The sequence below is a fragment of the Nocardia amamiensis genome (assembly GCF_015477605.1).
GTDB lineage: Bacteria > Actinomycetota > Actinomycetes > Mycobacteriales > Mycobacteriaceae > Nocardia > Nocardia amamiensis_A.
Genome location: NZ_JADLQX010000041.1, coordinates 1 through 51,675, shown reverse-complemented (window position 1 = coordinate 51,675; position 51,675 = coordinate 1). Strand labels below are relative to the sequence as shown.

Sequence of the window (51,675 nt, the reverse complement as noted above, 5' to 3'; positions counted from 1 at the left end):
ACCGCCGCGATCTGGCACAACGACAACACCGACGCACCGGTCCACCGGTCACTGACCGCCTACGACCATTGACCCAGGGTCGGCGGCCCGCACACAGGCCACCCACCCCTTGGAATCATTCATCTAGAACGATCCGAAAGGGACGACGACGTCCATGGCACAACGCTACGCACTAGCCGAATCCGATGACGCGTTCCTCGCGACGGCGGCCCGGCGTTACGAACACACCGTCGAGATGGCGGCCGGCCCTGATGCGGTATGGGCGGCGCTGACCGGTGACGACGCGCTGGTCTCCTGGTCCACGGTGATCACCGGGATCCAGTGGACCTCGCCGCGCCCGTTCGGCGTCGGCGCGACCCGAACGGTGACCCTCGGGCATCTCATCCGGCTGGACGAGCGGTTCTACCGCTGGGACGACGGCGAACGCATGACTTTCACCGTGGACGCCGCCTCCATCCCCGGGCTACGGCGTTTCGCCGAGGACATCGCGCTCGCGCCACACGGGGAAGGTACTCGGCTGAGGTGGACCTTCGCGCTGGAAGGCGAACCGGCGCTGCGACCGCTGCTGGCTCTTGCCGGGCCGGGCACTCGACTCGTCACCGCCGCCATCGCCGGGGGCATCGCACGTCGGGTCCGCACCAGCCGGGAAACGGGGAACTGATGTCCGTTGAGACGAAAATGCCGGAGGCTGCCACGGTTTCCACTTTCGAGGTGCGCAACCCGGCGACAGCGGCGACGGTGGGTGTCCACCCCGTGCACACGGCGGCGCAGGTGGACGCGGCGGTGGCCCTCGGCTACGAGGCGGCGGCCTGGTGGGCGGATCTCGGGTTCGCCGGCCGCGCACGCCGGCTCGACGCCTGGCGTGCCGAAATCGCTCGTAGGCGTGACGCGCTTGCCCGTATCGTGCACGAGGAGATGGGCAAGCCCATCGCCGACGCCAAACTCGAAATCGTCATGGCGCTCGAGCATCTGAAATGGGCCGCGCGGCATGCGGAAAAGGTGCTCGGGCGCCGGCCGGTGCCGTCGAGCCTGCTGACGATCAACCATGCGGCCGAGGTCGAGTACCGTCCGTTCGGCGTGGTCGGGGTGATCGGCCCGTGGAACTACCCGGTGTTCACTCCGCTGAGCTCGGTGTCCTTCGCGCTGGCAGCGGGCAACGCGGTCGTGTTCAAGCCGAGCGAGTACACCCCCGGCGTAGGCGTCCTGCTAGCCGAGATGTTCTCCCGTGTCGTGCCGGAAAAAGCTGTCCTGCAGGTGGTTACCGGGTTCGGGGAGACCGGTGCGGCGCTGTGCCGCAGCAACGTCGGCAAGATCGGATTCACCGGTTCGGCCGCCACCGGCAAGCGAGTGATGGCGGCCTGCGCCGAGAACCTGACACCGGTACTGATGGAATGCGGCGGCAAGGACGCACTGATCGTCGATGCCGACGCCGATCTCGATGCGGCCGCCGATGTCGCCGTGTGGGGTGGCATGTCGAATGCGGGCCAGACTTGCCTCGGTGTGGAGCGGGTGTACGTGCACACCGCCGTCTACCGCGAGTTCGTCGCGAAGGTGGTGGAGCGCGCGGGCGCCGTTCGCGCGGGTACCGGCTCGGCCGAGATCGGACCGATCACCATGCCAAAGCAGATCGAGATCGTTCGCGGGCACATCGAGGACGCGCTGGCCCGTGGCGCGCGGGCGCTGCTCGGCGGGCCCGACGCCATAGACGGACAGTTCGCGCAGCCTACTGTCCTCGTCGACGTCCCCGAGGACGCCACGGCCGTCACCGAGGAGACCTTCGGTCCGACGCTCACCATCACCGAGGTCGCCGACATGGACGACGCCGTCGACCGCGTCAACGCGACCGCGTACGGGCTCGGTGGCACGGTGTTCTCCGGTCGCAACGGCCAGGCCGTGGCCGATCGCATCCGGGCCGGCGGCGTCTCCGTCAACGCCTTCGTCGCGCATGCGCTCGTTCCGGCGCTACCGCTCGGCGGTGTCGGCGGCTCCGGATTCGGCCGGGTGCACGGCCCTGATGGACTCAAAGAGTTCGCCTACGCCAAAGCGACTACGCGGCAGCGCTTCCCGTCGCCTCTGGCGCTCACCACATTCGCCCGCAGCGCGGCCGCCGACGCGATCGTCGACCGCCTCATCGCGGTGCTGCACGGAAGGATCCGATAGCGATGAGCGACTCGATCGAACATCGGCACATCGTCATCGTCGGCTCGGGTTTCAGCGGCATCGGTCTGGCGATCAAGCTGCGAGAGGCCGGATTCGGGGATCTGGTGATCCTGGAGCGTGCGGATGACCTCGGTGGTACCTGGCGCGCGAATACCTACCCGGGATGTGCCTGCGACGTGCCCTCCCACCTGTACAGCTATTCCTTCGCGCCGAACCCGGACTGGTCGCGCACCTACGGCACACAAGCCGAGATCCTGGAGTACATCCGTGCGGTGGCTACCGAACACGATGTGCTGGGCCACATAAGGTTCGGGTCCGAGCTGCTGGACGCGCGCTGGGACCAGACGTGGACGCGCTGGCGCATCGAGACATCCCGCGGTCCGCTCACGGCGGACTTCCTGATCTCGGCGACCGGCCTGTTCGCCGAGGCCAAGTACCCGTCGCTGCCCGGTCTGGACACCTTCGCGGGCACGTCCTTCCACTCGCTGCACTGGGACCACGACTACGACTTCACGGGCAAGCGGGTCGCGGTCATCGGCACCGGCGCGTCGGCGGTTCAATTCGTGCCGGAGATCCAACCCGAAGTCGCGAAATTGGTACTGTTCCAACGGTCCGCACCCTGGATCATGCCGCGACTCGACCGCCGCACTTCACGCCTCGAACGCCAGCTGCTGCGGCGAATCCCGCTGGCGGGCAAAGCTATTCGCGGGAGCTGGTTCACCGCGATCGAGGGCTTCGGGCTGGTCGGATTCGTGGACAAGCGCTTCCGGCACCCGTACGAGTTGCTCGGCAGGCTGCAGTTGCTACGCCAGGTCCGAGATCCGCGACTGCGACGCACGCTGACTCCCGACTACATGATCGGCTGCAAACGGGCGATCTTCTCCGACGCCTACCTCCCCGCGCTCGACCAGCCCAACGTCGCGGTCGTCACCGATACCATCGCCGAGGTGCGGTCACACTCGATCCTGACCCGCGACGGCACCGAGCACGCCGTGGACGCGATCATCTACGGGACCGGATTCACCCCCGTTCCCACCGCGTTCGAACGGTTCGTCGGTCGCGACGGCCTGTCCATGGCGGATCTCTACCGCAAGCAGCCGCAGAGCTACCTCGGTGCGACGCTGGCCGGGTTCCCGAACTTCTTCTGCACCCTGGGGCCGTTCGGTGCGGCGGGCAACCAGTCCGCGATCTTCATGATCGAATCGCAGATCGCCTACATCGTCGACGCGCTCATTGCGATGCGGACTCGGCGGGCAGTCTGCATCGAGGTGAAACCGCAAGTGCAACAGAGATTCCTGGACGAGATGGCACAGCGCAGCAAGTCCACGGTGTGGGTCACCGGCGGTTGCACCGGTTACTACCAGACACCCGACGGTCGCAATGCGGGCTTGTACCCCAACTGGAGCTTCGAATACCGCAGTCGCACCAGGCGCTTCGACATCGACTCCTACGACATCGACTCCCGCGACGACGAAGTCCACGAGGTGCGCGCGTGACGAGCCCCGGACCATTGGCGCTTCTACACCGCTTCGGCGTGCCGCCCTACGACGTACGTGGCAAGACCGTCCTCGTCACCGGCGCGGCCCAAGGCATCGGCCGTGAACTGGCCATCCTCCTGCACCAGCGGGGCGCGGCGATCGCACTGGTCGACATCGACCTTGTCACCGCACAGACAACCGCCTCGGAACTCGGTGAACGAGCATTGGCGGTCGACGCCGACGTCGCCGACCGCGCGGCCATGGAGAAGGCCATCGACCGGACCGTCGAGCGCTTCGGCCGCCTCGACGTGGTGGTCGCCAACGCGGGTGTGGTTCCGAAACCGGCCACCGTGCGCAGCATGGACGCGAGCAGTTTCGACCGTGTGATCGGCGTCAACCTCACCGGTGCGTTCAATACCGTGCGCCCGGCCCTCGACCATGTCGTCGCGGCGCGCGGACACGTGGTCGTCGTCTCCTCCTGCGCGGCGTTCGCGCCGGGAATGGGCGGCTCGCCGTACATGATCAGCAAGGCGGGCGTGGAACAGCTCGGCCGCGCCCTGCGTGTGGAACTGGCGCCGCACGGCGCCACCGCCGGCGTCTCCTACTTCGGTGTCGTGGACACGGCGATGACCCATGCGACCCTGGACCAGGACGACCTAGGGCGCGCCATCGGCGAACTGCTGCCCTGGCCACTGAACACCCGCATCACCGCGGCCGCGGCGGCGCGCGTCATCGCCGACGGCATCGGCCGCCGCGCGCCGCGCACCATCGCGCCGTCCGGGTGGGAGCCGTACGCGCTGCTGCGCGGCCTGGTCAATATCGCCCTCGACCATCGGCTCGCCCGCGACCCGAGGCTCGCCACCCTGATCCGCCGCCTCGAGAACACGCCATGAGCAGCGGCAAGGGAAGCCGCCGACGGTCATTTCACCAGCGAACCGCGCGAATTGCGGCCGCGCCGGGAAATGCCGCTGCCACCGACACTGATCCACGCCAGCGACGCCGAATTCTTCGCCGGCGACGCCATCGCGCTGGCCGACCGGCTACGCACGGCGGGCACGACATGTGAACTGGTGCTCTGGCCCGGCCAGATGCACGTCTTCCACATTCTCGCCGCCGTGGTCCCCGAAGCCCGCGCCGCCTACCGCGATGCCGCGCGTTTTGTCGGCGAACACATCGGCAAGGTCGCCGCCACGCGTTTTGCCCGCACACCTCTCGAATCCACTGTCGCCCAGGCAATACCGAAGGACGTTTCGTGACAAACCCCAGCTTCGACACGCTCTGCGCTGCCTTCCGGCACAATGCCGCCATCGCCCCGGACGCCGTCGCGCTGCGTACCCCCGGTGACCAGCGCACGCTCACCTGGCGTGAGTATGGCCGACAAGTCCGCGCGGTCGCCGCGGGGTTGGCGGGGCTGGGCGTGGGACGTGGGGACACGGTGGCGATGATGATGGCCAACCGGATCGACTTCTACCCCTTCGAGGTCGGCGCGCAACACCTGGGTGCCACCTCTTTCTCGGTGTACAACACGCTCTCCGCAGAACAACTCGCCCATGTGCTCGGCAACTCCGGTGCTCGGGTGGTCATCTGCGAAGCAGAGTATGTGCCTCGCCTGGATGCCTGCGGAATCCAGTTCGACCATGTCGTCTGTCTCGACGATCCTGCGGAGGGCACCCTGTCGGTGGCGGAGCTGCTCGCGTCTGCGCCTGCGGATTTCGACTTCGACGCCGCCTGGCGCGCGGTCGGTCCCGAGGATGTGGCCACGCTGATCTACACATCCGGTACCACCGGTAACCCCAAGGGGGTCGAGACCACGCACGCGAATCTGATGTTCGAGTGCTACGCCGTCAGCGAGGTGCTCGACATCCATTTCGGCGACACCATCACCTCCTACATGCCCACCGCACATATCGCCGACCGGCTCACCGGGCTGTACTTCCAGGAGGTGTTCGGCACCCAGATCACCTGTGTGGCCGACGGCAGGCAGATCGCACCGGCATTGGCCGACCTGCACCCCACGATCTGGGGCGCGGTGCCCCGCGTCTGGGAAAAGCTCAAAGCAGCAATCGAATTCACCGTCGCCAATGAACCTGACCCGGAACGGAGGCGGGTCATGCAGTGGGCGATGTCGGTAGCCGCCGAGCGCGGCGAGTACGAACTCGCCCGCACCGCAGTTCCCGCGGATGTCGCCGCCGATTGGGCGCGAGCCGACGAGCTGGTTCTCTCGCCGCTGCGTGCCCGAATCGGTCTCGACCGGGTCCGGTGGGCGATGTCGGGCGCGGCGCCCATCCCACCGCAGACCCTGGGATTCTTCGCCGGGCTCGGTGTCCCGATCGCCGAGATCTGGGGCATGTCCGAATTGGCCTGCATCTGCAGTGTGAGCCACCCACGTGACGCCCGGCTGGGCACCGTGGGCAAGCTGCTCCCCGGCATGGAGGTCAGGCACGACGACGGCGAACTGCTCGTCCGTGGGCCGCTGGTCATGAAAGGCTACCGCGGAGAGGCCGAAAAGACCGCTGAGGCAGTGGATTCGGACGGCTGGCTGCGTACCGGCGACGTGATCACCATCGATGCCGATGGGTACCTGACGGTCGTCGACCGCAAGAAGGAGCTGATCATCAACGCCTCCGGGAAGAACATGTCACCGACGAACATCGAGAACACCATCAAAGCCGCAACACCGCTGATCGGTGCGATGGCTGTCATCGGCGACGGCAGGCCCTACAACACCGCCCTCGTCGTCCTCGACGCCGAAACCGCCGGTCCGTACGCGGCACAGCACAATCTGCCCGACCCAGGCGCCGCCGCGCTGGCGGTGGACGCCACCGTCATCGAGCACATCACCGCGGGGATCGCGAAGGGCAACGCCAAGCTCTCTCGCGTCGAACAGATTCGCCGATTCCGCATCCTGCCCACGTTCTGGGAAGCCGGTGGCGACGAGGTCACGCTCACCATGAAGCTGAAACGGCGGGTCGTCACGGAGAAATACGCCACCGAGATCGACGAGCTCTATCAGGACGTCCCGGGGCCGAGCGTTCACCAACCAGAGTGAGCGCCCGGTCGCGCGCTGGCGATCCGAGCTTCGAGGATGGGGCCGCCGACCAGGTCAGGAGTCTGCGCACCCAGGGCTGCGACCACTAGGCGTTGTGCCCGGTCAAGCGCAGCAGGACCGGCAGCAGCGCCGGTCGCACGGCGGCCGCGTCGAGCAAGCGGCTCACTCCAGGCCACCGGTCACCGACGCTCCGCGCAGGCGCCGTGCCCGTTCTCACTTCGCTGTTCCTCCGGTGTTCAGGCTTGCGTCTGTGAGGTTCTGAGCGGCGAAGCGGGCGATAGTACATGCCTGGCGTGCATGGGCTTCCGGATGGGCGGTGCGTTGCTCCAGCACGGCGCGGATCCGATCCAACGATGCGGCGGCATCGGTGCTCGCGCCGCGAAGCACGGTGTGCTGGTGGTCGAGTTCGCGGTATGCGAGGTCGATGTCGTAGTAGCGGCGGCGTAGATCGGCTATGTGGTTGAGCAGGTCCGCTACTTCGCGTGTGGTCAGGGTGAGGGTCGGGTGCTCCTCTCCGGAGAGGATCGCCTCGCCCGCGACCTCGGCGCAGCGAGCGTGCAGTACGTCGAGAATGTCGGCCACACAGATCACCTCCCACGCTGCGGCGGAGCATTTCACACGGCTTCTCGGTGCCTCCAACCATCGGATGGCGCGCCGCAGCGCGCCGCGGGCGACGATTCGCTCGACTACGATCCGATCACAGGTACGGTACTGGAAGCCAGTCGGCCGGGGAACTCCTCCGCCGCTGTCATGGCCTCGTGCGAGGCATTGCCCCACGATACGTGCGAGTAACACCGGAACGCTGTACACGTATGTGGAGTGAGGGTGCACACTACGCGGAGCCGGAAGTCGTAATCCCTCGTCCGACCGGGTCGAGCTGTGAAGTGAAAGGAGCTGGCGAGTGTTCAGCCGCATCGCCATCGTGAACCGGGGTGAGGCCGCCATGCGCCTTATTCACGCCGTCCGAGATCTGGCGGCGGAGACCGGTCTACGGATCGAAACCGTTGCTCTGCACACTGATGTCGACCGGAACGCGACGTTCGTGCGGGAGGCCGACATCGCCTATGATCTCGGCCCGGCATCTGCGCGCCCGTACCTGGATCTGAAGGTTCTGGAGCGCGCCCTGGTGGAGACCGGAGCCGATTCCGCCTGGGTGGGCTGGGGATTCGTCGCGGAGGACCCGGCGTTCGCGGAGCTGTGCGAGCAGATCGGTGTCACTTTCATCGGCCCGAGCCCCGAGGCCATGCGCAAGCTCGGTGACAAGATCGGTGCGAAGCTGATCGCCGAGGAGGTCGGCGTACCCGTCGCGCCGTGGAGCCGCGGTGCGGTCGAGTCCGTGGAGGCCGCCGTGGCGGCCGCGGCCGAGATCGGCTACCCGTTGATGCTGAAGGCGACCGCAGGCGGCGGTGGCCGCGGCATCCGGGTGATCACGAACGAGGCCGAGCTCGTCGATGCCTACGAGCGCACCTGCCAGGAAGCCGCGCGGGCGTTCGGCAGCGGCGTGGTGTTCCTGGAGCGGCTGGTCACCGGCGCCCGGCATGTCGAGGTCCAGGTGATCGCCGACGGCCAGGGGACCGCGTGGGCGCTCGGCGTCCGCGACTGCTCGGTGCAGCGGCGCAACCAGAAGGTCATCGAGGAGTCGGCGTCACCGGTGCTGAGCCCCGAGCAGACGGCCGAGCTCAAGGGGTCGGCCGAGCGGCTGGCGATAGCGGTCGGCTATCGCGGTGCGGCAACTGTCGAGTTCCTTTACCACCCCGGTGAAAAGCTGTTCGCATTCCTCGAGGTCAATACGCGCCTGCAGGTCGAGCACCCGATCACCGAATACACCACCGGTTTCGACCTGGTTCGCGCGCAGTTGTGGGTGGCATCGGGAGGCCGGCTCGAGGGCGACCCGCCCGCGGAACGTGGGCACGCCATCGAGGCCCGGCTGAACGCCGAAGACCCCGACCGCGATTTCGCACCCGCCCCGGGCCGCATCGCGCGGCTGGACCTCCCGGCCGGGCCGGGCATTCGCGTGGACACCGGTGTCAGCGAGGGCGACACGATTCCCGCCGACTTCGACTCGATGATCGCCAAGATCATCGCCTACGGCCGTGACCGGAATGAAGCGCTGGGCAGGCTGCGCCGGGCGGTGGCACAGACCCGCGTGGTCATCGAGGGCGGTGCCACGAACAAGAGCTTCGTACTCGACCTGCTGGACCAGCCCGAAGTGATCGACGCCAGCGCGGACACCGGCTGGATCGACCGGGTTCGCGGTGCGGGCCGTCTGGTATCGCACCGCCACTCCGCCATCGCGCTGGCCGCCGCCGCCATCGATGCCTACGAGGAGGAAGAGCGAGTCGAGCGGCATCGGCTGCTGTCCACGGCATCCGGCGGACGCCCGCAGGTGCAGCACCAGAGCGGCCGGCCGCTCGACCTGAAGTTGCGCGGCGTCGGCTACCGCGTGCGCGTCGCGCGCATCGGCGCGCATCGGTTCCGTATCGGTATCGAGGCCGGTGGCGATATCCGCACCGCCGATGTCGACCTCGAGCGCTTCGACCGGCACGCCGGGCAGATCGTGGTCAACGGCACCCGGTACCGCGTGATCACCGGCACGCACGGGCCGATCCATCTGGTCGATGTGGACGGTGTGACGCACCGGATCAGCCGTGACGAGGGCGGTGTCGTCCGTGCGCCCGCCCCCGCGCTGGTCGTCGCCACGCCGCTGGAGATCGGCGCCGAGGTCGAAGCGGGCGCGCCGGTGCTGGTGCTGGAGAGCATGAAGATGGAAACGGTGCTGCGTGCGCCGTTCCGGGCTCGGTTGAAAGAATGCAGCGTTTCCGTCGGCACTCAGGTGGAGACCGGCGCACCGATGCTGCGGCTGGAACCGCTGGCCGAGGGTGGCGAGGCCGCGGAGGACACCCCGGTCGAGTCGGTCGAACTGGACCTGCCCGGCGAGCCCACTCCGGTCCGGCCGCACGAGCGACTGGCCCGCGGCCAGCAGGACCTGCGCAGCCTGCTGCTGGGTTTCGACGTCGACCCGCACGACGACCTCCGGGTGCTCGACGACTACCTCGCCGCTCGCCGGGCGGCCATCGCGGACAACCGCAGGCCGCTGGCCGAGGAACTCGAGCTCGTGCAGGTATTCGCCGACCTCGCCGAACTGAGCCACCACCGGTCGGGAGACGAGGACGGCGGCCACGGCCACGTGCACAGTGCCCGCGAGTACTTCCACACCTATTTGCAGAGCCTCGATGTGGAGCGGGCCGGGCTGCCGGAGTCGTTCCGGGCCAAGCTCGCCAAGGCGCTCGGGCACTACGGCGTCACCGATCTGGAACGCTCCTCCGACCTCGAAGTCGCGGTCTTCCGGATCTTCCTGGTCCAGCAGCGTCCGTCCGACATCGTCACGGTGATCACCACCCTGCTGCGCGAGTGGCTGGGGGAGCCGGTGCCGGACCGGGCCCTGCGCGAGCCGGTCGGTCTGGCGCTGGAGCGGGTGGTAGCGGCGACACAGGTGCGCTTCCCCGTGATCGCCGACCTCACGCGCGGCCTGGTGTACGCCTGGTTCGGCCAGCCGTTGCTGCGGCGTAACCGCGCCCGCGTGTACACCAACGTCCGCAAGCACCTGAGCCACCTCGATGCGCACCCGGACGCAGCCGATCGCGCCGACCGCGTCGCCGACATGGTGCGCAGCACCGAGCCGCTGGTACGGCTGCTCGGCCAGCGGCTGGTGCGCGGCAACCCGGACAACACGGTCATGCTGGAGGTGCTGACCCGGCGGTACTACGGCAACAAGGGACTCACCGGCGTTCGCACCCACGAGGTGGGTGGCTGCACGTTCGTGATCGCCGAGCGCCGGGGCTTGACCCTGGTGTCCGCCGCGGTGAGTTTCGACGCGCTCGACACCGTGCTGCGCGGCCTCACCGAGCTGGCGACCGGCGCGGTGTCCATCGAGGCCGACATCTACCTCGGCTGGGAGAAGCAGCCCGAGGACTTCGACGCCATGGCCGCGGCTCTGCAGGATGTGCTCGGCGCGCAACGGTTGCCGAAGCAGGTGCATCGGATCACCGCCACCGTCGCGGGTAGCGGCGGCGCCGTGATGCACCATCACTTCACCTTCCGCCCGTCTGCCACCGGCATGGCCGAGGAGCGACTGATCCGCGGCCTGCACCCGTACATAGCGGAGCGGATGCAGATGAGGCGGCTGCGCAAGTTCGACCTCACCCGGCTGCCGTCCTCGGACAACGACGAGGTCTACCTGTTCCGGTGCGTCGCGAAAGAGAATCCGTCGGACGAGCGACTCGTCGCGTTCGCGCAGGTGCGTGACCTGGCGGCACTGCGCGAGCACGACGGCAGGCTGCTCGCACTGCCGACGGCCGAGGGCACCATCGCCACCTGCGTCGACTCGATTCGCCGGGCGCAGTCGCGGCGGCCGTCGGCCAAGCGCTTCAACACCAACCGCATCGTGATGTACATCTGGCCGCCGCTGGACATCACTCCCACCGAGTTCGAGACCATCGTCGAGCGCGTGGAGCCGACGACCGCGGGCGCCGGGTTGGAGGAGATCCTGATCATCGCGCGGCAGCGCGACCCGGAGACGGGTGAGCTGATGAAGGTCGCCGTGCACATCTCCTTCGATGCCACCGGAGGCACCGAGGTGATCGTCAACGAGCGGACCGACGACCCGGTCGAGCCGCTCGACGAGTACCGGCAGAAGGTGCTGCGGGCCAGCAGCCGCAACACGGTGTACCCCTACGAGCTCACCGGTCTGCTCGGCCGATTCGCCGAGTACGACCTCGACTCCGACCACGCGCTGGTGCCGGTCGACCGGCCGAAGGGGCACAACACCGCGGCCATCGTCGCGGGCGTGGTCACCACGCCGACCGCGCTGCATCCACAGGGCGTCACCCGGGTCGTCCTGCTCGGGGATCCGACGAAATCGCTCGGTGCTCTGTCGGAGCCGGAGTGCCGCCGTGTGATCGCCGCAATGGATCTGGCCGAACAGATGCGCGTGCCGCTGGAGTGGTACGCGCTGTCCTCCGGCGCCCGGATCTCGATGAAGTCCGGCACGGAGAACATGGACTGGGTGGCGGCGGCACTCAAGCGGATCGTCGAGTTCACCCAGGACGGCGGCGAGATCAACATCGTGGTCTCGGGCATCAACGTGGGTGCGCAGCCGTACTGGAACGCCGAGGCCACCATGCTGATGCATACCAAGGGCATCCTGGTGATGACGCCGGATTCGGCGATGGTGCTCACCGGCAAGCAGGCGCTGGACTTCTCCGGCGGTGTGTCGGCCGAGGACAACTTCGGCATCGGCGGCTACGACCGGGTGATGGGCCCCAACGGTCAGGGGCAGTACTGGGCGCCGAACCTGACCGCCGCGCGCGACGTTCTGATGTCGCACTACGACCACACCTACATCGCACCCGGTGAGCAGTCGCCGCGGCGGGCGCAGACCAGCGACCCCGTCGATCGCGACGTCTCCGATTTCCCGCATGTGGTGGCGGACAGCGATTTCGCCACCGTCGGCGAGATCTTCTCCGCCGCCAAGAACCCGGATCGCAAGAAGCCCTTCGACATCCGGACCGTGATGCGGGCGCTGTCCGACCAGGACCACCCGGTGCTGGAACGGTGGGCGGGGATGGCCGACGCCGAAACCGCGGTGGTGCAGGACGCGCATCTGGGCGGTATCCCGGTGTGCCTGCTCGGCATCGAGTCACGGGGGGTGCCGCGACGCGGCTTCACGCCCACCGACGGCCCGGACACCTATACCGCGGGCACGCTGTTCCCGCAGTCGTCGAAGAAGGCCGCGCGGGCGATCAACGCCGCTAGCGGCAATCGGCCGCTGGTCGTCCTGGCGAACCTGTCGGGCTTCGACGGCTCGCCCGAGTCGATGCGCAAGCTGCAGCTCGAGTACGGCGCCGAGATCGGCCGAGCGATCGTAAACTTCGAAGGCCCCATCGTCTTCTGCGTGATCTCCCGGTATCACGGTGGCGCGTTTGTGGTGTTCTCGAAGGCACTGAACCCGAATATGACCGTGCTGGCGCTGGAAGGCTCGTTCGCTTCGGTACTCGGTGGCGCCCCGGCGGCTGCCGTGGTGTTCTCCGGTGAGGTCGACACGCGCACCGCGACCGATCCGAGGGTGCGGGAGCTGGAGGCGCGCGCCGCGAACGCATCCGGCGCCGACCGCATGGCCCTGACCGCCGAACTCGACGAAGTCCGGTCGTCGGTCCGCGCGGCGAAACTCGGCGATGTCGCCGCGGAATTCGACCGTGTGCACAGTATTCAGCGCGCTGTCGAGGTCGGTTCGGTCGATGCCATCATCCGCGCCGCCGAACTGCGCCCGCGCATCATCGAGGCAATCGAGGCCGGTCTGCCCGGCTGATACGCACTGCCGAAGATCGCTGTGCCGATGCGCCGCGGCGCAAGGACGCGATCAGGACGAGACGGCGACCACGGACTGGTAGGTGTGCGGGTCGTCGATGGCGTCGAGGAGATAGTCGGCGAGGTCGGCTCGCGAGATGCGCGAGCCGACCTTCGCACTCGCACCCAGTGAGACGCGTGGACCGCCGCTGGCGGGTGCGTCGGTCAACCTCGTGGGGCGCACCGCTGTCCAGCGCAGATCGCTGTGTGCGAGCAGGTTTTCCATGCGGGTCATGTCGGCGTAGGTGTGCCGCATGATCCTGTGCAAGAGGATGGCCATGAGTCTGGTGCTCGGTCCGGCGTCGGCCGGGATGTCCAGCGCCCCCGAGGAGATCACGAGAAGTCGTCCGGCCGGGGGCATGGCGGCGATGATCTCGCCGGTGGCGGCGGAGTAGACGGTGGTGGGTCCGCGCCCGGCCGCGCCGAGCGCGGAGATCACCGCGTCGTGATCGTCGAGCAGTCCGGTCAGTGCGCCCGCAGCGCATGGATCGGCCGTCACCACGGTCGATCCGTGCACGCGGGCCGGCGTGGTGGTCGGGCGGACGACAGCGGTGACGCGATGCCCTCGGGCCACGGCCCGGTCGACCACCATCCGCCCGGTGCGACCGGTGGCGCCGAGGACGGCGATGGCGTTGATGGTCATGATGATCCTTTCAGTCGGCCAGCAGGGCCAAGGCGGCCCGGCGGGGGAGCAGCCGCAATGCGGCGGTGAATGCCCGGTCGACCGGGCTGGTGAGTACGACGGCATCGGTCATGCCGGACAAGGCTTTCCGAGCGCGGTCCGCGACCTGCTCGGGCGTCTGGAGCAGCCAGGGCGGCACATCGGCGGCGGTCTGCGAGGCAGTGGCGGTGACGCCAGGGCACAGGGCCAGCACTCGCACGCCGCGTGATCGCTGTTCGTGCCAGAGCGTTCCGGAGAATGCCGTGACGAAGGCCTTGGTCGCGCTGTACACGGCGAGACCGGGTTTCGGGGTGTGTCCGAGCGTCGAGGACACGTTCACCAAGGCACTTCCGGGCGTCGCCGCGTCGAGGAACGCGTGCGCCAACACGACCACCGCCCGGCAATTCACATCCAACGTGGCGAGCGCCGATTCGACTGGAACCGTGGCGAAATCGCCGTGCGCGGCGGTTCCGGCGTTGTTGATCAGCAGCGTGTAGCAGCCGTAGCGGAGCCGTTCCGCGGCCGCCTGCAGCCCTTCCTCGGTGCTGAGGTCGGCGGCCAGATAGTCGTGCCCAGTGCCGAGTTCGGCCATCAACGTCTCGAGGCCGTCGACGCCACGTGCCACGGCCGTCACCGAATACCCCTGCGCTGCGAGGGATATCGCGAATGCGCGCCCGATTCCCGCGCTGGCGCCGGTGACCAGTGCTCTCACCGCTCGGCCTCCGGCTTCGTCGCCGGGTCGAACAGGAACGAGATGCGCTCCATGACCGACTGCCGCTTGGTGTTGTGGAAACTCGCTATCCGCCATTGGCTGTCGGCTTCCCGCACGACCGTGTAGGTCTGCGTCTTGGACAACTCCGCCGGGCGGTCGTGCTCGTAACGGTCACCCCGGCTGGTGATAATCGCGACGTCGCTGCCGTAGAAGCGCACCCCGAGGAAAGCGTCGGCAAGCTTGGTGCCCTTCAGGAATCCCGAGAACAGGGCACGGTGCGACTCGGTGAGGTCGCGGCGGCCCACGTAATGAGTGCCCAGAAAGGTGGTGTAGGTGGCGTTCTCGGCGAAGGTGGCACCGAACGCGTCGGCGTCATTGCGGTCCCAGGCCGCGGTCATGGCGGCGATGGTGGCGCATACGGCCCGCAAGTCGTCGGCGCTGCCACCGTCGGGAGTGACGGTCGCGCACTCGGCGACACCGGTGCTGCGGACCTCGGACGTCTGATCCAGCCACACGTATCCGCCGCCGGCGGCGACGCCGAGCGCGAGTGTGGCGACTCCGAGGGTGCGCAGCACGATGCGGCGTCGCGTCTTGCGCGGGGTGGTCGGCTCGGTCTCGGGGGTGGTCGACGTCATGGGAAACCCTTTCTCGTGCTATTCTCTGCTCAGAAGAATTAACTGCGCAGAAGATTTCTCTTCGTTGAGGAAGAGAGTAGAGAGAGGACTCCGCCTTGTCAACACGTCGGCGCGACGTCGATCCCGGCCTGGTCTTCCGCCGGTACCTGAGTTCGGTGGTGCTGCATGCGCAGGCCGGAGCGAAGGCGGTCGGGCTCGGGGCGACGGATCTGTACGCGCTCAACATCCTGGAACTGAGCGGTGCCATGACCCCCGGCGAGCTCGGTGCCCGCACCGGTCTGACCACCGGCCCCACCACCCGCCTGATCGACCGTCTCGAACAGGCCGGTTACGTGCGCCGCGCCGCCGCCTCGGGCGACCGCCGCAAAGTCATCGTCGAACCCATCGACCGACCCGCCGATCTCGACCGGGTGCTGGCCCCCGCGCGCCGTAATATCGGCACCATCATCGAGAGCTACACGCCTGAACAGCGCGAACTCCTCTTCGATTACTTCGCCCGCGCCGCCGACGCCTACCAGCAGGCCGCCGACGAAATCGCCGAACAGGCCACTGCCGGCGACTAGCGCCCGACGCCCACGGGGTGCCACCACAAAATGACGCTGTGAGCTGCGGTTTGCTGGCTCGTCGCACCCACGGTATATGCGCCAGCGGGGATGGCGCCTTGCGCCCCGAAACGGCTGACGACATCGGTCAGGAATCGAGAAGCGCTGGTCACCGGGCCGCACATAGCGTTACTGCCATGAACATCACCACTGATCAGACCACTATCGACTCCGTCATCCTCGAGATGCCCGATCCCGCGGCCGGCGCAGCCTTCTACGCCGCCGCGTTCGGTCTGGGCGACAAGCTGCGCGTGCGCGCCTCGGAGGCGCCGACGAGCGGGTTCCGTGGCTTCATCTTGTCGCTCGTGGTGTCTCAGCCGAGCGCCGTCGACAGCCTCATCGGCACCGCTGTCGACGCGGGCGCGACGACGCTGAAGCCGGCCAAGAAGAGCTTTTGGGGCTACGGCGGTGTCGTCCAGGCTCCGGACGGGGCGATCTGGAAGGTCGCGACCTCGTCGAAGAAGGACACCGGCCCGGCCACCCGGGAGATCGACGAGTTCGTGGTGCTCCTCGGGGTCGACAACGTCAAGACGACCAAGCAGTTCTACCTCGACCGTGGCCTGACCGTGGCGAAAAGCTTCGGCAGCAAGTACGTCGAGTTCGACGCCCCGTCGTCGTCGGTCAAGCTGGCGCTCTACGGGCGTCGTGCCGCCGCCAAGGACGCCGGCGTCGCCCCGGAGGGCACCGGGTCGCATCGGATCGTCATCGGCGGCGATATCGGATCCTTCACCGATCCGGACGGGTTCGCATGGGAGGTCGCGTCGGCCTGAGGCCGCTCGGTCTGACACGTGGACCCGGTGTTGTGGGCATGCATCTCGCTCGTCCGGTCGATGTCGTAACGCCGATCGGTTACCGGACAACGAGTTCTCGTACACAACCAGGTTCGGCGAGTGTCGCCGAACCTGGTTGTTCACCCGCTGAAATCAAGAGTTCCGGAGAGTCGGGCGATGTCCGCGGCGGTCTAGATCTGGGCGTGCGTCATGAGGACGTCCGAGATCTCGCGGGCGGCTCGGTGACCGGATTCCACGGCCCCGTCCATGTAACCCGCCCAGCGAGTGGCGGTTTCGGTGCCTGCCCAATGCAGTGGACCGATAGCGGTGCGCAGCGCAGTACCGAACCGGGTGAGGGTTGACGGCGCGGTGAACGCTCCGTAGCACCCGCCACTGAATTCCTCTTCGGCCCAGTCTCGTTCGATGTAGGCGATCGGATGCTGGGCCTGTGGTCCGAAGTATCCGGTCAAATCGGTCAGAACTCGGGATCGACGCTCGGCCGGATCCAATCGACCGGCGGCATCCGCGTGCTTGCCCTCGAGGAATCCGACGAGCACTCCGGGCGCACCGGCGGGCGGGGTGTTGTCGAAGACGGTGCCCAATGGCCGATGATCGCTGTTGGCCTGGCCGCTGAGCCCGTCACGGCGCCAGAACGGCTCGTCGTAGGCGACATTGACCTTGATCACCCGTCCCATCGGCATGCGCTGGACGAGTTGGTCACGGTCGCCAGGAAGGCCGGGACCGAAGCGGATCCGTGCAGCCAACGGAGGTGGCACCGCAATCACCGCGCGGGCGGCTCGGACCGTGGTCCTGCCTGCGGAGACCTGGACGCCCGCCGCGTCCCAAGAGATTTCGGTGACCGGAGCGCCGAGCACGATTCGGTCGCCGAGTTCGTCGGCCAAAGCCAGCGCGATGCGTTGCGAACCTCCGACGACACGGTCCTGTTGCGCCCCGCCCGCGGTGCTGATCAATGCGTCCAGTCCGCCCGCCGCGCCGACGTAGAAGCAGGCCCACAGTGCGGACAGGTCCTCCGGCTCCGCGGAGAACACCGCTTCGGTGATCAGCCGGAAGAAGGATCGGCCACCGGAGGTGTAGACGTTCCGCCGAAGCCAGGTGGCGAATGTCTGGCCGTCCAGGTCTTCGGCTTGCTCGGCCAGCCACGGCTCCCGCGCCGCGACCTGCCGTGCGAGGCGGTCGAGTCGCCACTGGGCCTGTGCGACATCGGCCAGCGCCACCGGGTTCAGTCGGGGTACGCGACCGGTGTACACCGACCGCGCCGTGCCGATTTCGGCGATGTGCCGACCTTCGGTGTGTGTGGGGAAGGTGGTCAGGCCGAGCTCATCGATCAGCGCGAGCACCTGATCCTGTCCCGGTCCGACCCATTGGCCTCCTACCTCGATCGGAGCGCCACCCGGAAGTTCGGCATTGAGCAGCCGCCCGCCGACGCGGTCCCGCGCTTCGAGGACCACCACCTCACGCCCGGCCCGGACCAGGTCGCGGGCGGCAACCAACCCCGCGATCCCGGCTCCCACCACCACGACATCCACTGATGTCTTCACCGCCACCTGCCTTCATACATGATGTATCTTAAATACACACTGTATGTGATATCCATGGCGTATGGAATCGGTTCGGGCAAAATACGCGGAGAGCACTCGTCAAACGCTGTTCGACACCGCGCTGCGCGTGTTCGCGGAACGGGACTATGCGGACGTTTCGGCGGAGGAGCTGGTCCGCGCGGCCGGTCTGACCCGCGGCGCGCTCTACCACCACTTCGATGGCAAGCGCGGCCTGTTCGAAGCGGTCCTGAGCGAGCTGGAGGGCCGCGCGGCACAGCGGATCCGCGAAGCAATCGCGTCGAGCTCGGATCCATTCGAGCGCGCCGACCGCGGGGTAGCGGAATTCCTGAACATCTGTGCCGAGCACGACTACCGCCAGATCGTATTGCTGCAGGGGCCGCTCGCACTGGGCTGGCAGCGCTGGCGCGAACTGGATCAGCAGCACCTCGGCGGACTGGTCGTAGACGCCGTACGAGCGCTACTCGACGCCGAACTCATCCGGCCACACCCCGCCGAACTGGTCGCCGGCGCGTTCTACGGCGCCCTGACCGAACTGTCGCTGACCATCGTCGATACCGATCACCCCGACCGAGCCCGCGCACAGGCGACCCGTCTCGTACGAGACCTCCTCGGCGGACTGGCGACGGGGGCAGCCGGGTAGCCTCGGGCCCCGCTGCCCCGCTCGTGTTCGATAGCTCAGCGAATGGCGGGCCGAAAATGTGCGCTATCGGTCCTGGTATCAGTGAGTGTCGTGTAAGGGCTCATCACGCCCGTCTGCCGTCCGGAGCGCCACCGTCTGTTTCGGGGTCCAGTAGATTCGGCCTTCCTCGAACTCCTGGTAGGTGCCGCTGTCGAAGGGGATTTCGTCAGATGTCGGCCAGCCGAGCGGCCCCGTCTCGAATCCGCTCCGGTTCCAGCGCTCCCGGATTTCGCCGTGCACCCGGTAGGCAGGCCGATCGGTGCGCCGGTAGAGCGCTCCGCTCTGGAAGCCCTGCACCTCACCCCATTCTCTGCTACTGGACGACTCCCTGAGTTCGGGTGGCCAACAGCCGCCTGCTCCCGAATTGTTGTCGTTGCGGCGAACACGACCACCGCGACGGACCCGGCATCAGGACTGTTCGACTTCTTCGACGGCGGATGCCAAGCGCCTCGCGGCGATCGGCTTCAGCCGGCGCACTGAGTGGTAAGGGTGGTCGATGCCGAATTCTATTGAGAGCCAATAAATCCAGGCATATGGTGCAGACTGTCGGGGCTTCGAGGCGGCGTTCGTGACCGCCGGCGCGGGTGAGGGGGCAGGCGTTCGCCGACGAGATCGACGACCCACTCAGCGGATGACCCCAGCGAACGAAAGTGAGCACCTCCGAGTGAATTCCGAACCTGAAGTCCGCACGGCCGCCGGAGTTGTACGTGGCACGTGGGAGGACGCCGTCGCGGTCTTCCGGGGCATCCCCTATGCCCAGCCGCCGGTCGGGCCACGACGGTTTGCGGCCCCCGTTCCGGCGCGGCCGTGGGTCGGCGTCCGCGATGCGCTGGAGTTCGGTCCGTCAGTTCCCCGAGCAGGCTGCGCGATGTCGTCGGTGTCCGGCGGCACCGGTGATTCCGGCGACTGGTTGACCCTCAACGTCTGGTCAGCTGACCTGGGCGCCGCCGGGCTGCCGGTGATGGTGTGGATCCACGGGGGCAAGTACCTGGAGGGCACCTCCAGTAACCCGCACCACGACGGTGCGACTCTTGCGCGGGCCGGTGTGGTGATGGTCAGCATGAATTATCGCGTCGGTGTGGAAGGCTTCGCCCACATCACCGGGGCTCCGGACAATCGCGGCATTCTCGATCAGGTCGCGGCGTTGCGGTGGGTACAGGACAATATCGCCGCGTTCGGCGGCGATCCGGGCAACGTCACCGTATTCGGCCAGTCCGCTGGCGCGGGTTGCGTTGCGGCGCTGCTCACCATGCCGATGGCCGCGGGGCTGTTTCGTCGTGCGATAGCGCAGAGCGTCCCGGGCACCTACTTCTCCCCGAGACTCGCCGCCGCCATCTCCGCGACCATCGCCGCGGAACTCGGCGTGCAAGCCACCGTGGGTGAGCTGGCCGGTATCCTTCCGCGCGCGCTGACCGGCGCGACCGGCTCGATCATCCAGAAGATGCCGGAACTCGTCGAATCATGGGGTCCTACCGCGCTGACCCCTACACCGTTCTCACCCGTCGTCGATGGTGACGTCCTCCCGCACGCGCCGTGGCGTGCGCTCGCCGGGGGTGCCGCGCGGGGCATCGACCTGCTCGTGGGGCACACCCGTGACGAATACAGTCTGTTCACTGCCCGGCCCGGCAGCGAGGTGACCGATGAGCAGGTGACCGCCACGCTCGAGCGTCTCGCGCCCTTCGCCGGCGGCAGCGGCGGCTACCGCGACGCCTACCCCGAGGCGAGCCCCGGAGAACTGGATGAACTCGTCAACTCCGACTGGCTGTTCCGGATGCCCAGCCTGCATCTGGCCGACGCGCAACACGCCGGCGGCGGGCATGCCTGGGCCTACGAACTGTGCTGGGCCTACAACCGGGAGCAGGGCGCCTCGCACAGTCTCGACAACCTGCTGGTGTTCGGCACGCTCAGCATCGACGATGTGCGCAGCCATCGGTCCGCCGTTCCGAACGCGGCGGACGAGGCCGTCCGCGTTGCCCACCACATGCGCACCGACTGGCTGAACTTCGCGACCACGGGTAACCCCGGCTGGGCGGCCTACGATCCGGACACACGATCCACCCGTGTATACACCGCCGAGCCGATCACCCAGTCCTACCCCGAGGAACGCTCTCGGCACATCTGGTCCAGGCACCGGTTCGACACCCTGGACCTGCCCCGTATCCAGTGACGGGTGTCGTATCACGGCATGAGTGAAGCAATCCAGGTAGCCGGTGCGGTACCCAGCTCATGCTGATCGGTTCGGCGGCCCGGGTTCGGCGCGCGGGAGGAAATGGGCAGGAGTCGGGCCGTCGCGTGGGCGGTCACCGTTTGTCGGGACCTTTGCCGGGTAAACACCTGCTCGGCAGGACCCATGCTCGGCTCGGACTGCGGCAACCCGCTCTCGGTCCCGGCGGACCGCCGTAGCCGATGTGTCAACAGTCAGCAAGGAGCGACAGCTCAACAGACATCTTCGGCAGCGTTCAGGCCCGACTGCGGAGGAAGCATCAGATGACCGAATCCGGCCCTACTGATCTCAAGAAGCGGCAGCGCGCAATGTGGGCATTGGGCGACTACTCGGCTGTCGCCGCCGAAGTCATCCCTGGACTCGGCCGCCGTCTTGTCGAGGCCTGCGGCATCGGTCCGGGGCAACGTGTGCTGGACATCGCGGCCGGATCCGGGAACGCGGCGATCCCGGCCGCGGAGACCGGTGCAAACGTCGTGGCGAGCGATCTGACGCCGGAGCTGTTCGAGGCAGGTCGGCGGATCGCCGCCGCGCGGGGCGTCGACCTGCGGTGGCAGGAAGCCGACGCGGAGGCGTTGCCCTACGCCGATGCCGAGTTCGACGTCGTCATCTCATGCGTTGGCGTCATGTTCGCGCCGTTCCACCAGGCGGCCGCGGACGAACTGGTGCGCGTCATCAAGCCGGGCGGCACGATCGGGCTGATCAACTGGACACCCACCGGATTCATCGGGCAGATGTTCGCCACGATGAAGCCGTTCGCTCCGCCGCCCCCGCCCGGTGCGCTGCCGCCTCCGCAGTGGGGCGACGAGACGCATGTCCGGTCGCTACTGGGCGATCGCGTCGCCGACTTGGAGCTGCGGCGCGAAAAGGCCGTCATCGATCGCTTCCGCGACGGCGCGGAGTTCCGCGACTTCTTCAAGGCCCACTACGGACCCACGGTCGCGGTGTACAAGGCCATTGCCGCCGAGCCCGACCGGGTCGCGCAGTTGGACCGCGCACTCGCGGATCTCGGTTCCCGACACGACCTGGGCAATGGGCAGATGGAGTGGGAGTACCTCTTGGTCACCGCACGCCGATCGGGCTGAACTGCTGTAGGGCCTCGAGTGGGCACCGTGGTTGAAGCTGCCCGTGGGGTATGTCGGCTCGCCTTCCTGGATGGCGGGCAACCGCCGCGACACCTCGCCGAGGTACGGCGGTCGGCCTCGAGGAAAGCGCGGCCGAGTCACGCCCTGGCCGGGTGCGGGATCGGTGGTCCGAACCAGTGGCAGAGCAATAGAGCGAGTTCGACGTCGAGCCTGTCTTCCGCGATCGGTCTGCCGCGCCGCGACACTGCTCGTGCGACCCGGTACTTCACCGAGTTGGAGTGCAGGTCGAGTTCCGCGGCGGCCGCTTTGTAGCTCGATCCGGTGCGCAGGAATACCCGCAGTGTCTCGCGTAGCCGTGCGTCGTTGTCATTGTCGGCGGCCAGATCGCCGAGTACCTCGCTGACCCATTCCCAGGCCTCCGTGATCCTGTCACCGAGCAGGGCCGCTACCGACAGCCCGGGATCTTCGGCCGCGATGATTCGCGGTTCGGCGTCTCCTCGCGCCAGAGCGACCGAACGCGCGTCCTGGGCAAGGCGATGCGACCGCCGGAAACCCGAAATTCCGGCGGCCATCGTGCCGATCGCTACCGATGGTGCATCGGCTTGTCCGGCCGCGAATTCACGCACCCTGGCGACGGCGCCCGCTTGCGCTGACCGATACGGCAGCCACGCCCAGCCGCTCATCCGATCGGCCGCGAGGAAGAGTGGGGCCGCGGCGGTTCCGGCCGCTTCCGCCGACTTACGGACGAATCGTCGCAGCTCGGCCAGTTCGTCACCGTGGGCCCCGGTATCGGGATACCAGACGATAAGCGCCAAATGGTGCCATTGCAGCGGATAGTGGATCTGTCCGGCGGCGCCGTCGATATCGACGATCTTTTTGCCCGCCAGCAGCTCGCGCACACGGAGAGCGCGGACACTGTTGCGGGTTTCCAACCACTGCTCGCGCTCCGCGTCGTAGATGGCGACGACTTGCTGGGTGACGTGGTCGAGATACTGGAACAGCCGGGTGGTGATCGCCTTTCCGACGAGAAACTGTTCGACCGGCGTGATATCCGGGGCTTGCAGTTCGGCGAAAACCAGTTCGGTGACCGCCCGCTGGCCGAGGTAATATCCCCGAATCAGGGCATTGAGCGGGACGCCGTGCTGGGCCAAGCGTCGGGTGTACTCGATCGCCACCGAAGGCAGGTGGATTCGCGTCGCCGGAATATCGTGCCTCAGCGCGTGCAGCAGGGTGTCGAGATTGCCCTGCACGCTGGACCCGAGCAATTCGGCGGAGTGGACATCCGCACGCAGCTCGGGGACTTCCTCCTCCAGTCCACGGTGGATACTCGCGCTGATGTCCGTCACCCGCTCGTTCATGCGGGCGGCGATTCTCGCGACACAGCGGTCCACCTCGATATCACCGTCGCGACGAAAAGTCGTCACAACCTGATGATAGTTACATCGCCGTGACCGCTGCGGTGAATCGAGCAGCCGATACTGTCTTCCGGGGACAAGACCTGCGCCGAATTCAGTCGGTACACGACGGTGCCGATCCGCCGCGCGATTTCTACAGTTTTCAATGATCCCTGTACCCGGGTGCTGAGGACATCGCATGACACTTTCGACCCTCCTGGATCGTCGTGCCCAGGCCGCGCCACAAGCAGCAGCCCTTGCCGACGACTGCAACGAACTGAACAACCGCGAATTGCTGGCGACCGTGCAGCGCGCCGCGGCCTGTCTGCGCGCGGCGGGCATCACGAACGGCGACGTCGTCGCGGTCATGCTGCCCGCCACCGTCGACCTCGTGGTGTCGTTGTTCGCCACGTGGCGCCTGGGTGCCACGGCGACCCTGATCGACCCGTCCCTGAGCGACGCAGAGGCCGGCTACCAGATAGCTGACGCGGGCTCCAAGGTTCTCATCGTCGCTGCGTGTCCTCCGGACATCTCCTCGCCGGTCCGGGTCGTCATGCCCGCCCGCGACTTCGCCGCGGCGCAACCGGATCCCACCGATGCGGCGTGGCCTGGCGACGGGGGACCGGCGCTCATCACCTACGTGGACAGCGGGAACCAAGCGATGCTCGACCACAGGAATCTCGAGGCAATGTGCCAGTTGGTGATCAGGGTATTCGCGCTGAGCGATGCCGACCACAGCCTGTCGACCCTGCCCATGTGGCAGGTGAGCGGGATCATGGTCGGCGCTTTGTCACCGTTGGTCGCTGGGGGGCGCGCCACCATGGCGGGCCCGCTGGGCCCGGAGGGATTCGCGGACCGGATCGAACACAGCCGCCCCACCTACCTCTCCGCGGTCCCTGGAAATTTCGCAGCGCTGTCCGACCTGCCCGGCCACCTGCGAACGAACAACGAGTCGGTGCGGTTCGCAATCTGCTGCATGGAACACGCGGGAATCGAACTCAGAACCGAGTTCGAACACCGCTGTGGAATACCGCTCATCAATGGGTACGGGTTGAGCACGGTTATCGCGCGAGCGCACGAAATCCGCGTACCGGCGACGAATTAGACGACGGCGTTCCGGCCGGTTGGGGCCGTGGAATCGGCCGTAAAATAGTCGGTACCCGTCCACTCCTCGAGGAGGCTGGTGATGGCCGACAATCCACGATCGATCGCCGAAATCGATAGGGCGCTCCCGTCGGGCGAGGGGCAAGAGCGCTTCTCCGGCTACGGGGTAATGGGGATGCCATTCGCCAGCGGCCATTACTTGGCGCTTCGGCATTTCCCGGCCAGCTCGCTCGGGGAAGGGTACGACGCGGTGTGGCATCGGGACCCGGCCGGTGCATGGGTGATCTACAGCAGTGTCTCCCCGGAGGCCAGCTGCGCCCGCTATTACGGCTCGGCGGTGAAAGACGTACGGACTGAACGCATCTCGGTGACGTGGACGGGTCCGTTCGCCTTCACGGTGGAGGTGCGGGACAAGCTCGTGTGGGATGTGGAACTGGGACGGTCGGCGGCTACGGTGGCGATGACGGGTCTCGGTCGCGTTCTACCCGACGGGTTATGGCGACGCCCTGCGGTCTTGTCGCTCATGTCGCGGGTCGCGGGTCCGGTGTTGGGCGTCGGACGGGTGCGGCTCAGCGGTACCTCCCCGAACGGTCAGTGGTTCCGGGCCAATCCGCGGATGATGTGGATCGTCGAGAACAGTCGGGCGCGGATCGATGGAATCGATATCGGCCCTCCCGGGCCGCTGGCCGAACAGGTGCGATTGGGCGATTTCTGGCTGCCGCAACGCGGAATGTTCGCCGTGGGCGAGACATTTTTCGAGCTGTACGATGCGGAACGCCATCAGGCGGCCCGCCCCGGCTCATGACGGGAGAACGTCCCAGCCGGATTCGACCGAGCGTCTGCATCGCTCGGGATCGTCGCCCGCGGCGACGAAGAGTGCGGTGAGCATCGGGACGCCGTAGGCGAGGGTCTCGCGCGGCAGCGGTCCCGAGGTGACCAGGGTGGCGAGGCCGTGGCCGATGGCCCATGCCTGTGTCGCGAGCTCCAGCGGGTCGACGTCGGCCCGGAAGCGGCCGTCGGTTTTCGCTCGCTGCACCGCGTCCACCAAGCGGTGCAGCGTCTCGTCGGCGGCCGCGGCGTCCTCGAGTTCGAAGCTCGCGTCGAACATGACGCGATAGAGATCCGGGTTCTCCAGCGCGTTGCGCAGGTACGCGGCACCGAGCGCGACTTGGTCCCGGACCGGGTCGGAAGTCGTCGCGATCCTGGCGAGTTTCGCGGCCAAGCGGGTGAAACCCTCCTGCCGCAAGGCTTTCCACAGCCCGTCCATGCCGTCGAAGTACGTGTAGACGGCCATGGTCGACACTTCGGTGCCCGCGACCAAGGCGCGCAATGTCACCGGCCGGCGCATCCGGAGCATGTGCGCGGCTCGTTCGATCAGCATCGACCGGATGCGGGGATTCTTGCTGCGTGCCATGGCGCAAAATAACATAGCATTGTTATGGTTTGCTCCGGGTGCCGCACCGCGGACCGAGACGAACGAAGGAGTGGACCATGGCCGTGAAACTGGTCAATCCCGAGGCATTGCCGAAACCAGAGGTGTACCGCCAACTCTCGATCGCCGAGGGATCGAAGCTGGTGTTTTTGGCGGGCCAGGTGGCCCGCGACGCAAACGGCGAGAAGGTCGGCGAGGGCGACTTCGCCGCTCAAGTCGAGCAGGCGTATCTCAATGTGGCCGCGGTCATGGCCGAGGTCGGTGGCTCCTGGGACGACATCGCCAAGCTGACCATCTACGTCGTCGACTGGACGCCGGACAAGATGCCGCTGCTCGGCGAAGGGGTCGGGCGCGCCGCCGAAAAGCTCGGCATCGATCCGGTCAAGCCGATCACGCTGCTCGGCGTGTCGGCCCTTGGCGAGCCGGACATCATGGTGGAAGTCGAGGCGACCGCGGTACTGGACTAGCGCGTCGTCGACGAACGTTCGTTCGGCTGCCCGGACCGTGGGTCGGTCGGAGCTGCGAGCACCCGACGGGCGCTGCGCCGCTTGGTGGCATACGGCAGTACGAACATGTACAGACCGGAGAACAGGAGCAGAGCCAGCGGGAGCAGCGGTAGGTAGGACACCCAGACCACCGGCTCCTGCTCTGCCAAGGCGACGAAAGCGGCGAGCACGGTCGAAACGAAGGCGATGGCCGACCAACGGTGCAGCTGCCGGACCCACTGTGCGGACGAACGCTCTCCGGTCTCACGCGCCTGCCGGGGCGGAATGTCCGCGGCTGGGCGGGTGCGCCGCGCGGTGGCGTACGACACCGCGAAAATCGAGAGACCGGAAAAGAGGAGCAAGGCGAGCGGAGGCAGCGGTAGGTAGGACACCCAGACCGGACCCTGCAGCGCCAAAGCCACGACGGTGCCGATGACGGTCACCGTGAAGACGATGGCCAGCCACCGGTGCGTCTGCCGAACCCGCTTGTTCCAGTTCATCGCGTCCTCCTCCGACGGCGAGCAGCCCACGTCCCGGCGATCTGCCGGGCGGACCTCGGTGGTGAAGACGTTAGCTACGGCTGGGTGACCAGCGCTTCTCGATTCCTGATCGCTCGCGTCGACCTTCTTCAGCGGCGGGAAATTTCGTGATACTGTAAGTCACATATACATGCTTCCTGTGCTGGAGGCGCTCATGCCCGACATCGCGCAAGAAGAGATCGTGTGGTCCGCCGCTCCGGGTGCCGAGGGTGGTGGAGCGGCCCTGGACCAGGTCGCGGTCATGACCGGCGCCGCAGCCGTCGTCGCGCTCCTGCTGCTGTGGGTCGGGTATCTGCACCGGACCCGCCGCATCACCTGGCTGCAGCGGCTCGCCGACGGGCTCGGGCGACTGTGCAACCGGCCGGGTTGGGTCGCGCTGCCGCTGGTGATGTTCCTCGCGACGATCCTGACCGCGCTGTTGGGCTTCATCTGGGATGTCAGCTTGCACGTCGGCAACGGTCGCGATGCGGGGCCGCTGGCGAATCCGGCGCACTACTTCATCCTGGCGGGATTGTTCTTCCTGTTCACCGCCGGGATGTCGGCGATCGTCCTCCCGCTGGACGAGAAGCCCGGCGCTGCGGCGGTGCGCGTCACCCGCACCTGGTATGCGCCGGTCGGCGGCATCCTGATCGCCGGTGCCGGCCTCTACGCGTTGATCGCGTTCCCGCTCGACGACGTCTGGCATCGGCTGTTCGGACAGGACGTCACGCTGTGGGGACCGACGCATCTGATGCTCATCGGCGGCGCCGGATTATCGCTGGTCGGTGTGCTGCTGCTGGAGTTCGAGGGCAGGCGCAACCGGCCCGATCCCGGCCGCACCGACGGGCGGCTGATGTGGCTGCTGCGGTCCTGCGCCTTCGGCGGCCTGCTCATCGGCCTGTCGGTGTTCCAGGTCGAATTCGATTTCGGCGTGCCGCAGTTCCGGCTCGTGCTGCAGCCGATGCTCATCGTGGCCGCGGCCACCGTCACCCTCGTCGCCGCCCGCGCGACCCTGGGGCGGGGCGGCACGCTGGTTGTGGTGCTGTTCGCCGCCTTCGTCCGCGCCGTGGTGGCCGTGCTGGTCGGCGGGCCGGTCATCGACGCGCCCCGCAACGTCTTCCCGCTGTATCTCGGCGCAGCCGTCGTGGTGGAACTACTGGCGCTGCTGCCGCTCGCCCGGCGGCCGATCTGGTGGGGTGCGCTCTGCGGACTCGGGATCGCGACGGCGGGGCTGTGGCTGGAATCCCTTTGGGTCCGTGCGATGTTCGTCGACTCGTGGCCGAATGCGATGTGGCCGGAACTTCTTGCGATGGCGGTGCCCACCGGCATCGCGGGCGGTGTCGTCGGCGCGCTTCTGGGCCTGGTGCTGCGAGGCGATGCGCTGCCACGCCCACCGGTGCGACGCGGCCTGATGATCGCCGCGGTCGTGACCGCGGCCGCGGCGACCGCCAACGGGCTGTTCATCGAGGTTCCGGAACAGGCCGACGCCACGGTGGCACTGCGCGACGCCGAATCGGAGACAGGCGGGAGGATGGTGCTCGGCAACATCCGTGTCACTCCTGCCGGTCTCGTCGGCTCCGATCCCGAATGGGTCCAGATCCTGTCCTGGCAGGGCGGGATCGGCGGCGACAGTCCCGGCCGCGGTCTGGTGGTCGACCAACTCCAGCGGGTGGGCCCCGGCCACTATGTGTCGACCAAACCGGTTCCGGCACACGGCACATGGAAGACGGTCCTGCGAATGCAGGATGGTCGCGTTCTGACCGCGGCGCCGATTTTCCTGGCCGCCGACCCGGGTATAGGCGCCGAGGAGGTCCCCGCGCTCGCTTCCTTCACCCGGCCGTTCATCGCCGAGATCACCCTGCTGCAGCGGGAGCGATCGTTCGACTACCCGTCCTGGTTGTTCGGTGCGGCATCGCTGGTCGTGCTGGTGTGCAGCCTGGTCCTCGTCGGAGCACTGTCCTGGGGTGCGGCGCGGATCAACGACCGGTATCCGCACGTGAGCCCGGGGGTGGCGCCGGAGGAATCGGCGGTTTCGCGATGATCCAGGGCTACGACGGTGCAGACCTGTTGGCCGATCATTCGATCCTGCTGGCGATACCCGCTTTCCTGCCAGCGTTGCTCGTGGTCGCGGTCGTAGTGTTCGTGGCCCTGCGGGACCGCCGTGCGGAGGGTGGCGAGCGGACTGCGGGTTCGCCGTCCGAACACGGCGCGGACCAACCATCGAGGCAGCCACCCAAGTCTGTAAGTGACTAGTCGTTATCCTCTGTTCTGCCGCGCCGTTGCAGGGTGGAGTTCTCCTGCTGTCCGGTCGGTTTTCGGCATCTTCTCGTTGAGCCATCCCGATGCGATTCCGGTGATCATGCTGTTCAAGGACGTTGATCGACGTTGTTGTGGCCGATTTTGCTCAGTCGGCCCTCGGTGGGAGTAAATCGCGCAAAGCTCGTACAACACGGCGCAGAGCTTGCTAAGTTAATGAATATTCTTAAACTGAAGGCGCGAACGAGCACTGCTGGCTCTTATTGCATCGTCACGGTGGTGCTCGGGCTCGACGCCATGGTGAGCCCGGTGCGGGCGGAGCCGTGGACCTGGTCGCCGCAGGGTTCGGTGGCAGGCAGTGGGTCCGGGGCCGATCCGATGGGAGTGTGGGACCCCGAGGCCGACGAGCTGGTCGCCGCACTGCTCGACCGGGGAGACGTGCCGAAAGTCAATGAGCTGTTGCGGACCTGGACCAGGAATGGTCAGCCCTTGCCCGCGGGTCTGCCGCCGGACTTGCGTGACTTCATGGAGTACGCCCGTCGGCTGCCGCCGTGGGCCGACCACGGCAAGCTGGCCACCGCGGTGCAGTTCAACAAGAAGCGAGGACTCTACCTCGGTGTGTTGTACGGGCTGGCCAGCGGCATGATGAGCACGGTCATTCCCAAGGAGGCGCGCGCGGTCTACTACTCCAAGGGTGGCCACGATCTGAAGGACCGCATCTCCAAGACCGCGAAACTCGGCTACGACATCGGGACCGCGAATGCCTATGCCCCCGATGGCGAGATGGTCGTAACCTGCGTCAAGACCCGGCTGGTGCATGCCGCGGTGCGTCACCTGCTGCCGCAGTCCCCGTACTGGGTGCACTCCGCTGAGGAGGACATTCCGATCAGCCAGAACGACATGATGGTCACCTGGCACAGCCTGCCCACGACCGTCATGAAGCATCTGACCGCGTGGAAGGTGCCGATTCCCGCCGCCGAGTCCGAGGCTTTCCTGCACTCCTGGCAGCTCTGCGCGCACATGCTCGGCATCCGCGACGAGTACATTCCGGCCTCATGGGACGAGGCCGATGACCAGGCCCGGCAGGTCCTGGACCCGGTACTGGCTCCGACTCCAGAGGGCGCCAAGCTGGCCGACCGGCTCCTCCGCCTCGGCGCCAACCTCGATCTCGCCGTACTCAGCAAGCCGGTCCTCGGCGCGTTCACCCGCTTCCTGCTCGGCGACAAGATCGCCGATGGCCTGGCCATCCCCAGGGAACCGGTCTGGGACCCGCTGCTGCGGGTGAGTTGGGGACCCTTCATCGCCGTCCGCGAAGGCCTGCTCCCCGTTGTCCCGCTCGCGCCGGATGCCTACTGGCTCTTCGACGAATTCCTCCGCCAAGCAGCGCTGATCTACCTCGCCGAACTACGGATGCCGATCAGCATCGAAATCCCGCAGATGAACCGGGACATGAACCGACCGCCGCGCTGATCTTGGGTTCCGGCCTCGGTGACGACTCCCGAAGGGTCGCGCCGACGCCTCGGCAATTGCCGGGTCGGCGGCGCGACACGGATCGAAATCAGCGGCGGTCACGAGCCGAGCTTTCGCCGGTCGCGCGGCATTCGGCACAGCGGACGGGCGGCAGTGCACCCTAGGTGGTGATCTGTTCCCCCTTGGGGGACGGACCCCATCTCTCGGGGGCCTGATACCGGCGGCGCGTCTGGCGGACAGTTGAACCTGTCACCGCCAGCAGACCGGAGGCTCCCATGTCGATCTCCAGCACAATCGCCACCACGGCGGAGCGTCGTGCCACGGTCTCCACCGAAGACGGTGTGGCACTGGCAGTTCGCGAATACGGCCCGCGAGACGCGGACCTCACGGTCGTGCTCCTGCACGGACATTGCCTGCGCACCGAGTCCTGGGCCTACGTCCGCCACGCACTGCTGCGCCGATACACCGGCGCCCGGATCGTGTCCTACGACCACCGCGGCCACGGCGACTCCGCCGTGGCGTCCGGGCGGACCTACAACCTCGAGCAGCTCGGCCACGATCTGCGGGACGTGCTCGACGCTGTCGCTCCCGACGGGCCGGTCGTCCTCGTCGGCCACTCGATGGGCGGCATGACCGCGCTGACCTACGCCAGCCGGTACCCGCACGAGATCGGCACTCGCATCGTCGGCGTCGCGCTCATCGCGACTGCTGCTAGCGGGCTCGCCGACGCCGGTTTCGGCCGCCTCCTGCGCAACCCGGCGGTTTCCGCATTCCAGGCCGCCGTACGACGTGCTCCGGGCGCGATGCACCGCGCGAAGCTGATGGCCTGCAAGTTCCTCGCCCCGCTCGTCCGTACCGCCGAATTCGGCGATCGCGCGGTCAACCCTCGCGTGCTCACCCTCGCCAACGCCATGCGCAACCAGACGCCGATCGTGACGATGGCGAGCTTCTTGAGCGAATTCATGGTCTACGACCGAACCGACGCGCTTGCCGTTCTTTCGAAGATCCCGACCTTGGTGCTCTGCGGCTCGGCCGACCTGATGACGCCGCCGTCGCATTCCGTCGCGATGGCCGCCGCCGTCGAGTATTCGGACCTGGTGCTGGTCGAGGGCGCCGGTCACTCGGTGATTCTCGAGCAGCCGAGGCAGGTGGCCGAGGCGGTTGCGCGCCTGTTGACGCGCGCGGGCGGTACCGGCAAGGTCGAGGGCGCCCACCTCGAACTCGTCGCGTAGCCGGCGCGCACCGGACCGGCGGCTCGACGAGCCTGCCGTCGTTGTTTGGCCCGCGCCGGGCCGGGCAGCCAGGTGATGTGTATGCGAGCGGCAGCGGTGCCTGAGTGCGATTACGGCGCAGTCGACCATACGAGGGCGGCGTCAGGCGACTCCGGCACGGACGCGACTATCTGGCCAAAGGCGGCGTCAGGCGACGCGTCAGCGTTCGGGAACCTTTGCTCGCCAAGGCGGTTCGAGTGGACAGCGCGGTCATCCGCATGCTCCGCCGCATGCAATGATTCTGCTGCCCAGCACGAGGCCCACGGCCGTGTCAGCCGCTCGGCGGTGAGGTATCCGGCCGAGGAACCCGGCCACTTCAGTGGGGTGCCCTCGATCCCAGCGGGTACAACCACCAGGGCACCCCCTCGATCGGTACCGCCGCGACAGATCGGTCCATCCGGCTCGTCTTGGACCCGGGGGTGAATTCGGGATCGGTCCCCATGATGACGCGGCCCTCGCCGTTGACCAGCACTACCCGCTGACCGGATGCCTTGAATCGCGGAAGCAGCACCTCCTCGATCGCGGCAACCGGCACGTCGGCACCGGCGATTCCGAGGAAGGTTCCCGCGGTGGTCGTGACCGGTATAGCGAATGTGCACACGTACTGATCGCTGCACGCGTAATCGAGGGTCGGCCCGTACACCCATCGCCGATGTTCGTCACGGGGGATCGCGAACCAGTCCATTTTGGTGTAGTCGTAGAAGTATTCGCTGTGTGGATTCAGTTCCAGCGTCAGGCGTTGCGGTCCGCGTTCTGCGTCCAGACGCCACCACTCCAGATACAGGGGGCGATCCGCGAGAATGCCCTCGGCCATCACCGCGCCGGCGCCGTCGAAGAGCCTCCCGCGCCGCTCGAGTTCGTCGACGATGGTGTCGCGCAGCGGTGCGAGGTCGGTCGACTGTGGAGCGGACCGCGGCTTCTCGATCAGGCCCTCCCAGAGGGTTGCCAGCGCGGTCCCGATGGTTGCCAGCGACAGATAGACCTCGTCGGCCAGTTTCGTGACGGCATGAGCGAGCGACTCGACGGTCACCGAGGCCGGAAAGTTATCGGTGTCCCTCATCATCACTGAGCTCCAAGCGTAGGGCGACGAGGCGGCGGATCCGTGATTCGGTATGTGATTCTGCCAGCTCTCTCGCTCGGGCATCGTCTTCTCGTTCGATCGCGTCCACCAGGTCACGAAGCGCGGTCGCCTCTACCGACGGATCCAGTTTCAGCCGCGGCAGCCAGAGCAAGGCGGAAAGCTCCGCCTGCAGACCGACCTGGGCGCGGGTCAGCCGGGTGGACTGCGCGCACACCGCCATCTCGATATGAAACCGGCTGTCGGCCCGGCGTGCCGCGACGAGCTCGGTGCTGCCCTGCAGCCGCTCGGCAAGCGCGCGGAGCCGGGCTATATCGGCCCGCAGACCGCGGCGCGCGGCGAACACGGCAGCCGCTCCGGTGACGGCGAAGTGCTCGTCCCCCAGATCGCGCAGCTGCTGGATACTCATCTGCTGCAACCGCACCAGCGAGGTGTTCTCGAGGACCTCCGCCGAGCCGCGGATGAAGCTGCCGCCACCGCGGCCGCGCTTGGTGTAGACGATGCCCTGCTGCCGGAGCGCGGCCAGTGCCTCCCGCAGGGTCATCGTCGACACACCCAACTGGTTGGCGAGATCGGTCTCACTCGGCAACTGCTGGCCATCCGCCATGACGCCGAGGCTGATCGCGGCGGACAGCCGCTGCACCACGGCCTCGGTCTTCGGACCGCCACCCTCGATCGGTGACAGCACGGCGCCGAGTGCGCTCAATCCGGCGCTCTCCTGGTTGGACAACGCGACTCCTCGGGTGGCGGGGATAACACCATTCTAGCCGCTGAAAATTGAATTATGAACTTTAACGTTAGATGTTCACCGGCCACTCTGGATCTGGTTGCATTCGCAATCACAGTGCGGCCGGGTAGGCGGCAACAAGCTGGTCAGAGGTGGTGACGGTCGGGGGTGCGCCGGGGGCTTACGGAATTCTTGCCGAAGATGCATTGAACTATGAAATCTAATGTCTTATGTTCTAGGGTGTGATTTGCCCGAGCGGGCACCGTGAGGCGTCATCGTCACGATCGAAGCAGGAAATTTCCGATGTACGAGAACTCGACCAGGCCTAGCGAGCACCGTCGGTGGTGCGTCCGTGGCGGTGCCGAGTCGGCAGCCGAGATGGCGGTGCACAGCCGACTGCAGCCGGTTGACAGCGGTCCCCGAAGGCTCGGGGTACGCCTACGACTACGGGGGGTCGACGATGGATGACGTACGCCGCACGGAAGTCGACGGACTTCGCGTGACGTGGGGCTTGCTTCAGCACCATCTGATCGCGATCGTCGCCGTGCACAACAAACACGACGCTTCGCCAGTAGTGTCCTTCAGCCCCGGCAACTACCCGGACCTCGTGCGAGCGCGAGAACTCCATCCGGAACTGGCGAGGCTGTGGGACGCGGTCCGCCGCGAATTCTGGGAGAAACTCATCCCGCCGCAGCCGCTGGCGGTCAGGCGGCAGGCGTGGGCATGACCGCGTAGCCGGTCGACTCGGCCGCCGGACCCGAGTGCCGGATGATCACGAGGGCCCGGCCAGGATGCCCGGGTGGTCCGTCAGGGAAGACGCATCAGCTGCCTGGACAGGGTGAATAGACGACGGGCGAGCTTCACCACGGGGATGCCCAGCGGCAGCAGGATGATTGTCACGCACAGCAGCGCACCGACGAGCCATAGCACCGCCGCCAGGATTCCCAGCACCGTTCCGAGCACGGCCGTGAGGAGTCCCACCACCACGTTGAGCAGGCCCTTTAGCAGTCGCATGATGACCTCCTGGTCCTAGTCTGCTCTTTTTCGGACCGGGGTGCACTCGGCGTGGAACCGACCTCCACCAGCACTCTCCAATCCGCGTCCGGCGCAGCGGGATCGCCCGGTACGGTGCCTAGCATGAGCAAGGCGATGGTCGAGCTGTCGCACCCGATCTCGGATGGCATGCTGACCTATCCGGGCCTGCCTGGACCGCGGGTCACCACAGAGTTCCCGCGTGAGCAGTCGTCGCTGATCGACATGAGCTACGACATCGCACGCGTGGATATGGTCGGCAACACCGGGACCTACATCGACGCGCCCTCCCATTTCCACGCCGACGGCGCCGACATCGCCGAGCTGCCGCTGGAACGGCTGTTCAACGTGCCGATCGTGATGATCCGTGTGCCGGGGACTCGCGTGGTCGGGCCGGATGTGCTCGGCGACCCGGCGCGGCTATGGGGCAGGGCGGTGCTCGTGCACACCGGATGGTCGGCGCAGTGGGGTTCGCCCGCATACTGGGGCCCTGGGCATCCATTCCTGGTCGGCGAGGTCGCGGATGCGCTGGTCGCCGCCAATGTGGCGGTGGTGGGAATCGACTCGCTCGACATCGACGACACGTCCCTGCCGACGCGCCCGTGCCACCACGCGCTGCTCGGCGCGGGAATCCCGATCATCGAGCAGATGACGAACCTGGCCGCGGTCCCCGACACCGGTGCCAGGCTGGTCGCACTGCCGGCGCCGATGCGCGGGATGGGCTCGTTCCCGCTGCGCGCGGTCGCCTGGACCGATCACGGCCTCGGTAGCTGAGCAGGCCCGATCCGCGCCGGGCGCGGCCTGCCGCGCACAGGTAAGCCGACAGTCGGGGCCGGGGCATCCGGGCTCTCGGGACGGCCTCGGTCACCGAGGGGTGCAATGGCTGTGCTCGGTGCGGATCGTCGGTGGCGCGCCTGTTGCTCTGGTCGGCGGACGGCCGGTGGCGATCCGGCCGGGACACGGATGGCCGATATTGCTGTATCTTTCCGAAAGCCATGGGATTTGGCCGGCCCATGTGGGCAGCCGGATTTCGCTGGGCTGACGCCGTCGAAGGCGTCCGACCGAGCGTTCGCGGTGGCGCGGTAGACGCTGATGGTCGGGCGCGGAAGCAGTGAGGTATGCGATGCGGGACAGTCGGTGGTGGCGAGCGGCTGCGGCCGCGGTATGCGGAGTCGGGCTGTTGGCGGGGTCGTCGGTGAACGCGGTGGCGGACCCGAGCGGTGACGGCGGTGTGGTCTGGTTGTGCAGGCCGGATCGGGCAGATGATCCGTGCCGGGGGAGCTCGGCGACGACGGTGCGGAGGGCGGGACAGCCCGACGTGCGCGAGGAACCCGCTCCCGCAGGGGATTCGGGGGTGGACTGCTTCTATGTGTATCCGACGGTGTCGTTGGAGCCGACGCCCAACTCCGACACCACCGTGACGCGGGAGGTGCGGGCGGTCGCCGAGCAACAGGCGGCCCGGTTCTCCCAGGTGTGTCAGGTGTACGCGCCGGTGTATCGGCAGCGGACCATCATCGCGTTGGCGACGGAGAGGTCCTACACCCCCGAGCAGCGCGCCGAGATGGCCCGGATCGCATACGAGGACGTGCTGCGGGCGTGGCGGCAGTTCCTCGCCGAGCGCGAGAGCGGCAGGCCGGTCGTGCTGATCGGGCACTCACAGGGTGCGCGCATGCTGCGCCAACTGATCCGGGAGGAGATCGAACCGCGGCAGGCGGTGCGAGACCGGATCCTGTCGGCGATCCTGCTCGGCGGCAATGTGGTGGTGCCGAAGGACGGTGACGTCGGCGGCGACTTCCAGTATCTGCCGCTGTGTCGCAGCGAGCGGCAGACGCGGTGTGTGCTCGCCTGGCAGACCTTCGGCGCAACCCCTGCTGCGGCCAGCCGATTCGGCCGCAACCCGATGACCCCGGAGCCACTGCCGCGGCCGTACGGCCCGGACTACGAGATCGCGTGCACCAACCCGGCGTCGCTGGACCGCAATGAATCCCGCACCGCCGCAACGGTCCTGCGCGTCAGCCCGGTGCCCAGTCCACTCGGCGTCGAGCTGGCGCTGCGCCACGGGCCATCCGCCGTCGTCGCGCCGACCCCGTGGCTGATCCCCGCGGAACGGTACCGGCTCCAGTGCGTGCGCAGCTCCGACGCGACGGCGTTGATGGCGACTCCGGAACCGGGCAGCCCGGAGCTGTACGCCGTCCCGGACGCGACGTGGGGTCTGCATCTGACCGACGTGGAGATCGCGCTGGGCGACCTGGTCCGCATCGTGACGTCCCAGATCGGCGCCTACCACTCGGCGCACCGCTGAGCGGCGGCCGCCGGAGGAATCCTCCGGCGTGCCCGATTATGAAATGTGGCGTACCCGGATCCGTGTGTGCTTCGCTCATCTGGTGGAGACGAGGGCATGAAGGGGCGAATCGACACAACCGGCACGAGGGTCGTGCCGGGACCGGGCTTCAGTGAGGTGAATGCATGAGTGCCGACCCACTGTCTGTCACTGCCGCGGCGCGCACCGAGCAGCGTCCGCCTGCCGAGGCGTTGGCCGTCGACCGGCCCCGGCTCGACGCCTTCGGTGTACCCGAGGCGCTTCGGATGCTCACCATCGCGCTGGTATTCGGTGTCGCCCTCACTCGCCGGGTTATCGTGGAGGCTGCTCGGTCGGTGCCCGGGATGCGCGGGCGTGCCGGTCGGCGAACACGGCGGGAAGTGCTGGCAGACGGCGTCGTCGACGCTTTCGAACGTCTCGGGCCGATGTTCGTCAAACTCGGACAGTTGATCGCGTCGTCTTCCGGCGCGTTTCCTCGTGAGCTGTCCGACGCCTGTCTGCGCTGTCTCGACGATGTGCCGCCGTTCCCGGCCGCCGCGGCGAGGCGGATCGTCGAGGAAGACCTCGGCCGCCCGATCCACGAGATGTTCGCGGAGTTCGACGACGTGCCGCTGTCGGCGGCTTCGGTCGCACAGGTGCACGCCTGTGTGCTCGCCGACGGACGCGAGGCCGTGGTGAAGGTGCAGCGCCCGGGGATCGCACGCCGGATGATCGTCGATCTGCGTGCGGCGCTGGTGCTCGCGAAGCTGCTCGAACGGCGATCCGAGCACGCGCGGATCGCCAACGCCGTCGGCGTGGTGGACGACCTCTACGAAGTCACCGTGGCGGAATTGAACTTCCTGATCGAGGCGGACAATCAGAGCCGCGTCCGCGCCAACCTCGGCGCGTTCGGCGACAATACCGAAGTCGTTGTCCCCGAGGTGTATTGGGAGTTGTGCGGGCCGCGCACCATCGGCATGCAGCGTCTGCGTGGCGTGCCGCTCGACCAGTTCGACGTCGTCGGTGCGCACGCCGATCCGGAGCTGCTGATCCGGCGGCTGGTGAAAGTGTGGCTGGAAGGCGTCATCGTCCACGGCCTGTTCCACGGCGACGTGCACGCGGGGAATCTGTGGCTGCTCCAGGACGGCAAACTGGCGATGCTGGATTTCGGCATCGTCGGCACGATGTCGCCGCCGTGGCGAGCGATGGTCCGGGCGATGTTCTACGCCAGCGCCTTCGACGGAGACTTCACCCCGGTAGCGACCGCGCTGCGCGAACTGGATCTCTTCGCCGAGCAGAGCACCGACAACACCGCGATCGGCAGGCAGCTCGCCATCGTGCTCGGACCGATCCTGTCCGGTGAGCTCGCGCGGCTGGACCTCAAGATGATCACCTCGGCGCTGCTGGATTTCGGCAAGCGGCGTGGCGTCGCCGGACCCGAACAGCTCATCCTGATGGGCAAGCAGCTGGGCTACTTCGAGCGGTACGCGGTCGCACTGGCCCCCGGCTGGCAGCTGGGTCGTGATCTCTACCTGCTGCGCAATGTCTTTCCCGACGAAGTCGCGGCGAAGGCCGAGGAGCGCGGCATCGAACTGCCCGACTGAACTCACGCGGGTGCGGGCATGTCGTAGGCGGGAAGGGGACCGATCCGGTCGGCCGCGCGAAAGCTGCCGTGCTAGCGCTTGGACAGTTCCGATGACGGGGGCGCGGCCTGCGGGGCGACCGATTCCGGCAGGTGTACGAGGATCAGGCCGACGGCCGCGATCAAGAAGTTCTGCAGCGCAGCCGATGACGCGTTCACCTCCTTGTTGGCCCACATGCGGAACCACTCACCGGCGACGGTGAGGAATCCGCCCGCGAACAGCACCACCACCATGGTCCAGCCCAGGCTCGACAGTTTGACCGCCACGCCGAGGCCGGCTCGAAGCCGGCGCGGCCGCCCGGTCAGCACCCGGACCCACACCGCCGTGGCGGCCAGCAGCACGAAAGCGATCAGGAACTCCCAGATCACGATCAGGATGTAGGCGACAAGCGCGACATTGCCGTTCGTGATCGCCCGCCAGTCCGTGCCTGCATTGTGGATCGTCGACCTCATCGACAGCACAGCGGCGACACCGTTTCGGTTGGTGTCGGTGTCCACGCAGTTGGTGACCGCGACGAACAGATAGTAGAACCCGGTGATCGCGGCGAGCGTCGCCACCGCCATCCACCGACTACCGACTATGTCGAGAACCCTTGTACCGCTGTTCCTCATATGCCCTACCTCATGTCGACTGGCATCGATGTCCGGCCTCGTAGGCGGCACGCCACCGGTGCGCCCGATATGAACGCCGTTGCCGCAGTGAAGATTACCGCTGGCTTGCCAGGAGCCTATGGCTGTCGCGCCCGCCGGCGACGCGCCAATGGCTCGGTATGCTTCGTCTCGTGGCATGGGTCTGGTCGCGTTTGTCCAGGAAGCTGAGTCTCGTTCAGCTGGACTGGGTGGCCGTGCTGGCGGCCCTTGTCGTCGCGGTGTCGCTGTTGGCCGATGGCCCTACCGCGGTCGTCGGTGCGGCAGTCGCGTTGGTTTCCTGCTGGCCGTCACCGGGCATTGTGCCCGCTCGCCGCTGTGTCCACCCGGGCAGTCGGCGCCGGGCCCCAACGCGATGAACAGCGTCTTCGTGGCGCTTTCCGCCGACAGAGCGCCCCTGACACCCCTGGACGTCCTCATCCACGAGCACCCGGACGGGTTCCGGCCGCCGTGTAACGCCTGACGGGCTGCGCGGGCTTCGGTTCTTGCCCATGTTCCGTTCCGGCGCGGTCCTTCCGACGACCGGCGTCGCCCCAATCGCACCGCGAAAAGGTCCTTCCCACAACCTCGGCGGTCGATCGTCGCGCTGCCACAGCTGCGAGTCCGGGAGCCCGCCCGGTCAATTCCAAGAAGCCGGCAGGAGGTAAGAAGCGGCGCGGGAGAACCAAGTGACAGGGCGTGGCTGACCTGGGTTGGGAAGCTCGTCCGGTTTGACAGATTTAGGTCTGGCTAACTTAAGCTCCCCTCTCGTGACCTCGACTGATACGACCCGTAGCACCCCGATGTGGCGCCAAGTACCGGCGCTGTTCATCGGGTTTGCGGCGTTGCTGTTGTGTGTCGTGCTCAGTCTTGCCTTGGGGGCACGGTCGGTGCCCATTCCCACGGTCGTCGAGGCTTTGCTCGGCGCGGGACACGGCCGCGACGCCCTGGTGATCACCGGTCTGCGGGTGCCGCGGACGCTCATCGGGCTGGCGGTCGGCGCCGCGCTCGGACTTGCCGGCGCGGTTGTGCAGGGTATTACCCGCAACCCGCTGGCCGCGCCGACCACCCTCGGCATCAATGCCGGCGCCGGACTCGCCGTCGTCACGGCGATCTACGCCTTGCGCCTGTCACATCCGGTGCAGTACGTGGGATTCGCCTTCGCGGGTGCGGCCGCCGCCGCGATGTTCAGCCTGGCGCTGGGGCGGCGGGCCGGTGACCTGGATCCGGTGCGTCTCGTCCTCGGTGGCACCGTGCTGCAACTGGTTCTGGTGTCGTGGACGTCGGCGGTGCTGCTGTTCAGCGAGCGAACACTGGACGAGGCCAGGTTCTGGCTGGCCGGTTCGATCGCGGGACGAGATCTCGACGTGCTGGCGCCGATGCTGCCGACGTTGGCCATCGGCGTGGTCCTGGGCCTCGCGATCGGTCCGGCGCTGAACACCCTCGCGCTGGGTGATGATTCGGCGCAGGCACTCGGTGTGCCGGTGGCGCGGATTCGATTCGCGGGAATGGCGGCGGTCGTGCTACTGGCCGGTTCGGCGGTCGCGATCGCTGGGCCGATCGCGTTCATCGGGTTGGCCGCACCGCATCTAGTGCGGTTGCTGGTGGGTGGTGACCACCGGCTGGTGATTCCGGGATGCCTGCTCGCCGGTCCGCTGTTGCTGCTGTCGGCCGATATCGTGGGCCGGCTCATCGCGCGGCCGTCGGAGGTGGAGGCCGGGATCGTCACGGCATTCCTCGGCGCAGCGCTGCTGGCCGTGCTGGCTCGTCGGACGGAGCGTCGATGAGCAACGGGGTCTCGGTAGGCCAGGATGAGTCGGATCGGCTCGGTTCGCGGAAGCTTTTGCCTGGCAGCATGATTCGATCGGTCACCGCTGCGCCTCGGTCGGTCGTCGTTGCGCGCCGCCGCCGTGTCGTGTCGGTCGGCGCCGGGTGTGGTGGGGTAGCGGTGATCCTGCTGGTGGTCGCGCTGTCCTCGGGGGAGGTGGACATGCCGGCGGCGACGGCGTTGGGCGCCGCACTCGGATTCGGTGACGCCGGGGACGTCTACATCGTCCAGCAGTTCCGGGCGCCGCGAGTGGTCGCCGGGCTGATCGCCGGGGCCGGGCTGGCCGTGGCCGGAGCGGTGCTGCAAAGGCTGTTCCGCAATCCGTTGGCCTCGCCGGACGTCATGGGCGTGACGGGTGGGGCTTCGCTGGGTGCGGTCGTCGTGCTCGCGGCTGGTGCCGCGCAGACGCTGATTCCGTTCGGTGCGCTCGCGGGTGGGGTGTTCGCGGCGGTGCTGCTGGGTGTGCTCGGCCGGGCCGGGCTGCCGGTGAACCGTTTGGTGCTGGTGGGGCTCGCTGTGCAGGCCGGGCTGGCGGCGGCGGTGAATCTGATCGTGGTGCGTTTCCCGAAAGAGCTTGCGGGGTCGGCGATGCAGTGGACGGCGGGCTCGCTGTATGGCCGGACGTGGATCGAGGTGCAGGGTGCGGCGGTCGCGTCGGTTGTGGTGCTGGTGGCGTTGTTGGTGCAGTACCGGACGTTGGCGGTGCTGGATCTGGGTGAGGAGTCGGCGGGCACGCTCGGTGTCGCGGTGTCGTCGGCGCGGCTGCGGTTGTTGGTGACGACCGTCGTGTTGGCCGCGCTCGCCGCGGCGCTGAGCGGGCCGATCGCGTTCGTGGCGTTGGCGGTGCCGCAGCTGGTGCGCATGGTCGCGGGTCCGCCGACGGCCGCCACCCTGGCTGTCACTGGGCTGTTGGGTGCGACGCTGCTGGTGGGCTGTGATCTGGTCGCGCAGCATCTGCTGCCGGTCGCGGTGCCGGTCGGTGTGGTCACCGCCACGGTCGGCGCGCCGTGGCTGTTGATTCTGCTGCTGCGTGAGGGCAGCCCGGCCCATCGGAGGACCGGATGAGCGACGGAAATCTGTCTGGAGCGAGGACTCCGGAGAGGTCGAGGCGGCAGCTATCGGAGGACTGCATGAGCGAGGGAAACACCGGCGCGACGGGTGCCGGTCTGGACCAGGGCGAGCGTCAGCCGACCGCGGTGGCGGCCGTGGCTGTGGGCGCGGGCGTGTGCACGGGCGTGGGCGTGGCCACGAGTGCGGGCGGGCGTGTGGGTGCGGGTGGCAATGTGCTGGCCACCCACGATCTGGTGCTGCGCTACGGGGATCGTGGCGTGATCGGCGGGCTGGATCTGGTGTTGCCCGGCGGTGCGGTCACCGCGATCGTCGGACCGAACGCTTGCGGCAAATCGACGCTGTTACGCGGGCTTTCGCGGTTGCTGCGTCCGTCGGGGGGAACGGTCACCTTGGACGGTGCGGATATCCATCGGATGTCGGCGCGGGCTCTGGCGTTGCGGCTGGGTCTGCTGCCGCAGCAGCCGATCACTCCGGAGGCGATCACGGTGGAAGCGCTGGTGCGGCTGGGCCGTTATCCGCATCAGCGCATGTTGAGCCCGTGGTCGGCGGCGGATCAGGCGGCGGTGGAGAATGCTCTGCGGCGCACCGGAACCGATGTGTTGCGTGACGAGCCGGTCGACCGGCTTTCGGGTGGGCAGCGGCAGCGGGCCTGGATCGCGTTGGCGCTGGCGCAGGAGACCGACCTGCTGCTGCTGGACGAGCCGACCACCTTTCTGGATCTGCGTCATCAGCTCGACGTGCTGGATCTGGTCGCCGAACTGCACACTGCGGCAGGCCGCACCGTCGTCATGGTGTTGCACGACCTCGGTCAGGCCGCCCGCTACGCCGACCACCTCGTCGTACTACACGACGGCCGGCTCGCCGCCGCGGGTGCGCCCGCCGAGGTGCTGGACGCCGAGCTGGTCCGAACGGTATTCGGCGTCGACTGCCGAGTGATTCCCGACCCCGAGACCGGCACCCCGCTGGTCGTGCCCAAAAGCCGTGCCGCGCGGCACAGACATCACAATGACCACGCCCTCACCCCGTCGGAGTGACGGCCGCTTCTACCGCTGAGAGACGAGGATCATCATGACCATCCGGCGATGCCGCCTGCGCCGAGCAGGTCGCGTCACAGTTGCGCTGTTCGCGGCCGCGATCGGCATGTCCGGACTGACCGGGTGCGGAACAAGCTCCACCACAATGGATTCGGTGATGCCGGCCGCCGACCCGGCGAGTTTCCCGCGCACTGTCGACACTGTCATGGGGCAGGTGACGATCCCCCGGGTACCGCAGCGTGTGGTGGTGCTCGACACGGCCGAGCTCGACTCGGTGACCCTGCTCGGTGTCAAGCCGCTCGGGGCAGTGGTGCCGCACACGAAAACCCGGGGCGGATTTCCGGATTACCTGGCCGGCAAAGTCGACGGAGTGATCGATGTCGGACCGATGCAAGAGCCGAATCTGGAACGCATCGCCTCCCTGAAACCGGATCTGATCCTGTCGTCGAAGATCCGGCACGAAAAGATCTACGACAAGCTCTCCGGCATAGCGCCCACCGTGTTCACCGAAACCGTCGGCGGCCCGTGGAAGGCCAATCTCGCATTGCACGGCACGGCGCTCGGCCTGGAGACGCAAGCCGCCGACGCGCTGAGACAGTACGAGGACCGCGCTCGTGCGCTCGGCGCCGACATCAAGGCCGGGCACAATGGCAGGCTGCCCACCGTGTCGGTGGTCCGCTTCCTCGCCGGACCGACCCGGCTGTATCAGAGCAACTCCTTCAGCGGCGTGGTGCTCGCCGATATCGGGTTGCCGCGCCCGGCCTCCCAGATCTCGAACGATCCGAAGAAGATCATGAAAGAGGTCAGCCCGGAGCAGATCGACCAGGCCGACGCGGATCTCATCTTCGTCGCCACCATCGACGATCCGGGCAAGACCCAGAAGAACGCCGTCACCACCAGCCCGGTCTGGCGCGATCTGCCCGCGGTGAAGAGCGGGAAGGTCATCGAGGTCCCCGACGAGACCTGGATGTCGGGCATCGGCGTCCAGGCCGCCGACCGGATGCTCGCCGACGTAGCCGAGGCGACCGGCACGCGACCATCACGGTAGGCATCACCCCGGCTTCTCAACTGTGGGTACACGCCACTATGGACCGACATGAGAGGTGCTAGCCAAAGCGGTTGCACGGCATGGCTTTCGAGGTGCGCGTGCATTATCTGATCGGTGTCGCCGGGCTGGCGTTCTTCCTGCTGCTGGCGTGGTTGCCCAGTACCGACCGGCGCGCCGCGGGCGGCAGGCTGCCGCGGATCGCGATCCTGCTGGCCGTGCAGATTGCGCTCGGTTTCCTGCTGCTCAAAACCGGGATCGGGCGCACCGTAGTTCGCGCGGTCAGCGAAACTTTCGACCACTTACTCGGCTATGCCGCCCAGGGCACGGCGTTCGTGTTCGGCGACCTGCCCACAACTGGCGCCAGCGGACCGGCGTTCCTGTTCGCGGTCCTGATGCCGATCGTGTTCGTCTCCGCCCTGATCGGCATCCTGCAGCACCTGCGGGTGCTGCCGCTGATCATCACATACCTCGGCCTGCTGCTGTCGTGGGTGAGCGGCTTCGGCAAGATCGAATCGTTCAACGCGGTCGCCTCTGCCATCCTCGGTCAGTCCGAGGTGTTCATCTCGTTGCGCGCGATGCTGGACGACATCCCGCCGCAGCGGATGTACACCCTGGCCGCATCGGCGATGTCGACGGTCTCCGCGTCCGTCCTCGGCGCCTACATGCAGCTCATCGACCCGAAGTACGTGATCGCGGGGATCATGCTCAACATGGTCGGCGCGTTCGTGGTGTGTTCGCTGATCAATCCCTACCCGGTCACCGCCGCCGACGATGCCGAGCTGCTCGGCGAGGAAATCGTCGACAGCCGCAAACCGCAATCGTTCTTCGAGATGCTTACCGAGTACATCCTGGTCGGGTTCAAGGTCGCCTTCACCGTCGCGGCCATGCTGATCGGATTCATCGCCCTGCTGGCCATGATCAACGGACTCTTCGCCGCCCTCTTCCACGGCACCACGTTCCAAGATGTGATGGGGCACGTCTTCGCGCCGCTGGCCTGGCTGACCGGCGTCCCGTGGCACGAAGCGGCGGACGCGGGCCGGTTCATGGGCACCAAACTGGTGTCCAACGAGGTCGTCGCCATGCAGGAACTGAGCAGGCAACACGATGGACTGTCCGACCGCACCGTCGCGATCGTGTCCACCTATCTGGTGTCGTTCGCGAACTTCGCCACCATCGCCATCGTCACAGGCGCGGTCCGAAGTCTGAGCGAGAAGCAGGGCACCGTCATCGCCCGCAACGGACTCCGCCTGCTCTATGGCGCCACGCTGGTCAGCCTGCTGTCCGCCACCATCGTCGGCCTCCTGAGTTAGGCCCAAGCCAGGGTCAGTGGTGGATGTATCCCACGGTGAACGGCGCATCGCCCAGTCGCGGGGCGATCGATTCACCGCCGAGTGCCTCCCGCAGTACGGCTTGCTCGTCCTGGATGACGTGCATCACGGCGTTGATCAGGGCGAGGTGGGTGAACGCCTGGGGGTAGTTGCCCCAGTGCCTGCCGGTGCGCGGGTCGATCTCCTCCGCGTAGAGGCCGAGGGGGCTGGCGTAGCCGAGCAGTCTCTCGCACAGCTGTTTGGCTCGCTTCTTTTCCCCGATCTCCGACAGCGCCGAGACCAACCAGAACGAGCAGATCGTGAAAGCGCCTTCTTCCCCGGCGCATCCGTCGTCGGTCTCCTCGACGCGGTACCGCAGGACGAGTCCGTCTTCGGTCAGTTCGTCGGCGATGGCCAAGACCGTGTTGCGTACCCGCTCGTCGTCGGGAGGAAGGAAGCGAACCAGCGGGATGAGCAGGGCCGAGGCATCCAGCGCCGTGCCGCCGTAGTACTGGGTGAACACCTGCCGGGAGTCGACGGCGTGCGTGCAGATGTCGGCGTGGATTTCGTCGGCGGCCTGCTGCCAGCGACGCGCGCGGTCGAAGTCTTGGTGGATGCGGGCCAGCCGGGCGCCGCGATCGGCGGCGACCCAGCACATCACCTTGCTGGAGGTGAAGTGCTGCGGCTTCCCGCGCACTTCCCAGATGCCGTGGTCGGGCTCTCGCCAGTAGGTGAGGGCGCTTTTGACCGCCCGGCCCAGCAGCGGCCAGGCCCGCGCGTCGATTTGATCTTGGTGGCGGCCATAGAGGTAGACCGAATCCAGTACCGTGCCCCACACATCGTGCTGACGTTGCCGGTATGCGTCGTTGCCGACGCGCACGGGACCGGCATTGTCGTAGCCGCGCAGGTGGGGAAGGGTCTGCTCGGTGAGGTCGGTTTCGCCGCCGATGCCGTACACGATCTGCATGTCCCTGGCTTCTTCGGTCAGGCTGAGGATGTAGGAGAAGAAGTCGTTGGCCTCCCAGGTGAAGCCCAGCGTGTACAGGCCCCACAGCGCGAACGCGGAGTCGCGGACCCACGAATAGCGATAGTCCCAATTGCGTTGTCCGCCCGGGGTTTCGGGCAGTGACGTGGTCGCTGCCGCGCTTATCGCGCCGGTGGGGGCGAAAGTCAGGCCCTTGAGGGTCAGTGCGCTGCGGGTGAGCTGGGTTGTCCACGGATGGTCCGGAAACCGGCCGCCGGCCAGCCAGTGCCGCCAGTGGTGGATCGTCTGCACCAGCCGTTCATCGGCCTCGTCAACGGCGATCGGGGCCTCGCGACTGCCCCACGAGAGCGCGCAGAAGCGTGTGTCGCCCGCCTTCAGCAGGGTGCGGGCGACCGCATGCGTCCCTTCCAGCCCCAGACGCATGTCGGTGCTCAACGTCAGCCGAAGATCGGTCCCGTCTGCGCTGGCCTGTGCGAGGTGGTAGCTGTCGACGTATTCCCACTGAGCGCGATGCCTGCCGTAGTCGAAGGACGGATGGCAGTCCATGCCGAATTGGATCTGCCCGGTCTCACAGTGCACGGTCCGCAGCAGAATGTGCTCGGCGTCGTAGTCGGTGGGCGTCCGGCGATGGGCGCTCCGGCCGGGTGTCTGGTGCCGCCACGGCCCGACGAGCAGCGCGTCGCGCACCGTCGCCCACCCTTCCCCGCTGCGCCAGGTCGTCTCCATGACCATGGTGCCCGGGACGTAGCGGCGATCGGTCGGCACCATGAAGTCGGCCGGGGCGAACCGGAAGGACCCGGCGGAACGATCGAGGACGGCGGCGAAGATGCTGGGGGCGTCCATACGGGGCAGACACATCCACTCGATGGCTCCGCTGGGAGCGATGAGGGCGGTGACCTCGCAGTCGGAGATGAAACCGTAGTCATCGATAGGCGGGAACGCCGTGAGCCGCGGTGTGCGTTCGATCTCGTCGTCCATGGGCTGCTCCATCGTCATCTCGGCGCTGACTATGGCTGGTTATTCCACGCGATCTCCTGGTGAACCGCCGTCTGTCGAGCAGACTGCGAGCTGGATCGGGGACCCGAATGCTATGGCGTTTCCAAAAGCCCACCACCTTGCCGGTCGAATCGGCAACCCCCGCCGTGCGCTACGACCCGATGAGGAGGAAACCAGTCACGGGTGCGCGGAAGCAGACGCACGGTCGGCCCCGGCCTCGGGGCTCGCTCGGTAGTATCGGGGCTGAGTGGTCACGTCGGCCGTACTCCGTTCGGCTCGGCGCAGCCACAGGAGTGGGAGATGAGCGCACGCGACGGCCCCGGCCTGCGGCGGTTGCATCGCAGCACTCGGGTGCTGGTGGTCGCCGCCACGGTGTTCGTCGTGTCGCTGCTGATTGTTCCCCGGCTGATCGGTGCCTATGTCAGCTGGCTGTGGTTCGGTGAAGTCGGATTCCGTGGTGTCTGGGCCACGGTGCTGTTCACGCGGGTGTCGCTGTTCATCGTGGTCGCGTTGTTCATGGGGGGCGTGCTGTTCGCGGCGATGTGGCTCGCGTTCAGGTTCCGGCCCCTCTTCCTACCCGATGCCGGGGAAGAAGACGGCCTCCGGCCGTATCGGTCGATGGTGATCCGGTGGCCGGTGCGGTTCGGGTTGGGCATCGCAGCGTCGCTGGGCCTCATCTGCGGCCTCATCGGACAGTCCAGCTGGATGACTGTCCAATTGTTTCTGCATGGCGGCGCCTTCGGAGTATCGGATCCCGAATTCGGACACGACATCGGATTCTTCGTCTTCGATCTGCCTTTCTACCGGCTTGTCGTGAACTGGCTGTTCGCCGCCGCGATCCTGGCGTTCCTGGCCAGCCTCGCGACGCACTACCTGTTCGGGGGGCTGCGGCTGTCCGGAAGCGCGCCCGGCCTGACCCATGCGGCGCGGGTGCAACTCGCGGTGCTGGCGGGCACGTTCATCGCCGTGAAGGCAGCCGCCTACTGGCTCGATCGCTACTCGCTGCTGTCGAGCCGCCGCAAGGAACCCACCTTCGCCGGCGCCGGCTACACCGACATCAACGCGGTGCTTCCGGCCAGGCTCATTCTCTTCGCGATCGCGGTCATCTGCGCCGCGGCGGTCTTCGCCGCCGTCGTCGTCCGGGACCTGCGCATTCCCGCGATGGCGGCCGCGCTACTGCTGTTGTCGTCGATCCTGGTAGGGGCCGTCTGGCCGCTGGCCGTCGAGCAGTTCTCGGTCCGCCCGAACGCGGCGGACATGGAACGCGCCTATATCGAACGCAACATCGCGGCTACCCGCCAGGCGTACGGGATCGGCCACGACCGCGTCGAATACCAGGCCTACTCCGGAGTCGGCACCAAGCGTCCGTCCGAGGTGCCGGCGGACGTGACCACGATCGCCAACGCCCGACTGCTCGATCCGAACGCGCTCTCGCGAACGTTCACCCAGCAGCAACAGCTGAAGAACTTCTACAGCTTCCCGGCGCATCTGGACCTGGATCGTTACCGCATCGGCGCAGAACAGCGCGACTACGTGGTCGCGGCCCGCGAGCTGACTCCCAGCGCGCTGAGCGGCAACCAGCGCCACTGGGTCAATCGGCACACCGTCTACACCCATGGAAACGGGTTCGTCGCCGCGCCGGCCAACCGCGTCAACGCGGCGGTCCGCGACGCCGCGGGCGATGCCGCCAGCAGCAACAGCGGATACCCGATCTACACGGTGAGCGACATCGCCTCGCAGGCATCCGGGCAGCAAATGATCCCGGTGGATCAGCCTCGCGTCTATTACGGCGAAGTGATCGCCCACGCCAGCCCCGACTATGCGATCGTCGGCGGCGGCACCGAACCCCGCGAGTACGACACCGACACCACCAAGTACACCTACGACGGCGCCGGCGGCGTCCCGATCGGGAACTGGGTCAACCGCCTCGCCTTCGCCGTGACCTACACCGAGCGCAACATCATTTTCTCGAAGGCCATCGGTCCCGAATCGAAGATCATCTTCAATCGGGACCCGCGCCATCGCGTCGAACTCGTCGCGCCGTGGCTGACGACCGACCACAATCCCTACCCGGCGGTCGTCGGTGGCCGGATCGTGTGGATCGTCGACGCATACACGACTATCGACGGCTATCCGTATGCCAAGCGCAGCTCGCTCGGGGCCCCGGAGCCGGACAGCGATGCCCAACTGGCTCGGCAGATCTCCTACGTGCGGAATTCGATCAAGGCCACCGTCGACGCCTATGACGGCACGGTCACCCTCTACCAGGTCGACAGACAGGACCCGGTTCTGGCGGCATGGATGGAGATCTTCCCGGGCACGGTCGAACCCGAGGAGTCGATCAGCGCGGAACTGCGGGCCCACTTCCGCTACCCGGAGGACCTGTTCACCGTCCAGCGCGAGATGCTCGCCAGATACCACGTGGACGAACCGCGAGAGTTCTTCACTACGAACGCGTTCTGGTCCGTGCCCAGTGATCCGACTGTCGAAACCAACCCGCACCAGCCGCCGTTCTACGTCCTGCTCGGCGACCAGTCCACCGCCCAGCCGTCATTCCGGCTGGCCAGCGCGATGGTCGGATACAACAGGGAATTTCTGTCCGCCTACGTCTCCGCGCACTCCGATCCGGACAATTACGGCAAGATCAGCGTCCTGCAGCTGCCCACCGACACCCTCACCCAGGGTCCGCAGCAGATCCAGAACTCGATGATCTCCGACACCAGAGTGGCGTCCGAGCGGACCCTGCTCGAGCGTTCGAACCGGATCCAGTACGGCAACCTGCTCACCCTGCCGATCGCCGACGGCGGTGTGCTCTACGTCGAGCCTCTGTTCACCGAGCGGATCTCGACCGCACCGAACGGATCGACCTTCCCACAGCTGGCGCGAGTACTCGTCAGCTACCGCGAACCCGGCACCGGCGGCGTCCGCGTGGGGTACGCCCCCACCCTCGCCGAGGCGCTCGATCAAGTGTTCGGTCCCGGCACCGGCCAGCTCGCCACCGCGCCCGGCACGGGCCCCTCCGCCCCGCCGCCACCGGGCCAGCAACCCCCGTCACCACCACCGGCAGCGCTTCCGCCGGCGCAGTCCCCGTCGGCTGCGGATCAGGCTAAGATCGCCGAACTCAACGCGCAGATCGATGCCATCCGCGCGGCCTTGGACCGCCTCCAACAGCAGTTGAAAGACCTGGAACGCTCCGGTCGATGACGCTTGCGTCACCCGTCGGCGGGCGCAGTGTTCGACCTGTGCGGCCTGGGACCCGCGGGATGTCGTTGGTCACAAAAACTGTTCATCGCCCGCCGAAACGGGTAAACCAGGCGACCTTTCCCAGGTTCGGTGGGCGGACGCGATCGTCGTTCGCTATATTCCGACAGCACGCTCGGGTCATGGGTTCACGCATTTGAAGCAGCGCTTCTGGCTCCATAGCCAGGGCGAACCATGATCGATCAGAGAGTGAACTTGCCGCCGTATGACCCCGTCACGTCGTTCCGCACGTCGTACCCGTCCCTCACGAGCACGGAGCCTCCTGTTTCCGCAGTTGCTCACCGCCGCGGTCGACACAGCGTTCGACTCCGCCGCGCTGCGATACAACCCGACTGGCGATCCGGCTGACCAGCGTGAGCTGACCTATCGGGATCTGGACGAGGCGTCGTCGCGGCTGGCCCGTTACCTGATCGGGTACGGCGTGGGTCCGGGGGACTTCGTCGCGGTGGCGATCACGCGTTCGGTCGAGTCGGTGCTGGCGATGTGGGCGGTCGCGAAGACGGGCGCCGCGTATGTGCCGGTGGACCCGGGCTATCCGGCGGATCGAATCGCGCACATGCTGTCGGATTCCGGTGCTGTGCTGGGTGTGACTCTCGGCGCGCATCGTTCGGGGTTGCCCAGTGACGGCATCGAGTGGATCGAGCTCGATGTGCCGGTGCATCGGGAGAAGATCGCTGTGGAGGCGGCGCATTCGGTGTCGTATCTGGATCGGCTGCGTCCGTTGTCGGAGCAGCATTTGGCGTATGTGATCTATACGTCGGGGTCGACGGGTA

45 protein-coding genes and 1 pseudogene are annotated in these 51,675 nt (G+C 67.4%); 30 read left to right on the top strand and 16 right to left on the bottom strand.

Annotated features, from left to right (window positions below; all coding sequences use genetic code 11):
* Window positions 1-154: 154 nt before the first annotated feature.
* From IU459_RS33190 to fadD11, 6 genes are all read left to right on the top strand, one after another.
* Window positions 155-661, top strand: a complete 507-nt coding sequence (locus IU459_RS33190) for an SRPBCC family protein (RefSeq protein WP_195133547.1) — start codon at window positions 155-157, stop codon at window positions 659-661.
* Window positions 662-678: 17 nt separating this feature from the next.
* Entirely contained in the window at window positions 679-2,160 is a 1,482-nt protein-coding gene (locus IU459_RS33185) for an aldehyde dehydrogenase family protein (RefSeq protein ID WP_195133551.1), read from the top strand.
* A gap of 2 nt (window positions 2,161-2,162) precedes the next feature.
* Entirely contained in the window at window positions 2,163-3,656 is a 1,494-nt protein-coding gene (locus tag IU459_RS33180; protein WP_195133546.1) for a flavin-containing monooxygenase, read from the top strand.
* A complete protein-coding gene (locus tag IU459_RS33175; protein ID WP_195133545.1) occupies window positions 3,653-4,531 on the top strand; it encodes an SDR family oxidoreductase in 879 nt (292 codons plus the stop codon). Before IU459_RS33180 ends, IU459_RS33175 begins: the two co-directional genes overlap by 4 nt.
* 69 nt (window positions 4,532-4,600) lie before the next feature.
* Entirely contained in the window at window positions 4,601-4,894 is a 294-nt protein-coding gene (locus IU459_RS33170; RefSeq protein ID WP_195133544.1) for an alpha/beta hydrolase, read from the top strand.
* Window positions 4,891-6,687, top strand: a complete 1,797-nt coding sequence (gene fadD11, locus IU459_RS33165; RefSeq protein ID WP_195133543.1) for a fatty acid--CoA ligase FadD11 — start codon at window positions 4,891-4,893, stop codon at window positions 6,685-6,687. Before IU459_RS33170 ends, fadD11 begins: the two co-directional genes overlap by 4 nt.
* A gap of 85 nt (window positions 6,688-6,772) precedes the next feature.
* Here the strand turns inward: fadD11 and IU459_RS39470 are convergent, their stop codons facing one another.
* Window positions 6,773-6,904 (bottom strand): hypothetical protein, encoded by a 132-nt coding sequence (locus IU459_RS39470; protein ID WP_267469927.1) that lies wholly within the window; start codon window positions 6,902-6,904, stop codon window positions 6,773-6,775.
* Window positions 6,901-7,269, bottom strand: a complete 369-nt coding sequence (locus IU459_RS33160) for a hypothetical protein (RefSeq protein WP_195133542.1) — start codon at window positions 7,267-7,269, stop codon at window positions 6,901-6,903. Before IU459_RS33160 ends, IU459_RS39470 begins: the two co-directional genes overlap by 4 nt.
* Before the next feature lie 319 nt (window positions 7,270-7,588).
* Here IU459_RS33160 and IU459_RS33155 point away from each other — a divergent pair, with 319 nt between their 5' ends.
* On the top strand, window positions 7,589-13,054 hold the full coding sequence (locus IU459_RS33155) for an ATP-binding protein (RefSeq protein ID WP_195133541.1): 5,466 nt from the start codon (window positions 7,589-7,591) through the stop codon (window positions 13,052-13,054).
* 51 nt (window positions 13,055-13,105) lie between these two features.
* On the opposite strand, the gene IU459_RS33150 is transcribed toward IU459_RS33155, so the two are convergent.
* Genes IU459_RS33150 through IU459_RS33140 form a run of 3 tightly spaced genes read right to left on the bottom strand, consistent with a single transcriptional unit; the run spans window position 13,106 to window position 15,100 of the window.
* A complete protein-coding gene (locus tag IU459_RS33150; protein ID WP_195133540.1) occupies window positions 13,106-13,735 on the bottom strand; it encodes an NAD(P)-dependent oxidoreductase in 630 nt (209 codons plus the stop codon).
* Window positions 13,736-13,745: 10 nt separating this feature from the next.
* On the bottom strand, window positions 13,746-14,465 hold the full coding sequence (locus IU459_RS33145) for an SDR family NAD(P)-dependent oxidoreductase (protein ID WP_195133539.1): 720 nt from the start codon (window positions 14,463-14,465) through the stop codon (window positions 13,746-13,748).
* Window positions 14,462-15,100, bottom strand: a complete 639-nt coding sequence (locus tag IU459_RS33140) for an SgcJ/EcaC family oxidoreductase (protein ID WP_195133538.1) — start codon at window positions 15,098-15,100, stop codon at window positions 14,462-14,464. Before IU459_RS33140 ends, IU459_RS33145 begins: the two co-directional genes overlap by 4 nt.
* Before the next feature lie 155 nt (window positions 15,101-15,255).
* Here IU459_RS33140 and IU459_RS33135 point away from each other — a divergent pair, with 155 nt between their 5' ends.
* The gene (locus tag IU459_RS33135; protein ID WP_324199122.1) at window positions 15,256-15,663 is read left to right on the top strand and encodes a MarR family winged helix-turn-helix transcriptional regulator; all 408 of its coding nucleotides are present in this window, start codon (window positions 15,256-15,258) and stop codon (window positions 15,661-15,663) included.
* Window positions 15,664-15,839: 176 nt separating this feature from the next.
* Window positions 15,840-16,472 (top strand): glyoxalase, encoded by a 633-nt coding sequence (locus IU459_RS33130; RefSeq protein WP_195133537.1) that lies wholly within the window; start codon window positions 15,840-15,842, stop codon window positions 16,470-16,472.
* A gap of 191 nt (window positions 16,473-16,663) precedes the next feature.
* On the opposite strand, the gene IU459_RS33125 is transcribed toward IU459_RS33130, so the two are convergent.
* A complete protein-coding gene (locus IU459_RS33125; protein WP_195133536.1) occupies window positions 16,664-18,031 on the bottom strand; it encodes a flavin monoamine oxidase family protein in 1,368 nt (455 codons plus the stop codon).
* A 61-nt stretch (window positions 18,032-18,092) separates the two neighbouring features.
* Between IU459_RS33125 and IU459_RS33120 the strand changes: the two genes are divergently transcribed.
* Complete coding sequence (locus IU459_RS33120) at window positions 18,093-18,692, top strand: TetR/AcrR family transcriptional regulator (RefSeq protein WP_195133535.1); 600 nt, start codon at window positions 18,093-18,095, stop codon at window positions 18,690-18,692.
* Window positions 18,693-18,770: 78 nt separating this feature from the next.
* Here IU459_RS33120 and IU459_RS33115 read toward each other — a convergent pair whose 3' ends face one another.
* Entirely contained in the window at window positions 18,771-18,959 is a 189-nt protein-coding gene (locus tag IU459_RS33115; protein ID WP_324199124.1) for an LGFP repeat-containing protein, read from the bottom strand.
* Window positions 18,933-19,040, bottom strand: a pseudogene (locus tag IU459_RS39865) (hypothetical protein); the annotation flags it as partial. The gene IU459_RS33115 and the pseudogene IU459_RS39865, both read right to left, overlap by 27 nt.
* A 355-nt stretch (window positions 19,041-19,395) precedes the next feature.
* Here IU459_RS39865 and IU459_RS33110 point away from each other — a divergent pair.
* Together IU459_RS33110 and IU459_RS33105 are read left to right on the top strand one after the other, a co-directional pair.
* Window positions 19,396-20,898: a carboxylesterase/lipase family protein gene (locus tag IU459_RS33110; protein WP_324199121.1), complete on the top strand. Its 1,503-nt coding sequence runs from the start codon at window positions 19,396-19,398 to the stop codon at window positions 20,896-20,898.
* A gap of 320 nt (window positions 20,899-21,218) precedes the next feature.
* Window positions 21,219-22,037 carry a class I SAM-dependent methyltransferase gene (locus IU459_RS33105; protein WP_195133532.1) on the top strand — a complete coding sequence of 273 codons (819 nt, stop codon included), beginning with the start codon at window positions 21,219-21,221 and terminating at the stop codon, window positions 22,035-22,037.
* A 137-nt stretch (window positions 22,038-22,174) separates the two neighbouring features.
* Here the strand turns inward: IU459_RS33105 and IU459_RS33100 are convergent, their stop codons facing one another.
* A complete protein-coding gene (locus IU459_RS33100) occupies window positions 22,175-23,461 on the bottom strand; it encodes a PucR family transcriptional regulator (RefSeq protein WP_324199120.1) in 1,287 nt (428 codons plus the stop codon).
* 169 nt (window positions 23,462-23,630) lie between these two features.
* Between IU459_RS33100 and IU459_RS33095 the strand changes: the two genes are divergently transcribed.
* Together IU459_RS33095 and IU459_RS33090 are read left to right on the top strand one after the other, a co-directional pair.
* Entirely contained in the window at window positions 23,631-24,536 is a 906-nt protein-coding gene (locus IU459_RS33095) for an AMP-binding protein (protein ID WP_195133531.1), read from the top strand.
* A gap of 81 nt (window positions 24,537-24,617) precedes the next feature.
* A complete protein-coding gene (locus IU459_RS33090; RefSeq protein WP_195133530.1) occupies window positions 24,618-25,340 on the top strand; it encodes a hypothetical protein in 723 nt (240 codons plus the stop codon).
* On the opposite strand, the gene IU459_RS33085 is transcribed toward IU459_RS33090, so the two are convergent.
* On the bottom strand, window positions 25,335-25,949 hold the full coding sequence (locus IU459_RS33085) for a TetR/AcrR family transcriptional regulator (protein ID WP_195133529.1): 615 nt from the start codon (window positions 25,947-25,949) through the stop codon (window positions 25,335-25,337). The two genes, IU459_RS33090 and IU459_RS33085, sit on opposite strands and share 6 nt — an antisense overlap.
* 77 nt (window positions 25,950-26,026) lie before the next feature.
* On the opposite strand from IU459_RS33085, the gene IU459_RS33080 reads away from it, so the two are divergent.
* On the top strand, window positions 26,027-26,434 hold the full coding sequence (locus IU459_RS33080) for a RidA family protein (RefSeq protein ID WP_195133528.1): 408 nt from the start codon (window positions 26,027-26,029) through the stop codon (window positions 26,432-26,434).
* On the opposite strand, the gene IU459_RS38900 is transcribed toward IU459_RS33080, so the two are convergent.
* Window positions 26,431-26,952, bottom strand: a complete 522-nt coding sequence (locus tag IU459_RS38900) for a hypothetical protein (RefSeq protein ID WP_228838854.1) — start codon at window positions 26,950-26,952, stop codon at window positions 26,431-26,433. The genes IU459_RS33080 and IU459_RS38900 overlap by 4 nt on opposite strands.
* A 193-nt stretch (window positions 26,953-27,145) precedes the next feature.
* Here IU459_RS38900 and IU459_RS33065 point away from each other — a divergent pair, with 193 nt between their 5' ends.
* From IU459_RS33065 to IU459_RS33055, 3 genes are all read left to right on the top strand, one after another.
* Window positions 27,146-29,011: a hypothetical protein gene (locus IU459_RS33065; RefSeq protein ID WP_195133527.1), complete on the top strand. Its 1,866-nt coding sequence runs from the start codon at window positions 27,146-27,148 to the stop codon at window positions 29,009-29,011.
* Window positions 29,012-29,442: 431 nt separating this feature from the next.
* On the top strand, window positions 29,443-30,696 hold the full coding sequence (locus IU459_RS33060) for an oxygenase MpaB family protein (protein ID WP_195133526.1): 1,254 nt from the start codon (window positions 29,443-29,445) through the stop codon (window positions 30,694-30,696).
* 275 nt (window positions 30,697-30,971) lie between these two features.
* Window positions 30,972-31,928: an alpha/beta fold hydrolase gene (locus IU459_RS33055; protein WP_195133525.1), complete on the top strand. Its 957-nt coding sequence runs from the start codon at window positions 30,972-30,974 to the stop codon at window positions 31,926-31,928.
* 355 nt (window positions 31,929-32,283) lie between these two features.
* Here the strand turns inward: IU459_RS33055 and IU459_RS33050 are convergent, their stop codons facing one another.
* Window positions 32,284-33,027 carry a PDC sensor domain-containing protein gene (locus IU459_RS33050; RefSeq protein WP_195133524.1) on the bottom strand — a complete coding sequence of 248 codons (744 nt, stop codon included), beginning with the start codon at window positions 33,025-33,027 and terminating at the stop codon, window positions 32,284-32,286.
* The gene (locus IU459_RS33045) at window positions 33,011-33,775 is read right to left on the bottom strand and encodes a FadR/GntR family transcriptional regulator (protein WP_228838852.1); all 765 of its coding nucleotides are present in this window, start codon (window positions 33,773-33,775) and stop codon (window positions 33,011-33,013) included. Before IU459_RS33045 ends, IU459_RS33050 begins: the two co-directional genes overlap by 17 nt.
* Before the next feature lie 403 nt (window positions 33,776-34,178).
* Here IU459_RS33045 and IU459_RS33040 point away from each other — a divergent pair, with 403 nt between their 5' ends.
* The gene (locus tag IU459_RS33040) at window positions 34,179-34,499 is read left to right on the top strand and encodes a hypothetical protein (protein WP_195133523.1); all 321 of its coding nucleotides are present in this window, start codon (window positions 34,179-34,181) and stop codon (window positions 34,497-34,499) included.
* A gap of 80 nt (window positions 34,500-34,579) precedes the next feature.
* Here the strand turns inward: IU459_RS33040 and IU459_RS33035 are convergent, their stop codons facing one another.
* Window positions 34,580-34,786, bottom strand: coding sequence for a hypothetical protein (locus IU459_RS33035; protein ID WP_195133522.1), 207 nt, complete (start codon window positions 34,784-34,786; stop codon window positions 34,580-34,582).
* A 123-nt stretch (window positions 34,787-34,909) separates the two neighbouring features.
* Between IU459_RS33035 and IU459_RS33030 the strand changes: the two genes are divergently transcribed.
* From IU459_RS33030 to IU459_RS33020, 3 genes are all read left to right on the top strand, one after another.
* Complete coding sequence (locus IU459_RS33030) at window positions 34,910-35,578, top strand: cyclase family protein (protein WP_195133521.1); 669 nt, start codon at window positions 34,910-34,912, stop codon at window positions 35,576-35,578.
* A gap of 349 nt (window positions 35,579-35,927) precedes the next feature.
* Window positions 35,928-37,106, top strand: coding sequence for a DUF3089 domain-containing protein (locus IU459_RS33025; RefSeq protein WP_195133520.1), 1,179 nt, complete (start codon window positions 35,928-35,930; stop codon window positions 37,104-37,106).
* A gap of 164 nt (window positions 37,107-37,270) precedes the next feature.
* Window positions 37,271-38,707: an ABC1 kinase family protein gene (locus IU459_RS33020; protein WP_195133519.1), complete on the top strand. Its 1,437-nt coding sequence runs from the start codon at window positions 37,271-37,273 to the stop codon at window positions 38,705-38,707.
* Between the two features lie 71 nt (window positions 38,708-38,778).
* Here IU459_RS33020 and IU459_RS33015 read toward each other — a convergent pair whose 3' ends face one another.
* Window positions 38,779-39,357 (bottom strand): DUF2165 domain-containing protein, encoded by a 579-nt coding sequence (locus IU459_RS33015; protein ID WP_195133518.1) that lies wholly within the window; start codon window positions 39,355-39,357, stop codon window positions 38,779-38,781.
* A gap of 273 nt (window positions 39,358-39,630) precedes the next feature.
* Here IU459_RS33015 and IU459_RS40215 point away from each other — a divergent pair, with 273 nt between their 5' ends.
* From IU459_RS40215 to IU459_RS32990, 6 genes are all read left to right on the top strand, one after another.
* Window positions 39,631-39,849 (top strand): DUF6412 domain-containing protein, encoded by a 219-nt coding sequence (locus IU459_RS40215; protein ID WP_369123103.1) that lies wholly within the window; start codon window positions 39,631-39,633, stop codon window positions 39,847-39,849.
* 293 nt (window positions 39,850-40,142) lie between these two features.
* Entirely contained in the window at window positions 40,143-41,159 is a 1,017-nt protein-coding gene (locus tag IU459_RS33010) for a FecCD family ABC transporter permease (RefSeq protein ID WP_324199119.1), read from the top strand.
* A 68-nt stretch (window positions 41,160-41,227) separates the two neighbouring features.
* Entirely contained in the window at window positions 41,228-42,265 is a 1,038-nt protein-coding gene (locus IU459_RS33005; RefSeq protein ID WP_195133517.1) for a FecCD family ABC transporter permease, read from the top strand.
* 218 nt (window positions 42,266-42,483) lie between these two features.
* Window positions 42,484-43,305 carry an ABC transporter ATP-binding protein gene (locus IU459_RS33000; protein ID WP_440446551.1) on the top strand — a complete coding sequence of 274 codons (822 nt, stop codon included), beginning with the start codon at window positions 42,484-42,486 and terminating at the stop codon, window positions 43,303-43,305.
* Window positions 43,306-43,339: 34 nt separating this feature from the next.
* Window positions 43,340-44,353 carry an ABC transporter substrate-binding protein gene (locus IU459_RS32995; RefSeq protein WP_195133515.1) on the top strand — a complete coding sequence of 338 codons (1,014 nt, stop codon included), beginning with the start codon at window positions 43,340-43,342 and terminating at the stop codon, window positions 44,351-44,353.
* An 80-nt stretch (window positions 44,354-44,433) separates the two neighbouring features.
* Complete coding sequence (locus IU459_RS32990) at window positions 44,434-45,663, top strand: nucleoside transporter C-terminal domain-containing protein (RefSeq protein ID WP_195133514.1); 1,230 nt, start codon at window positions 44,434-44,436, stop codon at window positions 45,661-45,663.
* A gap of 13 nt (window positions 45,664-45,676) precedes the next feature.
* On the opposite strand, the gene IU459_RS32985 is transcribed toward IU459_RS32990, so the two are convergent.
* The gene (locus tag IU459_RS32985) at window positions 45,677-47,623 is read right to left on the bottom strand and encodes a glycoside hydrolase family 15 protein (protein ID WP_195133513.1); all 1,947 of its coding nucleotides are present in this window, start codon (window positions 47,621-47,623) and stop codon (window positions 45,677-45,679) included.
* 318 nt (window positions 47,624-47,941) lie between these two features.
* Here IU459_RS32985 and IU459_RS32980 point away from each other — a divergent pair, with 318 nt between their 5' ends.
* Both IU459_RS32980 and IU459_RS32975 read left to right on the top strand, forming a co-directional pair.
* A complete protein-coding gene (locus IU459_RS32980) occupies window positions 47,942-50,845 on the top strand; it encodes a UPF0182 family protein (protein ID WP_195133512.1) in 2,904 nt (967 codons plus the stop codon).
* 331 nt (window positions 50,846-51,176) lie between these two features.
* Window positions 51,177-51,675: AMP-binding protein (locus tag IU459_RS32975; protein ID WP_324199118.1), on the top strand; the 499-nt coding region annotated here is incomplete at its 3' end.

Excerpts from the sequence above, each read along its gene's own strand:
- IU459_RS33005 (WP_195133517.1), top strand. The coding sequence starts at position 41,228 with ATGATTCGATCGGTCACCGCTGCGCCTCGGTCGGTCGTCGTTGCGCGC.
- IU459_RS33095 (WP_195133531.1), top strand. The coding sequence starts at position 23,631 with ATGACACTTTCGACCCTCCTGGATCGTCGTGCCCAGGCCGCGCCACAA.
- IU459_RS32990 (WP_195133514.1), top strand. The coding sequence starts at position 44,434 with ATGGCTTTCGAGGTGCGCGTGCATTATCTGATCGGTGTCGCCGGGCTG.
- IU459_RS33130 (WP_195133537.1), top strand. The coding sequence starts at position 15,840 with ATGAACATCACCACTGATCAGACCACTATCGACTCCGTCATCCTCGAG.
- IU459_RS32985 (WP_195133513.1), bottom strand. The coding sequence starts at position 47,623 with ATGGACGACGAGATCGAACGCACACCGCGGCTCACGGCGTTCCCGCCT.
- IU459_RS33025 (WP_195133520.1), top strand. The coding sequence starts at position 35,928 with ATGCGGGACAGTCGGTGGTGGCGAGCGGCTGCGGCCGCGGTATGCGGA.
- IU459_RS33050 (WP_195133524.1), bottom strand. The coding sequence starts at position 33,027 with ATGAGGGACACCGATAACTTTCCGGCCTCGGTGACCGTCGAGTCGCTC.
- IU459_RS32995 (WP_195133515.1), top strand. The coding sequence starts at position 43,340 with ATGACCATCCGGCGATGCCGCCTGCGCCGAGCAGGTCGCGTCACAGTT.
- IU459_RS33035 (WP_195133522.1), bottom strand. The coding sequence starts at position 34,786 with ATGCGACTGCTAAAGGGCCTGCTCAACGTGGTGGTGGGACTCCTCACG.
- IU459_RS40215 (WP_369123103.1), top strand. The coding sequence starts at position 39,631 with ATGGCCCTACCGCGGTCGTCGGTGCGGCAGTCGCGTTGGTTTCCTGCT.
- IU459_RS33060 (WP_195133526.1), top strand. The coding sequence starts at position 29,443 with ATGAATATTCTTAAACTGAAGGCGCGAACGAGCACTGCTGGCTCTTAT.
- IU459_RS33180 (WP_195133546.1), top strand. The coding sequence starts at position 2,163 with ATGAGCGACTCGATCGAACATCGGCACATCGTCATCGTCGGCTCGGGT.
- IU459_RS33190 (WP_195133547.1), top strand. The coding sequence starts at position 155 with ATGGCACAACGCTACGCACTAGCCGAATCCGATGACGCGTTCCTCGCG.
- IU459_RS33170 (WP_195133544.1), top strand. The coding sequence starts at position 4,601 with ATGCCGCTGCCACCGACACTGATCCACGCCAGCGACGCCGAATTCTTC.
- IU459_RS33015 (WP_195133518.1), bottom strand. The coding sequence starts at position 39,357 with ATGAGGAACAGCGGTACAAGGGTTCTCGACATAGTCGGTAGTCGGTGG.
- IU459_RS33090 (WP_195133530.1), top strand. The coding sequence starts at position 24,618 with ATGGCCGACAATCCACGATCGATCGCCGAAATCGATAGGGCGCTCCCG.
- IU459_RS33065 (WP_195133527.1), top strand. The coding sequence starts at position 27,146 with ATGCCCGACATCGCGCAAGAAGAGATCGTGTGGTCCGCCGCTCCGGGT.
- IU459_RS33030 (WP_195133521.1), top strand. The coding sequence starts at position 34,910 with ATGAGCAAGGCGATGGTCGAGCTGTCGCACCCGATCTCGGATGGCATG.
- IU459_RS33140 (WP_195133538.1), bottom strand. The coding sequence starts at position 15,100 with ATGACGTCGACCACCCCCGAGACCGAGCCGACCACCCCGCGCAAGACG.
- IU459_RS33120 (WP_195133535.1), top strand. The coding sequence starts at position 18,093 with ATGGAATCGGTTCGGGCAAAATACGCGGAGAGCACTCGTCAAACGCTG.
- IU459_RS38900 (WP_228838854.1), bottom strand. The coding sequence starts at position 26,952 with ATGAACTGGAACAAGCGGGTTCGGCAGACGCACCGGTGGCTGGCCATC.
- IU459_RS32980 (WP_195133512.1), top strand. The coding sequence starts at position 47,942 with ATGAGCGCACGCGACGGCCCCGGCCTGCGGCGGTTGCATCGCAGCACT.
- IU459_RS33085 (WP_195133529.1), bottom strand. The coding sequence starts at position 25,949 with ATGGCACGCAGCAAGAATCCCCGCATCCGGTCGATGCTGATCGAACGA.
- IU459_RS33185 (WP_195133551.1), top strand. The coding sequence starts at position 679 with ATGCCGGAGGCTGCCACGGTTTCCACTTTCGAGGTGCGCAACCCGGCG.
- IU459_RS33055 (WP_195133525.1), top strand. The coding sequence starts at position 30,972 with ATGTCGATCTCCAGCACAATCGCCACCACGGCGGAGCGTCGTGCCACG.
- IU459_RS33080 (WP_195133528.1), top strand. The coding sequence starts at position 26,027 with ATGGCCGTGAAACTGGTCAATCCCGAGGCATTGCCGAAACCAGAGGTG.
- IU459_RS33020 (WP_195133519.1), top strand. The coding sequence starts at position 37,271 with ATGAGTGCCGACCCACTGTCTGTCACTGCCGCGGCGCGCACCGAGCAG.
- IU459_RS33105 (WP_195133532.1), top strand. The coding sequence starts at position 21,219 with ATGACCGAATCCGGCCCTACTGATCTCAAGAAGCGGCAGCGCGCAATG.
- IU459_RS33150 (WP_195133540.1), bottom strand. The coding sequence starts at position 13,735 with ATGACCATCAACGCCATCGCCGTCCTCGGCGCCACCGGTCGCACCGGG.